Here is a 56,504-nt window from a genome sequence, read left to right on the forward strand (position 1 = left end):
CACGGATCAAATATTTGAGCTTTGCGCTGCCCCGGGCATCTGAACTTGGCTTTGACAATGATGTGGAGACTCAATATTAATCTAAAACGTTATGATTAAGAGAACATATTTTTTGTTCTCGCCAGCAGGAATGCTGTAACTGAGGTGGCGTCAGTGATTTTGCCGTCACGTATTAATTGAGCAAAGGCACTAATTTTAATTTTTTTCACCGTCAGGCCGTATTCTTCCTCCTCCAGTTGCTGGCCGGTAAATGTCAGCTCCGTGGCAAGGTAAATATGATAACCCTGGGCTGAATAACCCTGTGCGAGCTTTTGATAACCGACGTACTCCATTTTCCCGGCGCTTAACCCGGTTTCTTCTTTAAGCTCGCCTCTGGCAACGTCTTCAGGTGCAGCGTCGCGAGAACATTCCCAACTTCCCTGAGGGAGTTCTGTGGTTCTCTGGCCCAGAGGGTATCGGTATTGTTCAACCAGATAGATTTCATCATTCTCAACCGGAATGATGACCACGAAATCATCTTTTTCAATGACGGAATAAAGCCCCTCGCTCCCATCGGCTCTCAGAATCCGGTCTTCCTTTAGCGACATCCAGCGGTTACGATAAATCTGTCTCGATTCCAGTGTTTTTATCTCTTTCTTCACGGTAAGCCCCTGATTTCTTTACTTGTAGCTCTCTAACAGTAACGTTAACGCCTTCACCGTGCAATACATCAACGCTCATAACTGTCGTTACGGTCTTGCGTGTTCTCTACGGCAGTCACCTGCACATCCTTAAAGCGCAACCCATCCACACCGGAAATTTTCCCGAACTCTGACGCGTCAATCAAAATTCCCTCCAGCGTTAACCCGGTCACAGGACGCTCCGGATACCCCTCAATGAAAAATGCACGCGAGAAATATTTGTTGTCTGAGCGATGCGCCGACATATTTTTAATCGTCAGTCCGCTGACCGCAGTAAGACCGGCTTCGCCCTCAACACCTTCAGCCAGCTTGCGCCAGTGTTCTGGTTTATCAGATAAATTTCCCCGGTCGCCATAGCTGTACTGCGGAAACCAGTTCAGCTGGATCAGCACCGGGAAACGTACGTCCGTAAGATGTAAATTTTGGACGGTGATATCACGGATAAATCCGCCCCGGTTGCAGGCCGACTTAATGCGAAACCCGACGCCCGTACCGTTAAACGCGTTATCTTCTATCAGGACGCGTTCAATGCCGCCTGAGGTTTCGCTCCCCAGCGTGATCCCGGACCCCTTATTCAGCGTACAACCGCGAATCACTATATCCCGTGCTGTACGTGCTTTTTGCGCCGCTTCGCGTCCTCGTCCTGATTTTATGCAGATATTGTCGTCATTACAGGAAACAATGCAGCGTTCAACCCGCACCTGTTCACAGGAATCGATATCAATCCCGTCGGTGCTCGGCCCCGCAGAATTGCTGATTTTCACGCCCTCAACCGTGATATGGCGCGAATAACAAAGGTGCACGTTCCAGAATCCGGACTCCCGACTGGTAAAATCACGCAGCAGAATGCTCTGGCTTTCAAAGACCAGAATATTGCGCGGGCGCTGACAGTCGTAATCAACCACCCAGCGCAATCCTCTGGCGCTGTAATCGCCGACCATGCCGCTGCGCTCGTCATCGCCCCAGAAGCGTCGCCACCAGATAACACCCTGCCCGTCTATCGTACCTGTACCGGTAATACTGACGTTTTCACAATCGATGATATTAATAATGCCTGCCGGCCAGCGCATATCAATGCCGGCCACCCGGGTGTTTATCAATGGATAATCAGCCAGATCCTGGCTTCCAACGAGCTGTGCGCCAGCGTCCAGGCAAAGCGAAACACCGCTTTTCAGAAACAGTGCTCCGGTCAGAAAACGGCCTTGCGGAATAACAATGACATCGTTCTGTTGAGCGCTATTTATGGCCAGCTGAATGGCAGACGTTGACAGGCGTTGCGCGGTTGGGTCCGCGCCGCACGTCAGAATGGAGACCGCTTTCATGGCTTGTCCTTAAACAGATGAAAGCCTTAGTCTAGAAATCCGCGTGAAGGATAACCTTTGTCTGTTTGACAGCCACGCGGTCAGGCTGGCAAAAAAGCAGATATTTACTGGCTTGCGATCACCGCAACGCCCTTTTCTTTCAGAGCGCTCACCCAGCGTTCATCCGTTGTGTTTTCAACAACCAGCGTATTCACCAGCGACAGGTCGCCAATCACAAACGCCGAGGCCGTGTTGATCTTTTCCGGTGAGGCCAGTACCACCGTTTCCGCTGCTCTGCCGGAAAATGCACGTTTGATGCACGCTTCTTCGTAATCTCCGGTGGTCAGCCCGGCCTCAGGATGGACGCCGGTGACCCCCATGAAGAACAGATCCGCATGAATATTATTGATGCCTTCAATAGCGGCCGCGCCGACCGTGACGATGGAGTGTTTATACAAACGACCACCAATCAGGATCACCTCTATGCATGGATGGTCGACCAGCCCCAAAGCGATACCCGGGCTGTGCGTCACCACGGTTATCCGTAAATCGGGTGGTAAGAACGTAATAAGTTCGGAGGTGGTCGTCCCGCCATCAATGATCACCACCTGCCCCGGTAAAATGAGCTGCGCGCCTCGCCGTGCCACGCGTTTTTTTGCATCCATTTTAACGGACTGACGCTCGGCAAAAGGCGCAATCGCTGACGATGCTGGCAGTGCACCGCCGTGAACACGCTGCAAACGCCCTTCTGCCGCCAGTTCACGTAAATCCCGGCGGATAGTGTCCTCAGACACCGAGAAAAAGAGGCTGAGCGCAGTAGACTGGACCTGACCTTCCGCCTCCAGTTTTTCCAGAATCAACTGTTTACGCTGGCTTGTGAGCATGAATTATTCCTGTTGTTGCACGATATGCCTTGTATTTGCACGATAGTGCTGTTTATGATGCTTACTCTACGAGAGGAGAGCCAAACGTGCAATCAAAACGTGCAGATATACGCATTATCAACAGCGAAACGTTGTCCGACAACTGGTATAACCTGAAAAAATACACTTTTGACCTCCAGCGCAGCGATGGCGACTGGCAGCGACAAGAGCGTGAAGTGTATGACCGGGGGAATGGCGCGACGATCCTGCTCTATAATCGCGACAGCAAAACCGTCATTCTGACGCGTCAGTTCCGTTTCCCGGTGTTTATAAATGGTCACGAAGAGGATCTCATTGAGGCGGCCGCCGGGTTGCTCGATAACCTTGACCCGGAAAGCCGGATTAAGGCCGAAGCGGAAGAAGAAACCGGGTATAAGGTGACGCGCGTAGAGAAAATTTTTGAGGCCTATATGAGCCCGGGCTCGGTTACCGAGAAACTCTACTTCTATCTGGCGGAATATCATCCGCAGGATCGGACCAGCGCGGGCGGCGGCGTTAAAGCAGAGGGAGAAGATATCGACGTACTGGAAATGACGCTGGACGACGCGCTTCGGGGCATTGAAAATGGGCAGATTGTCGACGGAAAAACCATCATGCTGCTCTATCACCTGGCCCTCAAAGGCATTTTATAATCTCACCATTAGCCAGATACCTGCCCCGGCGCAGGTATTTGCCTGTGCTATTCTTGCTGAACACCTCAACATGGAGATGCGAAAATGGCCGACTGGGATCCCTCTCTTTATCTACAGTACAGCGCAGAACGAACACGTCCCGCCGCTGAGTTACTCGCCCGGGTGCCGCTTGCTGACATAACCTCTGGCGTGGATTTGGGCTGCGGGCCAGGCAACAGCACCGCGCTGCTGAAACAGCGCTGGCCTTCTGCGCAGATCGCCGGCGTGGATAACTCTCCGGCCATGCTGGAGGAAGCCCGACAGGCCCTGCCAGACTGCCACTTTGTTGAGGCGGATATCCGGCACTACAAACCTGACCAGCCGCTCAGCCTGATCTACGCCAACGCCTCACTGCAATGGATCCCGGACCATTACCACCTTCTGCCACACCTGGTTTCACTGCTCCAGTTAAACGGCGTGCTGGCGGTGCAAATGCCTGACAACTGGCTTGAGCCGACGCACGCCCTGATGCGTGAAGTTGCCTGGGAACAGGGCTACCCCGATCGTGGCCGCGAGCCATTGCCGGGTATCCATGCCTACTACGATATTCTGACGGAAGCGGGATGCGACGTGGATATCTGGCGCACCACTTACTTCCATCAGATGAGCTCTCATCAGGCGATTATTGACTGGGTCAGCGCTACAGGGTTACGCCCGTGGTTACAGGAACTCAACGAAAGCGAGCAGAAAAACTATCTGAAACGCTACCTTGAGCTGCTGGAAGAGCAGTATCCGCTCCAGGAGAACGGGCAGATACTGCTGGCTTTTCCGCGCCTGTTTTTGGTGGCTCAGCGGGTTCCGTAAGCCGGATCAGGAACGCGCTTCCTTGAGCAACTGCTGAATCACGGCCTCCTGCTTGTCATAGCTCCCCTCGCCAAACGCGGTGTAACGCAGTTGCCCTTTCGCATCGAAATAGTAATGTGCGGGCCAGTACTGATTTCCGAACGCGCTCCAGATTTTGTAGTTATTATCCGTCACTACGCGGTACGGCAACTGCCATTTGTTGACCGCGTTTTTCACCGATGATAACGGCTTTTCCCAGGGGTATTCCGGGGTGTGGACGCCAATCACCACCAGACCTTCAGACTGATATTTCTTCGCCCAGTCACGCACATGCGGAAGGGTATGCTGGCAGTTGATACAGTCCCAGGTCCAGAAATCGATAAGCACAACTTTCCCACGCAAGGCCTCAGACGTGACAGGGTCACCGTTAACCCAACCCGTACCGCCGCTTAATGACGGTAGCTGGCTGCCCGGCGTCGCGTCAGCGACCGGTTGCAGTTTCACCTGCGTGGAGGTTGGTTGCGCAAGGCTCAACAGGGCGTTTTCCAGCTGGTCGGCAACACCGTTGGCGCCTTTCAGGGCTGAGGTCATTCCGCTGGCGTTGAACGCAACGGCGGCTAACATCATCACTCCCGCTCCCTGACGCAAACGTGCCATCAATGCGGATTTGGCTCTCAGAGGGGTTATCAGCTTACGGCCCCCCGCGACAAGCAGCCCCAGCATCAACGCGCACCCGCTGCCGTAAGCGGCTAACAGCGCTCCGGTTGCGATGGCCGAGTGGCCCGCAATATTAATGCTGAAGATCGCCCCGAGAATCGGTCCGGAACAGGGGGACCACAGCAGCCCAACGGCCAGCCCTGCCAGAAAAGCCGAAACCAGACCGCGTCGCTGCATGCTGTGGGTATTGAGAACGTTTCCCGCGCTGACCGCCGGGCGGGCAATGCGCTGAGCGAACTGCGGGAAGATCAGGGCCAGGGCGGCAATGCTCAGTACCAGCAGCGCAATCCAGCGACCGATAACGGTGGCGTCAGCGATCCACTCGCTGGCAACCGTTACTACCATCGCCACCAACATGAACATCACAATCATTCCCGCCAGAAGCGCCAGAATGTGTTTGCGCTGCCCCTGAAAGCCGGCGAACAGCAGAGGAATGACGGGAAGCGTGCACGGACTGAGCAGACTAATCATGCCGCCTAAAAAAGCGATTATCATAAACATAACGACCTCACGATACGGTTGCTGCGAAGATGCAGTGAGGTCATTTCATCGTACGAATGTGTTCAGGCCGTGTTTGAAAAGCTGGATTTTGTCTGCCTGCGTATCGGCGCGGGGTGCAGATACACAGGCGTACAATTAACCGCGCGGAAGGATCACGCTTACGGCCAGCCCTCCCTCTGCCCGGTTTGCAAGATGCAATTTCCCGTCAAGCTGGGCGGTGAGCTGCGCGGCAATGGCGAGGCCTAAGCCGGTGCCGCCCGTTTCCCGGTTGCGCGACGTTTCAACCCGGTAGAACGGCTGTAACACCGCCTCCAGTTCTGCCTCCGGGATGCCAGGGCCGTTATCCATAATGCGGATCGCTACCTGCCTTTCATTTTCATCAATCTCCATTACCGCGCTCTCGCCAAACTTCAGCGCATTATCGAGCAGATTGGTCATTACCCTGCGCAATGCCTGGGGACGAGTGACGATCGGCAGACGCGCATTGCGTGCATGAAACTGCACGTTTTTACCAATGTCCTGATAATCACTGGCGATGCTGTTAACCCACGCATTCAGCTCCAGCTTCAGCGTGGTCTCTTCCAGAGATTCTGATGACCGGGCATAGGCAATCCCCTCCCGTACCAGGCGCGACATATTATCCAGGTCGCTCAGCAGCTTATCGCGGAGTTCGGGCTGATCCGCCATTTCGATCCGCAGCTTCATGCGCGTGATGGGCGTCTGGAGATCGTGAGAAATGGACGCCAGAATCTGCGCGCGTTCACGCAGATAGGTCTGTATCCGCGACTGCATCTCATTAAAAGCGTGCGCTGCCTGGCGCACCTCAACCGGACCTTTTTCAGTCATCGGAGAATGGGCCGCAGGATCGAGGGAATCAACCGCGCGCGTGAATTGCAGGAAGGGCCGGACAACCTGGCGCACGGCAACCCAGGAGCAGAGCGCGACAAGTAACAGCTGAAGAACCAGCACCACGGGCAACCAGCTGGCGACAGGCGGCATGCGCGGGATCAGATCGATGGTGAGCGGTGCGCCGTCGCGGAGCGTCAGATGGGCCTGAATATGGGAAATCGGCCCTGGCACCGCCGTAAACTGAAGCGGATATTGGGCTGAAAGCGTCTCTTCTGCGGGCAACGTTGAGATTCAGCCAGGCGGCCTCACGATGTGCCGTCACACCGTTAATTCTCAGGCTGAGGATCCCGTTGAGTGTTTCAAGAAAATGCCCGGACTCCTTGGCACCTGCATCCCAGGCATCTTCTGCCGACTGTCGAAGGGACGGATACCACAGTGCCCTCAACACACCATAGAAAATGGCTGCAAGTACGGCGATCAATGTCATTTCAGGACTGTACAGCAGCATCATGCAAAGCGCAGTCACCACGAGCAACACATCCAGAATACCTTCCAGCACTTGCGTAGTCAGCGCCTGCTGGATGGTATCTACCGCCTCAAAACGAGCATTAATACTCCCCTTACTGCGTGCATCAAACCAGGCCAGAGGAAGATGGACCAGATGATGGAAAACCCGTGCTGTCCACTGCATGTTAAAATTGACGGACAGTGTAATACTCGCCCACTGGCGGGCCAGTGACAGCAGCATCTGGGTCAGTGACATCAGCAGAAGCGCAATAATAATGACGGTCAACAAACTCTGGTCGGCAGCCACCAGGACTTCATCAATCACCAGCTGGTTGAGAAGCGGGCTTCCCAGTGTCAGGATTTCGAGTGCCACGGCAAAAACGATAATTCGCGACATTGCCGACAACAGACCCGGTGTTTTACCTGTCAGTTGGCGCAGATGGATTTTTTTCCTTTCATCCCGAGCGGTAAAATCACTGGCTGGCATCAGCTCCAGCGCGACGCCGGTGAAATGTTTTCCAGCATCCTGTAGGGAGAGCGTTACTTTTCCCTTTTCCGGATCATGAATAACCAGCCTGCTTCCGCGAACTTTATGTAGCACAACAAAATGATTCATGTTCCAGTGGAGAATACACGGGAGAGAAAGGGATCTTAGGTCCTCAAGCTCCAGCCGAACTGCCCGGCTGGATAATCCGATACCGGCCGCACATTCAGTCAGTCTCTGCAGGGTCATCCCTTGTGAGCTGATACTGAAACGTTCGCGCAGTGTGGGTAAGTCTGTTTGCAGACCATGCCAGCAGGCCATCATGACTAGGCATGCCAGACCACATTCCGCTGACTCTGTCTGTCGGGTGAGAGGAAGCTGTTTTCTCCCGGTCCATTTGAGTGTATCCATCACAGCTTTCCTTTCAGGCTCCAGAGCGGCTCAGTCAGCCACTCCCACAAATTGCGGGTATCCAGGCTGACATCCCCCTCAAGAACCATGCCGGGGCGCAGGGCTTCCTGTTTCCCATAAGCCAGAATAAAAGTATTTTCAGGTTCAACGATGACGCGGTAATGACCTTCATTCTCCTTCCAGGTCACAGGAGATACGGAGAGTAAATCAGAAGATGTCAGCGTTGTATGGCTTATTTCACGGATAGTCCCGTACTGCACACCAAACTTCTGATAGGGGAAGGCAGAGAACCGCAGGGCAACACGCTGCCCCGCCTGAATAAAGCCAGCATTCTGACTGGTAGCATAGAGTTCTATCTGCAAACGGGCATTGTCGGGAATGAGGGTCATGACAGGTTCAGATGCCCTGACAGACTGTCCCTGTCTGACCAGCACAGCAGCAACGGTTCCGGATACCGGTGAAGTCAGCGTGAAATTTTCCTTACCTGCCAGTTCGTCCTGCTGTTGCCTGATCACCTGCAACTGCCTGTCCATTTCAGCCTTCCGGCTTTCACCCTGAACGATGAGATGGTCAAGGTCGTCTTTAGCAGCCTCCATCGCGGTGTGCAGTTGCAGAAGCCCCTGACGCTGATCCTCAACGTTTTGCTGTGACGTTGAAACGTCAATCTGCTTCTGCTGGTATTCGATATCTGATACGTAATGCGTATCAGCAAGTTTCTTATAGCGCTCCATAACAGACACGGCCAGCGCAGCCTGATGCACGGCAAGTGACAGACGCTTTTCTGCACTTTTAACCTGAGGTTTCAGGGAAACTATTCGCTGTTGTATGGCATGCTGCTGCTGACTGTTGTCACGCAATTCCAGGGTCTGTTGAGAAGTCAGCATTGTAAACTGAGTTTGTAGGGAAAGTCTTATAGCAGCGAGTGTACCTGCCCCCTGTTCGTTGAAATGTTCACCGCTGATATGATAAAGAGTCTCACCGGCAATAATGTGTTGACCTTCTGAGGCGGTCAATTTGGTTACGTAGCCAGCATATTGAGGAGTGATTTTTACCAGCCCGGATGAGGGCATAACGATTCCGGAAAGGTGAGCCTTACGTGTATAGCTACCATAAAGAATAAAGAGTATCAGGCACAGAAATATGAATAACGTTGTGAGTGCGCTTACTGATAAACCGAATGACGCAGGTAAGACAATCTCACCATAATCAGAATCTGTTTGATGATTTAAAGCCTCTTCCCTGAAGATATTCATATCCCAAATACCCTTCAAAAATTTAACGACAAAACAAAAGCATTCATGCACGAATGAATTATAATAGGATAAAAAAGCCCTCTGCTTCTTATTCTAACTATTAATAGCAATATTGACACCAAAAAAAGAATGGATTGATCTAAAATGTTATAATACTGTCCATGCATCAGACAAAAAGACAATGAAGTCAATATACATGGGATAATATACTTTTTATTAAAAATTGAGTGGAAAACACCGAAGATACAGCCCCTGTATATAATCTCCTCATAATATGGGACTACGAAGGTGGCTATTATAAATGCTATAAAACTAATATGGGAAGGTCCATAATGATATAAATTATCCCTGTAAAGATAAACATTATACTGAACCAGCAAAATGACAAACAACACAACAATAGAAAATTTTATTGAAGTTAAATCTCTACTTGGGCGTAATTTAAAACCATCCAACTTCCTTAAGTAAAAAATATACTAGAAAAATGCAATTGAAAATTCCGCAATAAACAATAAGAAAAATGACACATCGAGAGTAAGATAGCGGAGGGTTATGGATGGCGATAACGTAATTATTATTGAGATAACAGACGCAATAAAAAGAACAATTACGTTTTTCTTACTATAAATGAATGGATAGACATGCCTAAAGATTATCATGTTCAACCTATTATTAATTCATATTTTATATAAGAATCAACAAATATGGCTATGATATCGTAATCATTTTTTGATATCATGCACTTTAACTTCAGTGAACATTTGTAATGATTCCATTCTGCAACACAACAATTTTTATCGGAGTGTACTTTATTTACTTTTAAACCTATTCATCAAGTTAACGCCCCATCGAGTTACTGCTATTAATACAATCAACGCAATAAGAAACCTTGATATAATCCCTGGCCGTGATACTTCGTCAAACTCAAGAACTTCAGCGTATTTCAAAAGGGTAAATGCGATAATGAAAAAAAATAAGTAAATTAGGAAATTTAAAAATTGTTTCATGCTTAACCCGATACTTGTGATTACATTAACTTTATCAAAAATAATAACTCATCATGACTACTTCGAATAATCATTAAATATCGAAACACCTAGAATAACATTCAGTTATAATGAGCTTTTAAATTATTATCACACACAACTCAAATTACTTACCAACGGCATTGTCCGGGGCCGTTGTAATTATTACTTTTATCTTTACTACCACGATCTGAAAAACTATCTTTTGTGCACTGACCAGCTATAGCTCCACCAATTACCCCAGCGGTCATACCCACTGGCCCCCCAGGAGAGCCGGCGATTAGACCACCGATGATTCCTGCGCCGCATGAGTCAACGCCCTTGTAAATAGAGCCATTGTTTCCTTTTGAATTACCAGATTTAGAGCTGGTGTTACGACTACCGGCACCTTCATAATTACCGCTTCCATTGCCGCCACTTACTAATGCTATCTCATTAAGGCTTAATGCTCTTATATTCGACATAAATCATCTCCATTTAATTTAGTTTTGCATTTTGTGCTAAAAAAATATCTTACATTACTTAATGTAAAGAAAGTGTATTTATGTAAGCAAATGTAAATAAGCTATTGAACTTCGTAAACCGTAGCTCCATTTGGGAGCAGTTCAGCTCCTGCATGGGCAGGCCTATAACACGAAATCGACCTGGAGGTACGGTAATGTTCAGGCATCTTTTCTGACGTCCAGCGCGCAATCACTTCTGCGTCGTAACAGATTTTACAGCCATGGCGCATCGCTTCGTTACGGACGTGCCAGAGTGTTTCGGCTTCTTCGGGCCTGGCTTTTCTTGGCATTACATACTCCTTTATGGATAAATCTGAATAACAAAAGCACGACCAACTGGAATGTGATATTGATGAAATATCAGAACCCAAACAAATGATAACGCTCAAATATGGAGATCACCGGATGACGATACCCACGCTTACGACAGAACGCTTATTACTTAAACCCCTTGTTGCCGCCGATGCCGTCCAGATCCAGCAACGCTATCCGCGCTGGGAAATTGTCCGCTATATGGTGGCTTCAGTCCCCTGGCCCTACCCGGAAAACGGTGCAGAAAATTATGTTAACAACGTTGCACTACCCGATATGGCCAAAGGGATTGCGTGGTTCTGGACGATTCGCCGTCGCGAAGCGCCTGACGAACTGATGGGGTTGATTTGCCTGTATGACGTGGAGGACAACAACCGGGGCTTCTGGCTCGCACCGGAATTTCAGGACCAGGGATATATGCGGGAAGCGAGCATTGCGGCAACGGATTACTGGTTCAATACGCTCAATAAACCGGTGTTACGTGCGCCGAAAGCGGCGGCCAACAGCCGCTCCCGACGTATTTCAGACAGCAGCGGCATGCGGCTTATCAGGACGGAGAAGAAAGCCTACGTCAGCGGCATGCTGGACTCGGAACTGTGGGAAATCACCCGCGACGAATGGAATGCCCGTCAGGTCAGCTGATAATGCTTATCAGGCATCAGTCTTTCAGGGATGTTCTCTTCATCGTTCATCTGCAACAGATCGCGCTCCATCATGTTGCAGATGGCGTCCAGCGGCAGATCGTTATCTTCCGTCCCAAACGGATCTTCCAGCTCTTCCGCCAGCGTGTCCAGCGAGATAAAGGTGTAGGAAATCAGCGCAGAGACAAAGGGCGTCATGTAATGCAGATCAACTACCAGCGCAAACGGCAGCATGATGCAGAACAGATACACCGTCCGGTGCAGGATCAGCGTATAGGCAAACGGGACTGGCGTGTTGGCGATACGCTCACAGCCAGCCAGCACGATGGACATGTCATTCAGGCGGTTGTTGAGGCTGTGAAACAGGATGTCTGAAAGGTGCCCGCTACGCCGCCGTACGGCCAGCCACTCCCCCATGATCAGCAGGATACGGTTCGCCGGCGAGTTGGCGCCCATCACGTTGCGTAAATCGTCTGGAGCCAGATAGCGGGACAGCTGATCGGCATTGGTTTCTCTGCGCAGGGTCATACGCAGACAGTTAGCAAACGCGATTTGCAGGCGGACAAACTCTCCGAGATGTTTATCATCCGGTAAGGTGTTTTTTACCTCGCGAAACAGCGAGCGCGCCGCTATCATCAACTGCCCCCAAAGCAGACGCGCCTCAACGTAGCGCGAATAACAGGCGTTATTACGGAATCCCAGGAAGATGGCGATAGCCACGCCCAGAATGCTGAACGGCGCGACGGTAAACCGAATGCCCAGCGAGGTATACCACGGCAGCATGACAATCACGGCGATGGAAAGCAGGAAGTTAAGCAGCAGTCGGGTATAAATTTTGGGGAGTACCGAACCATGCCAGACAAAAATCAGTTGCAGCCAGTGCTGTTGAGGACGAACAATCATAATCAGCTTCAGAAAAGTAAAGAGCGCGGCTATTAAACGTGATCACCCTCACGGTTGCAAGCATGTTAATAACTCATTGCATTTTCTGACCTGTTAAGCCTGAACCGCACGGTGCTGCATGTGCTTTTTAAAAAAATGACGCATAGTATGTTGTAACTAAAAGTAATCTGTAAAAAACCCGGCCAACGCCGGGCATCATGATTAGCAGAGCGGTTTCACCGCATCGCGCATGCCTTTGCTTAAAATCGCATCCAGATCCTGCGCAACCTGTTCTACCAGTCCGTTCACCTGAGTCAGATCCTGCTCCCAGTGCTCGCTCACGCTTAACACTGACGATACCAGTTCACGGGTAGTGACCTGTTTGTCGTGATGTTGCGTCCACAACTGCTGGTAACGTTCAAGCCAGTGCGCATCGTCCTGCACCGGATAAGGCTCACCGTTGCGTTCGGCGCGGTAGAACGCAATCAGCGCCGCCAGGGCAAAGGTCAGGCGTGCTGGCAGTTTGCCGGTCGCCTTCTGCCCTGCCAGCAGTTGCGGCAGAATGCGGGTGCGGTATTTGGTCATCCCGTTCAGTGCAATCGACAGCAGCTGATGCTTAATGTACGGATTACGGAAACGTCCCGTTACGGCACTGGCGAAGGAGTGCAGCTCGTCGCGCGGCAGATCCAGGACCGGAATAATCTCCTCATAAATAGCCTTCTCTACGAACGCGCAAATTTCCGCGTCGTTCATGGCTTCCCCTACCGTATCCAGGCCGGCCTGAAAAGCGACCGGAACCAGCGCCGTGTGCGCGCCGTTGAGGATCGCCACCTTACGCTCTTTATACGGTTTGATATCGTCAACAATCAGGACGTTGAGTGGGTATTTATCCAGGCGCAGTTCAGCTGCAAGTGATTTCGGCCCCTGAATAACAAACAGATAGAAATGTTCCGCCGTGTCGAGGAAGCTGTCGTGATAGCCCAGCCCGGCTTCCAGCTCTGCCACCTCATCACGCGGATAGCCGGTAACAATGCGGTCAACCAGCGTCGAACAGAAAGTGTTAGCATCATTCAGCCACGCAATGAATGCCGCCGGCAGCGCCCACTCCTGTGCATAGCGCAGCACCAGTTCACGCAGGGCATCGCCGTTGTAGTCGATGAGTTCGCAAGGAATGATAATCCAGCCTTTATCCGCTGCCCCGTTAAAGTGGGTAAAACGCTCGAACAGCAGACGCGTCAGTTTGGCCGGATAGCTGACAGCTGGCGCATCGTCAAACTTATCCCCCGCGTGATAGCTGATCCCCGCCTCCGTGGTATTGGAGAAGACAAACCGCATGTCCGGGTTATGGGCGAGCTTCAGAAATTCATCGTACTGGCTGTAGACGCTGATTTCACGATTCACGGAACGAATAAGACGCGCATCGCTTACCGCTTCCCCCTGCTCATTCAGACCGCGAATAATCGTTGTATACAGACCATCCTGGGTGCTCAGGGACGGCGGAAAATCGCTCTGGATCGGCCGCACAATCACCACACCGGCATTGAGATTGGTATGCTCGTTTAAGAGGTCGATTTGCCAGTCAACGAACGCGCGCAGGAAGTTACCTTCGCCAAACTGGATGATACGTTCAGGATAGCGCGCACCGGGGAAATCACGACGGTTGAGTGTGTTCACAATGGAGGTCCTTTATGATTAGTCATACAGCCTGATAAGATTGGTGTGATAACTTATCAAAACTTCAGGACCATAACCCCTGTCTGGATCAACTCAGGATGCGATGGTGAAAAATAATCACAGAAATTTATAGAACACCGAGGTCGCGGTCATGTCCCCGTTCGGCATCAGGGCGTAGCGTGGGATCTCCCCCGCCTTTTGCCAGCCTGCTCTCTGGTAAAACGTCTCCGCGCCGCTGCCGGTTGAGGTATCAAGCACCAGTACCGTAAGCGCTTTTTCACGTGCAACCGCCTCCAGGGCTTCCATCAGCGCCATTGCCGCCCCTTTACGGCGCGCGTTCTCATGAACCAGCAGTTTCGCGACATCTGCACGGTGCGGCTGGTTTTCAGGCTGATCGGTGATCAGCTGGACCGTGCCAACCAGCCCCTGCTCCGCATCAAAACAGCCCAGGACGGTACGCTCGTCACGCCCGACGCTGTCTGCGACGCCGGCCCAGAAGGTTTGGGCTTTCCCGGCAGAAAAAGGCAGCATAAAGCTGACGGAGGCGCCTCCGTTGACACAGTTGACGAAAATATCGTTCAGGGCATCGATGTGGGTGAGGATGTCCTGCCGGGAGAGAGGTTTAATCAGCATGGGAGAGTTCATTGTGCGTCCTTAGGTTGAATCTCTCCACTTTGCTATTAACATTTTTGTAACGCAATAAGTGATGACATAGGATTTCGTTATGTCATTTCTCGCCGTGGTGTTGCCGCTTCATGGCGTACATTTGCGCATCCGCGTGTTTTAGCCATGCCTGCATATCGTTGCGGTGATGATCGAACTCGCTCAGCCCCCAGGAAAACTGTAACGACCAGGGATGCAGCTGACGCGCGTTATACTTTTCCGTTTGTTCCACGAGATACTGCATGGCGATCCAGGCGCCAGGCTCATCGGTATCCGCAAACAGCACCGCGAACTCATCTCCCCCGAAACGTACCAGCAGATCGGCCTCGCGGAACGAGGAACGCATCAGGGCGGCCATCGCTTTCAGAGCTTTGTCACCCTCCTGATGCCCGAAGCGATCGTTAATGGTTTTGAAATGGTCCAGATCCAGCCAGCCAAGGGTTAAGGGTTCTGCCCGACGCTGCGAAACCGACAGTGCAAACTGCGCAAACTGGTTAAACCCGCGACGGTTAAACAGCCCCGTGAGTTCATCGGTTGTGGCCGCGCTAACGGCTGCAAACTCATCCTCTGCCAGTGCGCTGAGATCGGCCAGTACGGCGGAATCCGCCGCCGAAAACTCACGCGGTGCGTAATCAATGAGACACAACGAGCCTACGCACGCCCCGTCACGTAAACGCAGCGGGTAACCGGCATAAAAGCGCACGCCAGGCTCTCCCGCCACCTGCGGGTTGTCCGCAAAGCGTTCGTCCCGCAGCGTATCCCCCACCACCAGCGGCGCGTCACCCAGGATCGTATGACCACAAAACGAGAGATCGCGAGGCTGGGTGGCAGGTACCTGGCCGTCGGCAGACTTCACGATCGCGGCGTGGTCATCCACCAGCGTAATCATCGCCAGCGGCACCCTGAAAAAGCGTGTTGCCAGCCGCGTAAGACGATCAAACGCGGGGTAATTGTCGATCTCAAGCAGACCGGACTCGCGCAGAGCATTCATACGCTCCGCTTCATTCACGGGAATTTGAGGTGCCTTCATAACGTCTCCTGACGCTGAGCATTAGTAAAAGCGTAGCTTAAACAGAGACATTGTCAGTTCAGGAGGCACGATTTACCTCTATGACCAGCCAATGATGGATTACGTTGACGATATACTGTTGTTGCTGCGCACTCAGCGGCACGCCCTGCGGGATAGCGTGCCACTTAGCCAGACAGCCCCGACAGCAGGTTGCCGTGGCATGCTGGGCGATAAAAACCGGATGGCCGCGCATTGGCGTCTGCTTACCGTCATTCACCGGGTGTGCAGGCGCCAGCCGCGCGGCGACAAAATCGGCGGCATGCTTATCGATAGTCTCCGCGCCCTTATCCCAGCAGTATTGCCGCTCTTTCGTCCCTAAATGAAATCGTGAACGGAACGTGGAGCGAGCCAGGCGCGCGAACAGAGGATCTAACGTGGACATCAGTATACGGACCGTCCAAGGCGTTTGGTCAGCTGTTCCAGCGCCGCCACGCCCGCCAGTGAATTTCCGGTCTCGTCCAGTTCCGGGCTCCAGACGGCAATCGCCATCTCGTGAGGGACAATCGCCACGACCCCACCGCCAACGCCGGATTTAGCCGGCAGCCCCACGCGCCAGGCAAACTCCCCGGCATTCTGATACATCCCGCTGGTTGCCATTAAGGCGTTGATCTGCCGGGCCTGCATCGGGGAGACAACGTCCTCGCCCAGATGCGGGGCATGGCCCTGATGCGCCAGAAACAGAAAAGTCTGCGCCAGTTCGACACAGTTCATCTTCAGTGCGCAGTAATGAAAATAGTTTTGCAGAACCGTGGCGACATCATTATGAAAGTTGCCGAAGGACTTCATCAGCCAGGCGATGGCGGCGTTACGTGCAGAGTGTTCAAACTCAGAGCGCGCTACCACCGGATCGTAGGCGATGTCCTGCACGCCGGAAAGCTGCCGCACAATCTGGAGCATCCGCTGGCGCGGCGCGCTCAGCCGGCTTTGCAGCATATCGCACACCACCAGCGCCCCGGCGTTAATAAACGGGTTACGCGGCTTACCCTGTTCGATTTCCAGCTGGAGAAGGGAGTTGAACGGCTGACCGGACGGATCTTTGCCTACCCGCTGCCAGATCTCCTGCTCGTCATACTGGCGCATGGCGGCAACGAGGCTAAGCACTTTTGAGATCGACTGAATCGAAAAGCGCTCAAGCGCGTCTCCCGCCTGAAAACGCTGACCGTCGACAGTACAAATGGCGATACCGAGCTTATTACCGCTGATCGAAGCCAGCGCGGGAATGTAATCGGCAACCTTACCCTGCCCCAGTAACGGACGAACCTGCGCCAGAATCTCGTCCAGCATCTCATTATGGATGACCGCAGCCACACTTTGCTCCTTGCCCTCAGGCTAAAACGGGCTGCGAGTATAACAGAGGCTGATACGTCACGTCAGGCAGGGAGACGAAAACGCGAGACGGCCTGCAACAAAAGATCGGACTGCTGATGCAGGCGCTCAGAGGCATTTGACGCTTCGCTAACCAGCACATCTGTCCGACGCGATACCTGATTCAGCGCCTGAAGCTGACGGGTCATCTGATGAATGCTGTCCCCCTGATTCAGGGTGGCCAGCGAAATATCATTCAGCAGGCTGCTCAGATTCGCCACCAGCCCGGTAACCTGTTGCAGATTATCTTCCAGACGGTTTACCACCTGAGAACCTTCTTCAATGCCCTGTAGCGAGTGGTTAATTAGCGCCTGGATGGTTTGCGTAGAGTGACTGCTTTTTCTGGCCAACAGCCCCACTTCCCGGGCAACCACAGCAAATCCGCGCCCCTGCTCTCCTGCATGGGCGGCTTCAATGGCAGCATTGAGGGCGAGAATGTTGGTCTGAAACGCCACGCTGTCGATCATCGCGACGATCCCGCGCATCTCTGAGGATCGGTCGACGATCGTCTGCATCGAGCCATTCACCGCTGACATCATTTGCTCCCCACCAGCGGCAGCCTGTCGGGCTTCATCCGCGCGCGAGCGGGCGAGTTTTGCATAACCCGTGTTCCCCTCAACGTGGGTTTCGAGATCGGCGATGTGTGCGGTCACCTCCTCCAGCTCTTTGGCCTGTCGCGTAGACTGCTGATAAAGCTTCTGATTCCCCTGCGCAAGCGATCCGATATTTTCAACCATGGAGGTAGTGGCCTCGCTGACCTGGGTCACCAGTTGCTGGAGCCCGCGCTGCATGGCGGTAATACTGCCGCTGAGCTGGCTGATTTCACGGTTAAAGCGCACAACGTCAGGCGGCGTGCCTGACAAATCCCCTGCCGCAAGCTGGTTAATATGGATAATCAGACGGCGTAGCGGGGATATCACCCACTTCGCCATTCCGAACCAGACGGCTATGGCAATGGCCAGTAGCGCCAGCGGCGCAAACAGGAACAGCCGTTGCAGACCTGAGAGTTGTTCCATGAGCGACTGACGCCCCTGTATCGTCTGCTTCTCACTCCGTTGCTGATAGCGTGCGAAATTGTCATTAAAATCGGTCTGAAACGCCTGGGCGGGTACGGCGAAAAAGAGGTCGATGCTGTTGGTTTTCACCAGCCCCTCCGCCTGCTCTCGGATGGCATCGAAAAACAGCTGATAGCTATTAACCAGCCCGTCGTCTTTCGGCGGATTAAGCGCGAGCCAGGCCTGCCATGCCTGCTGTGACGCCGCCAGGGATTTTTGCGCCTCGTCCATCAGGCTATGCCAGCTCCCTTCCGAGCCGGTCTCCTTGTCCTGCATAAAGTACACGCCGGAGCGGTTGAGCAGATCGCTGGCCGCCAGCAGAGAAATACGGGCCTGATCCAGCCTGCTCTGCTGCTGCCAGGCCAGCTGATTGCGCTGTTCGTTACGCTGGGCTTCATTCAGGGAGGCGGTCAGCAGGAAAGAGGAAGAGAGTTGCAGGGCGGAGAAAAGGCCAATAATACAAAAGATGCCGGTCAGCATGCCAAACTGACGAGGGATAAAGCGCGGCGCAAGACGACTAAAAATTTGCGTTAGGTTCATAATTTTCTTCTGTAACAATACGTTAGACGCGAGCGAGTCTACGAAACGAAAATGACAGAACCATTACGCAAAAATGACAGGAAACGTGAATTGCCGGGTAGCGGCCTGGCCTTACCCGGCAACAAGACTAGACGCGATCCTTCCACACCGTCTGCACATTACAGAACTCATGCAGGCCGAAATGAGAAAGCTCTCGCCCGAAGCCGCTCTTCTTCACCCCGCCAAACGCGACGCGCGCATCGCTGGCGCTGTAGCCGTTGATAAAGATCCCGCCGCACTCCAGCTCGCGCGCAAAGGTTTCAGCCAGCGCATCGTTCTCGGTAAAGACCGTCGCCGATAAGCCAAAATCGCTGTCGTTAGCCAGCTGCAATGCGTGCGCCGCATCGTTCGCGATGGTAATTGCCGCCACCGGACCAAACAGCTCCTGACGAAAGGCCGTCATCTGTGGGGTGACGCCGCCGAGTACGGTTGGGGCATAATAGTTACCGGTCCCGGACATCTTCTCTCCGCCCAGCAGCAGGGTCGCCCCTTCCGCCAGCGTAGCCTGCACCTGCTGATGCAGTTCATCGCGAAGATCAAATCGCGCCATCGGGCCAATATAGTTATCTTCCTCATCCGGTGCGCCCATCTTCAGCGCCTTGACCGCGTCAACAAAGCGTTGGGTAAAGGCGTCCGCCACGCCCGCTTCCACAATAAAGCGTTTTGCCGCCGCACAAACCTGCCCGGTATTCTGATAACGTCCGGCCACCGCCGCGTTGACGGCCAGATCCAGATCGGCATCGTTCAGAACGATAAACGGATCGGAGCCGCCCAGCTCCAGCACACATTTCTTCAACGCCGCGCCCGCCTGCGCGCCAATTGCCGCACCAGCCCGAACGCTGCCGGTTACGGTCACCGCCGCGATACGACGATCGTTAATCGCCTGGCTGACGCCGTCATTCGTCGCGTTCACCCAGCCAAAGACCCCCTCCGGGAAACCGGCATCCGCGAATACCTTCCCGATCAGCTCCGCCGAGCCGAGCACATTAGGCGCATGTTTAAGCAGATAGCTGTTCCCTGCCAGCAGGATCGGCACCGCACCGCGCAGCACCTGCCAGAGCGGGAAGTTCCACGGCATCACCGCCAGAACGGGCCCAAGCGGACGGTACTCAATCACCGCATTTTCGACCTGGGTAGATTCCGGGTGCAGCATCGCCGGGCCGTGTTCAGCGTACCAGTCGCAAAGGCTGGCAGACTTAGCCACCTCCGCACGCGCCTGCATAATGGGCTTGCCCATCTCCCGGGAGATAGTCTGCGCCATCTCTTCCGCACGACTACGCAGCGCCGCACCCAGATCGCGAAGTTTTTGCGCCCGGTGCGCCACGCTTTCGCGTCGCCACTGACGAAAACCGGTATCCGCCTGCGCAATGGCACGCTCAACGTCATGGGACGTTGCCCACGGGTAAGCAGCCAGCGTTTCGCCGGTAGCCGGGTTGACAGAGTGGGCATGGGTAGCAGATGAATAGGTCATGATGTTCTCCACATAATAACAGTTGATTGATTGTGGCCTACTCTGCTATTTCTTAAAAATGAATAATACTCACCACCTTATTCACAATACGAGAACGGTATGGACTTAACTCAGCTTGAGATGTTTAACGCCGTCGCACTGACCGGCAGCATTACCCAGGCGGCGCAGAAGGTACACCGGGTGCCGTCAAACCTCACCACCCGCATCCGACAGTTAGAAGCGGATCTCGGCGTGGAACTGTTTATTCGCGAGAATCAGCGCCTGCGGCTTTCCCCCGCCGGGCACAATTTTTTGCGCTACAGCAAGCAGATCCTGGCGCTGGTTGACGAAGCGCGAATGGTCGTCGCCGGGGATGAACCGCAGGGATTATTCTCGCTCGGCGCGCTGGAAAGTACCGCCGCCGTGCGCATTCCGGAAAGTCTGGCGCGGTTTAACCAGCGCTATCCGCGCATTCAGTTTGCGTTGTCCACCGGACCTTCCGGTACGATGGTTGACGGCGTGCTTGAGGGGACGCTCAGCGCCGCCTTTGTCGACGGGCCGCTCTCGCACCCGGAACTGGAAGGGATGCCGGTTTACCGGGAAGAAATGATGCTGGTCACCCCTGCGGGTCACGCAGAAGTATCAAAAGCCACGCAGGTGAGCGGCAGCGACGTGTATGCCTTTCGCGCCAACTGTTCTTACCGGCGTCATCTGGAGAGCTGGTTCCATGCCGACCGCGTCACGCCGGGAAGGATCCATGAGATGGAGTCCTATCACGGGATGCTCGCCTGCGTGATTGCCGGGGCAGGCATTGCGCTGATGCCCCGCTCCATGCTGGAGAGCATGCCGGGCCATCATCAGGTGGCGGCGTGGCCGCTGGCGGAAAACTGGCGCTGGCTCACCACCTGGCTGGTGTGGCGACGCGGGGCGATGACCCGCCAGCTTGAGGCGTTTATCGCGCTGCTGAACGAGCGTCAGCCACCAGCGCCCAGTTGTTAATGATGAACGTAGTCCTGGAGTCGAAGGAAAATTTTTCCCTTCATATACAGCGTGGCCTGCCCGCCAATCAGCACGCGGTCGCCTTTCAGCTCGCAGCGCAGATCCCCACCGCGCAAGGAGACCTGGCGGGCCGACATCTGCGTTTTACCAAGCTTTTCGCTCCAGTACGGGATCAGCATGCTGTGAGCTGATCCCGTCACCGGATCTTCCGGCACCCCTTCCCCCGGGCAGAAGAAGCGGCTGACGAAATCATACTCATCCCCCGGCGCCGTAACGCAGACCATTTTCCCGAGCGGGAGCATGGCCGCAATATCCGGCGTCAGCGCTTCCACCTGCCGCTGGCTGTCGAGCACCACCATGTAGTCACGCCCCACACGCACCTCGTCTGCTGCGTTAATGCCCAGCGCGCTGAACAGCACTGCGGGTGGAGTATCGACAACCTCGGTTGACCACGCCGGGAAATTAAGCGTCAGCCAGTCGCCGCTGCGTTGTACCGTCAGATCGCCGACAAAGCGCGTGGTGAAGGTGATTTCCGTATGCGGATAATCCAGGTATTCGAAAATAACGTGAGAAGCCGCGAGGGTTGCGTGGCCGCAGAGGTTAATTTCATCCTGCGTGGTAAACCAGCGCAGTTCAAACCCGTTATCCGTTCGGACAAAGAACGCCGTCTCTGACTGATTATGCTGCTTCGCCATCTTCAGCAGCGTCTCATCCGGCAGCCACGCTTCCAGCGGACACACCGCCGCCGCATTGCCGCCGAACGCCCTGTCGCTGAAGGCATCTACCAGATAAAAATCAATTTCCTGCATCGTTGGTTCCTCTTAGATTTGTTCAGCGCAGAAATACTGTGCCCTTCAGATACAGTGCCGCCTGCCCGCCCATCCGCACGCGGTCGCCCTTGAGTTCGCAGCGTACGTCGCCACCACGGGCAGAAACCTGGCGGGCAAACATCTGTGTTTTGCCAAGCCGTTCACTCCAGTACGGGATCAGCATGGTGTGCGCGGAGCCGGTGACAGGATCTTCCGGCACGGCCACGCCTGGCGAGAAGAAACGGCTGACAAAGTCGTATTCCCCCTCGTCCCGGGCAGTGACGGCTACTTTATGCTCGCCCGGCGTCATGGCGGAGAAATCCGGATTAAGGGCTTCAACCTGCTCGCGGCTTTCCAGTACCAGCACCCAGGCGCGGCCTTTTCGCGCCTCGACGTAGTGGCTGATACCGAGTGCGGTGAGCATCTCCGGTGGCGGCGTCTGTGCCTGCGTCGGGCAGGCCGGGAAGTCCAGCGTCATCCAGTCACCTTCACGACTGACGGTCAGGCGACCAGAGGCGGTGTCAAAATGAAGGCGTGAGTCCGGATAATCCAGTTCGTGAAAAAGTACATACGCCGCGGCAAGCGTCGCGTGACCACAGAGATTAACCTCGGTGAGCGTGGTGAACCAGCGCAACTCGATCCCCCCTTTGGTACACACAAAAAACGCGGTTTCTGACTGGTTATGCTGTTGTGCCATTCGCAGTAACGTCTCATCCGGCAGCCATGCGTCGAGCGGGCACACCACCGCCGGGTTGCCGCCAAAGGAGGACGCGCTGAACGCATCTACCAGATAAAAATCAATCTCCTGCATCGTGTTACCGCCTGTTTTTGTTGTGTTGTTCTTTATCTTCGATGAAAACAACCCCGTTCGCTACCGCTGCATGAAGGTAAATTTTGTGATTCACATCACATAACGGTTGAGTTTTCGCCGTTTAAGGCTTTAAGATCGTCTCCTCATCTTTCAGGCAACGAATCCCAGATATCCCTATGACAACACACACGGTTTCCCGCAGAGTCGCGTGGCTACGCGTGGTCACGCTCGCCATCGCCGCGTTTATTTTCAACACCACGGAATTTGTTCCGGTTGGGCTGTTGTCCGACATCGCCGCCAGCTTCCATATGGAAACGGCACAGGTTGGCATTATGCTGACCATCTATGCATGGGTGGTGGCGCTGATGTCGCTGCCGTTTATGCTGCTGACCAGCCAGATGGAACGTCGTAAGCTGCTGATTGGGCTGTTTGTGGTGTTCATTGCCAGCCATGTGCTGTCATTTATGGCATGGAACTTTACCGTGCTGGTCATCAGCCGCGTCGGCATCGCGTTTGCCCATGCCGTTTTCTGGTCGATCACCGCGTCCCTCGCCATTCGTCTGGCTCCGGCGGGAAAACGCGCCCAGGCGCTGAGCCTGATTGCCACCGGAACGGCGCTGGCGATGGTGTTAGGCCTGCCGATCGGGCGCATTGTGGGACAATACTTCGGCTGGCGCACCACCTTCTTTGCCATCGGCATGGGGGCGCTGATCACCCTGGTGTGTCTGATCAAACTGCTGCCAAAACTGCCCAGCGAACACTCCGGCTCGCTGAAAAGTCTGCCGCTGCTGATGCGTCGACCGGCGCTGATGAGCATCTATCTGCTGACCGTGATTGTGGTGACCGCCCATTACACGGCCTACAGCTATATTGAGCCGTTTGTTCAGGTTGTGGCGGGCTTTAGCGCTAACTTTGCCACCGTTCTGCTGCTGATCCTGGGCGGCGCGGGGATTATCGGCAGCATCCTGTTCGGGAAGCTGGGCAATAAGCACGCGTCTGCGCTGGTAAGCAGTGCGATTGGTCTGCTGCTGGCATGCCTGCTGTTACTGATGCCTGCGGCAGGCAGCGAGAGTCATCTGGCGATCCTCAGTCTGTTCTGGGGCGTGGCAATCATGATTATTGGTCTGGGAATGCAGGTCAAAGTGCTGGCCCTGGCCCCGGACGCCACGGACGTAGCGATGTCGCTCTTCTCCGGGATTTTTAATCTGGGGATTGGCGCCGGTGCGCTGGTGGGAAATCAGATCAGCCTGCATGTATCGATGTCGGCCATTGGTTATCTCGGGGCGATTCCGGCGCTGATCGCGCTGATCTGGTCGGTGCTTATCTTCCGTAAATGGCCGGTCGCGATGGAAGAACAGTCCAGCCACGGTTGACGTTTGTTATGCCGGGTGGCGGCTTCGCCTTACCCGGCCTACGAAGCATTAATATCCGTGTTCATCATCACCGCCAAGATAACGGAATCTTTCATCTGTCATTTTGGTCTGACAATCATAGATACCGATTCTCGTTGCCAGAGGAGTGGTTGCACAAGACGCATCGCTTTATATTCATAAGAATTATATGCATTGCGAGTAGGCCGGGTAAGGCGAAGCCGCCACCCGGCAACGTTCTCAATGATACGTCTTAACAATCTCCAGCACGCCGTTAATAATAAACTGCACGCCCATACAGACCAGCAGAAAACCCATCAGTCGGGAGATAGCTTCAATCCCCCCCTTACCCACCCAGCGCATAATCGCCCCGGAGCTGCGCAATGACCCCCAGACGATAATAGCGATAAGCGCAAAAATGATCGGCGGCGCAACGGTGATAACCCAGTGCGGGAATGTCGTCCCATCACGCACCGTTGAGGCGGAACTGATGATCATCGCAATCGTCCCCGGCCCCGCCGTGCTCGGCATGGCTAACGGCACAAACGCGATGTTGGCGCTCGGTTCGCTTTCAAGCTCCTCCGATTTGCTTTTGGCTTCCGGGGATTCGTGCGCTTTGTGCGCCGGGAACAGCATCCGGAAACCAATAAAGGCCACAATCAGCCCGCCAGCAATACGCAGACCGGGAATCGAAATACCAAAGGTATTCATCACCAGTTGCCCGGCGTAATAAGCCACCATCATTATGGCAAAGACATAGACAGAGGCCATCATCGACTGCTGATTGCGCTCTGCGCTGTTCATGTTCCCCGCCAGCCCCAGAAAAAGCGCCACCGTCGTTAACGGGTTCGCCAGCGGCAGCAACACCACCAGTCCAAGCCCCACTGCTTTAATCAAATCCAACATAATGCACCGCAGTCCTTATCCTTATTCAACATCGCAATTATAGGGGCAAATCCTCGTCCGGAGCCATCCGACAGCGTAACCATAATTGTCTCGCGTAATTCATAACCCCAGATTATCTGTATGATTTAAAAGCGTACAGAATAAGTTCCTGAAGCGTTTTAGCATTTCGTGGCATCGGCCGATTCATTCAGTTGACTTATACTTGCCTGAGCAATAATATCTGCCGTGACTAAACTACTTGCCAGGGCAACCATTGTGAAAAGCACCAGTGACCTCTTTAACGACATAATCCCACTGGGTCGTCTTATTCATATGGTTAACCAGAAAAAAGATCGCCTGCTCAATGACTATCTGTCACCGCTGGATATCACCGCAACACAGTTCAAAGTGCTGTGTTCCATTCGCTGCGAAGTGTGTATCACGCCGGTTGAGCTGAAAAAGGTGCTCTCTGTCGATCTGGGTGCGTTAACCCGCATGCTGGATCGTCTCGTCTGTAAAGGATGGATAGAACGAAGCCCTAACCCGAATGACAAACGTGGCGTACTGGTGAAACTGACCAGCGATGGCGCGGCCATGTGTGAGCAATGTCATCAATTAGTAGGACAAACACTGCACCAGGAACTGACAAAAAACTTATCGGCAGATGAAGTGGCAACGCTTGAGCTCTTACTCAAGAAAATCCTGCCGTAAACAGAAAAAGAGGTATGACGATGTCCAGACGCAATACTGACGCTATCACCATTCATAGCATTTTGGACTGGATCGAAGATAACCTGGAATCTCCACTCTCTCTTGAGAAAGTGTCTGAGCGTTCAGGTTACTCAAAATGGCACCTGCAACGGATGTTTAAAAAAGAGACCGGCCATTCATTAGGACAATATATTCGCAGCCGCAAGCTGACGGAGATTGCCCAAAAACTGAAAGAAAGCAATGAGCCGATCCTCTATCTGGCGGAACGCTACGGATTTGAATCGCAACAGACCCTGACGCGTACGTTCAAGAACTACTTTGACGTGCCGCCTCATAAGTACCGTATTACCAGTATGCCGGGTGAATCCCGTTATCTGTATCCGCTAAAACATTGCAGTTAATCATCGCCTGTTAAGACGTAACCGAGGAAATCATGAAATTTATCGCCTCCGCCGCCCTCACCTTGCTGGTGCTGGTTTCCGGCCAGAGCTTCGCGGAGCAAACCCCCAATGCGGGGCAGCAAAATAATCGTGACACCATGATTATGCCGTCCACGCAAAACCAGTCGCCCTGGGACTTCAATCACATGGGCGCTGGCAGCGACAAATCCGACGAATTAGGCGTGCCGTATTACAACCACGACCTGTAAATCGTTTTTGCCCCGCTAATGCGGGGCTTTTTTCTGCCTTAACCCCGCACCCGCGTTGCCCGACTCACCCGCAAGCCAAAGACGTTGATATACAGCCCGGCCATAATCAGCCCTGCGCCACACAGTTGCAGCGCGCTGAGCGTTTCATCCAGCAACAGTGCGGCGCTGGCAAGCCCGACCACCGGTACCAGCAGCGATAACGGCGCCACACGCCAGGTTTCATAGCGTCCGAGCAGCGATCCCCAGATACCATAGCCAATGATTGAGGCGACTAACGCCAGGTAGATCAGCGACAAAATCGTCGTCAGGTCGATCTCCACCAGGCTTTTCAACATCGCCTGCGGACCATCCAGAAAAAACGACGCGGCCATAAACGGCACGATTGGGATCAATGCGCTCCAGACCACCAGCGATAAGACCGGCGGACGCGTCTCGTGCTGCATTATCAGTTTGTTAAAGATATTGCCGCACGCCCAGCTCAGCCCCGCCGCCAGGGTGAGCATAAAGCCTAGCAGCGCGACATGCTGACCGTTGAGGCTGCCTTCAATCAGCACCAGCACGCCAAAGACCGCAAGGCTAATGCCCGCCAGCTGCTTGCCCTGCAAGCGTTCGCCGAAGACAAATGCGCCGAGAATGATGGTAAAGAACGCCTGCACCTGAAGCACCAGCGAAGCCAGGCCCGCAGGCATACCGAATTTGATGGCGCAAAAAAGAAACGCAAACTGACCAAAGCTGATGGTAAGGCCGTAGCCCAGCAGCAGCTTAAGGGGAATTTTCGGGCGGGCAACGAACAGCAGCGCCGGGAAGGCCACCAGCAGGAAGCGCAGCCCCGCCAGCATCAGTGGAGGCATGTTGTGCAACCCCATTTTGATGACCACAAAATTGAGTCCCCACACCACGACAACCAGCAACGCTAACAGCCCGTCTTTCCGCGTCATTTTCCGCCCCTGAATTATTAAAATTTTGTAAACACTTCAAGGTAACAGAAAAAATAGCCCCGCGAGAAGATCATTAATTCTGGTACTGGAGAGAAGCACCTGCGGATAAATTGGGTGCTATACAAGCTGCCGATCCCATGATAATCCTGTAATAACACAACAAAAAAAGCATAAGCATTTGTCGGGCAGGAAAATGAAACCATCAATCAGGCGCTCAACCGCAGCGTTGCTGGCATCGTCATTGTTATTAACAATTGGCCGCGGGGCAACGCTGCCCTTTATGACCATATATCTCACACGCGTGTACGATATGAGCGTGGAGAATATTGGCTATGCCCTTACCGTGGCGTTGACCATTGGCGTGGTGTTTAGCCTTGGGTTTGGCATCCTGGCGGATAAGTTCGACAAAAAACGCTATATGCTGATCGCCATCGTAGCCTTTATCGCCGGGTTTGTGGCGATTCCGCTGGTGAATAACGTGACGCTGGTGGTGCTGTTCTTTGCCCTGATTAACTGCGCCTATTCCGTCTTCTCAACGGTGCTGAAAGCATGGTTTGCCGACGTGCTGACCTCCAGCGAAAAGGCACGCGTTTTCTCACTCAACTACAGCTTCCTGAACATTGGCTGGACGATCGGTCCGCCGATCGGCACCCTGCTGGTGATGTACAGCCTGCAACTGCCGTTCTGGCTGGCCGCCTTCTGCGCCGCACTGCCGCTCGGGTTTATCCATTTCTTTGTGCAGAAAAGCATAGCCTCAGACAGCCCTGAGGAGAAAATGCCGTGGCAGCCCTCGGTGCTGCTGAAAGACCGGGCGCTGTTCTGGTACACGCTCTCCGGCCTGCTGGCGTCGTATGTGGGTGGATCGTTCGCCACCTGTATTTCCCAGTATGTCCTCGCCGCACATGCGGACAGTGATTTCGCAGAAAAGGTGGTGGCCGTTGTGCTGCCCGTCAACGCGGCGGTGGTCGTCACCCTGCAATACGCGCTTGGACGTAAGATCACCGCCAGCAATATCCGTCCGCTAATGACCGCCGCGACGCTTTTTTTCATCCTCGGGCTGGGCGGGTTTATGCTTTCCGGCGAGAACCTGATTTACTGGGGGATCGCGGCGGCGATTTTCACCCTGGGTGAAATTATTTATGCACCGGGTGAATACATGCTGATCGACAATATCGCCCCGCCGGGCATGAAGGCGAGCTATTTCTCCGCCCAGGCGCTAGGCTGGCTCGGCGCGGCGGCGAACCCGATGATCACCGGGCTCATCCTGACCCATCTGCCGCACTGGTCATTATTTATCATTATGATGGCCGCCATCATTGCGGCCTGGCTGATGATATTGCGCGGGATGCGCGTGAAAAGTGAAGATAGCGTGTCGGGTGGCGCTGCGCTTACCCGACCGACAAAACCCTAATCGTAAGCCGGGTAAGGCGAAGCCGTCACCCGGCAAAACCAACACCCTAGTGGTGCAACATCTCCTCCACCACCTGCTCTTTGTACATCTCATTCGGGTAGTAGGTCGGCCAGTTATCCATCTCTTTCAGCAGCGCCTCGTGGGAGGTGTTGCCCATAAAGATATGGAAGTGTGAAGAGGCTTTCGGCCCGATGATATGGTCGCTGAACTGCACAAACTTAGGCGCCTGGCTCGCGTTATCCTTGCATTCAAACAGGTAGCGCACGCCTTTTTTCCCCGACGCATAGGTCAGAATTTTGTAGCCGCTGTAGTCGTAGCGGCAGCTGCTCACCGTTTTGCCTCGGTGGAATTCCATCACGTTGTTTTCAATGCCGATGGCGTCCACGTCCGTCGCGTACCCCTTACGGTAGTAGGCCTTCACCTCGGCAGCGGATTTTTCTCCCTTCTGCGCTTTCTTTTCGAAAACCGGATCCAGCGAACCATCAAGCAGGAACGGATAAACGGACTGCCAGGTCCCGTCCCAGTCAGACAGCTTCCTGTCCCTGACGTCTTTATCCTCAAAGACGCCGTTTGCCGCCTTCTGTTCCGCCTCTGTCATCTGATGACCGTGCGAATGGGCAAAAAGCGAGCCGCTTACCAGCAGCGTTCCCAGAGTCAGCGCAATTTTTGCAAGTTGTGCAGCCACAGCAAAATCCTCATTCCGTTTTATAAGAATGAGGATGTTATATTATAACATTTCAGATCGCAACCAGCCCGCGAACGCCCTCCTGCTCCATGTTCTCCCCGCGCCCCTGCTGGACGATGCTGCCGCGCGACATCACCAGATAGCTGTCGGCCAGCTCTGCCGCAAAATCATAAAACTGCTCCACCAGCAGGATGGCCATATCCCCCCGGTTCGCCAGGCTGCGGATCACCTGCCCAATCTCTTTAATCACCGACGGCTGAATACCTTCCGTGGGTTCATCCAGAATCAGTAACCGTGGACGGCTCGCCAGCGCGCGACCTATCGCCAGCTGCTGCTGCTGACCACCGGAAAGATCGCCTCCGCGTCGGTGCTTCATCTCCTTCAGCACCGGGAAAAGCTGCCAAATCTCCTCCGGTACGCTCCTTGCGTTTCCCGCGGAGAAGCGTGACAGCCCCATCAGCAGGTTTTCTTCTACGGTCAGACGCGGAAAAATCTCCCGCCCCTGCGGAACATAGGCCACGCCGGACTGCACCCGCTGGTGCGGTTTACTGTGAGTGATGCTCTTTCCCTGCCAGACCACCTCCCCGCCTTTCACCGGGATCAGCCCCATCAGGCACCTCAGCAGCGTGGTTTTGCCCACCCCGTTGCGCCCCAGCAGGCAGGTAACTTCCCCGACGACCGCCTCAAAGCTCACCCCGCGCAGAATATGACTTCCGCCGTAGTACTGATTCAGTTCGCTAACCTGTAACATCACCTCTCCTTAACGTCCCAGATAGACGTCAATTACCTGTTCATTGGCCTGTACCTCGCGAAGCGAACCTTCCGCCAGTACCCGCCCCTGATGCAGCACCGTGACGTGGTCGGCGATGGTCTCGACGAAGCCCATATCGTGCTCAACCACCATCAGCGAATGCTTGCCTGCCAGGGTGCGGAACAGCTCGGCAGTGTATTCCGTCTCTGCGTCGGTCATACCGGCGGCGGGTTCGTCCAGCAGTAACAGGTGCGGGTCCTGCACCAGCAGCATGCCGATCTCCAGAAACTGCTTCTGTCCGTGGGAAAGCAGCCCGGCACGGCGATCGCGCTCGCTGCCAAGCCGCAGCAAAACCAGCATCTCATCAATGCGGTCGCGCTGCTCGCCGCTGAGCGTGGCCCGCAGGCTCGCCCAGACGGACCTGTCGGCTTTCATGGCGATTTCGAGGTTTTCCCCTACGGTCAGCGCTTCAAACACGGTCGGCTTCTGGAACTTACGGCCAATGCCCTGACGGGCGATGGCCGCCGGTTCCAGGGCAGTCAGATCGATGGACTGATCGTAAATAGCTTTCCCGCTTTTTGGCCGGGTTTTGCCGGTAATCACGTCCATCAGCGTGGTTTTACCGGCGCCATTAGGGCCAATGATGCAGCGCAATTCTCCGACGCCGATGTTCAGCGAGAGATCGGTCAACGCCTGAAAACCGTCGAAACTGACGTTAATGGCCTCGAGCTGCAACACCGGATCGGTCTGCTCGCGGTAACGGTCGCCCGGTAGCTGGCGGGTAAAGAGTCCTTCAGAGGGCTGCATTAATTCTCTCCCTTACGAAACAGACCGAACACGCCGCGCGGTAAAAACAGCGTCACGGCGATGAAAATCAGCCCCAGAAACAGCTGCCAGTACTCCGGCATCGCCACGGTGAAAAAGCTCTTCGCACCGTTGACCAGCGCCGCGCCAATCACCGGGCCCACCAGAGTGCCGCGTCCACCCAGCGCTACCCAGATGGCCGCTTCAATCGAGTTGGTCGGCGACATTTCACCCGGGTTGATAATGCCCACCTGCGGAACGTACAGCGCTCCCGCCAGGCCACACAGCACGGCGGAAAGAGTCCAGACCAGCAGCTTGAAACCGCGCGGATCGTAGCCGCAGAACGTGAGACGGTTTTCCGCATCGCGCACCGCCGTTAAAATGCGGCCAAATTTACTCTTCGCCAGCGCGTAGCCTGTGCCCAGGGCCAGAAGCAGCAGCACGACCGTTGCGAGAAACAGCGCGATCCGCGTGGTGGTCGCCGTGACGGAAAACCCGAGCAGCGTGGTAAAACCGGTAAAGCCGTTATTGCCGCCAAAGCCGGTTTCGTTGCGAAAGAACAGCAGCATGCCCGCGTAGGTCAGCGCCTGGGTCATGATGGAGAAATAGACCCCTTTGATCTTCGAGCGAAAAGCAAACCAGCCGAAGACCAGCGCCAGCAGGCCGGGGATCGTCACAATTAACACCAGAGCCCATGCAAAATGCTGCGTTCCCCACCAGAACCAGGGCAGCTCGCTCCACGAGAGAAACGACATAAACGCGGGCAGCCCGTCCCCGGCCGCCTGGCGCATCAGGTACATGCCCATCGCATAGCCGCCCAGGGCGAAGAATATGCCGTGCCCCAGTGAGAGCATACCGGCATAGCCCCAGACCAGATCGAGGGCCACGGCGACAACTGCGTAGCAGAGGATCTTGCCGATGAGCGTCAACATCCACGTAGAAACGGCCAGCGGATGCGTTGCGGGCAACAGCGCGAGAAAAGGCAGCACCAGCAGCGCCGCAACCAGCAGACTGCCGAAGATTTGCGTGGAGCGCGGTGCCCTGCGCGCCAGTGTTAAGGCCAATGGCTGGCTCATCAGTCTGTCACCCTCCCTTTAAGTGCGAATAACCCCTGCGGACGTTTCTGAATAAACAGAATGATCGCCACCAGAATCAGGATTTTGCCCAGCACGGCACCCATCTGCGGTTCAAGAATTTTATTGAAGATCCCCAGACCAAAGGCCGCCGCGACGCTACCGGCCAGCTGGCCGACGCCGCCGAGCACCACCACCAGGAACGAATCAATGATGTATCCCTGGCCCAGCTCCGGTCCCACGTTCCCCAGTTGGGACAATGCCACGCCGCCCAGCCCGGCAATGCCGGACCCGAGGCCAAACGCCAGCATATCTACCCGTCCGGTGGGGACGCCGCAGCAGGCCGCCATGCTGCGGTTTTGCGTCACCGCCCGCACGTTCAGCCCCAGACGCGTTTTATTCAGAATGAGCCAGGTGAAGAACAGCACCATCAGCACAAACCCGAGCACCACAATGCGGTTCCACGGTAGCGTCAGGTTGGCGAAAACCTGCACCCCGCCGGACAGCCAGGCCGGGTTTGCGACCTCAAGGTTCTGGGCGCCAAAGGTCATGCGCACCAGCTGGATAAGCATCAGGCTGATCCCCCAGGTGGCGAGCAGGGTTTCCAGCGGGCGGCCATACAGATGGCGGATCACCGTGCGCTCCAGCACCATCCCGATACCTGCCGTCAGGCAAAACGCCACCGGCAGCGCCACCACCGGATAAAGCGCCAGCCACTGAGGCATCCACTGCGCCATAACCTGCTGCACCATCCAGGTGGCATACGCCCCGAGCATCAGCATTTCGCCGTGGGCCATGTTAATCACCCCCAGCAGACCATAGGTGATAGCCAGCCCGAGCGCGGCCAGCAAGAGTACCGATCCCAACGACAGGCCCATGAAGGCCTGCCCCAGCAGTTCGCCCCACATCAGCCGGTGCTGAATACGGTCCAGGCTCTCAGCGGCGGCGGCACGTACCCGTGCGTCCGGCTCGGTTTGCGCCCGGGTGAACGGCGTCAGCGTGGCCTGAACATCCGGATCGTCAGACTGTCCCAACAGTTCAACCGCGTTGAGGCGCGTTTCCGCCTGCGGACTCGCCAGCTGAAGATTTGCCAGCGCCAGCCTCAGCGACTGTCGGGTGACGTCATCCGTTTCGCGGTTAGCCCGCTGTTGCAGAAACCCGAGCATATCCGGCTGGGCGTCACGCTGAAGTTGCCGCGCGGCATGACGCCTTTCGGTGACACTGTCACTGACAAGCTGATGCGTCGCCAGCGCCGTGACGGTTAACACGCGCAGCCGGTTGGTCAGCCGCACGGCTTTGGTCGTTCCTTCGGCGCTCTTTGCCGCGCCCAGGGCAACCATTTCGCCGTCGATGCGGGTAAAAGCCTTCTTCTGGCTGTCGGTGTAGAGGTTCTCCTGTTGCAGCGCTTTAAGCAGCGGCAAACGTGCAGGTTCCGGCGTGGCTGCCCAGCGGGTCAGCATAGCGGTCTGCTGGCTGCGGCTAGCGGCAACGAAATCATCGGCATCCGATGCCTGCACCATCCCTGGCAGCAGTCCGGTAAGCCACACAATCGCAATAATTATGCGCATGGCGTTCATGACGTCTCTCCCTGGTGGTGGCTTAGTTGCTGGCGGTTTTCATCGGCTGGTCAGGTTTTTTGTCATTCCCGGCGATAAACGGGCTCCACGGCTGAGCGCGTACCGGCTGTTCGGTTTGCCAGACGACATTGAACTGGCCGTTGCCTTCGATTTCACCAATCATGACGGGCTTATGCAGGTGGTGGTTGGTGGCATCCATGGTCAGCGTAAAGCCGGACGGCGCGTTGAACGACTGGCTCGCCATTGCCGCGCGCACTTTGTCCACGTCGGTTGTCCCCGCTTTTTCAACCGCCTGCGCCCACATATGCAGGCCGACATAGGTCGCTTCCATCGGATCGTTGGTGACGACGGTATCGGCATTCGGCAGCTTATGGGCTTTCGCGTAGGCTTTGTAGGCCGCGACAAAGGTCTGGTTGGTCGGGTTATCGACGGATTCAAAGTAGTTCCACGCCGCCAGGTTACCCACCAGCGGTTTGGTATCAATGCCGCGCAGTTCTTCCTCGCCCACCGAGAACGCCACCACCGGCACGTCCGTGGCTTTCAGCCCCTGGTTCGCCAGCTCTTTATAGAAAGGCACGTTGGAATCACCGTTGATGGTGGAGACCACTGCCGTTTTACCACCCGCGGAGAATTTCTTGATACTGGCGACGATGGTCTGGTAATCGCTATGACCAAACGGGGTGTAGACCTCTTCAATATCTTTATCTTCCACGCCTTTCGAGTGCAGGAAGGCGCGCAGGATCTTGTTCGTGGTGCGCGGGTAAACGTAGTCCGTTCCCAGCAGGAAGAAGCGTTTCGCGCTGCCGCCGTCCTCGCTCATCAGGTACTCCACCGCCGGGATCGCCTGCTGGTTAGGCGCCGCGCCGGTATAGAAGACGTTAGGTGACATCTCTTCACCTTCATACTGCACCGGATAGAACAGCAAACCGTTCAGCTCCTCAAAAACCGGCAGAACTGATTTACGCGATACGGAGGTCCAGCAGCCAAACACCACGGCGACCTTATCCTGGCTCAGAAGCTGGCGGGCCTTTTCGGCAAACAGCGGCCAGTTGGATGCCGGGTCAACCACCACCGGCTCCAGCTTTTTCCCGAGCACGCCGCCTTTGGCGTTGATTTCGTCGATGGTCATCAGGGCGACATCTTTCAGGGGCGTTTCTGAAATGGCCATCGTGCCGGAGAGTGAGTGCATGATCCCGACTTTAATGGTCTCTGCGGCCTGGACGCCAAAACTGACCCCCATGGCGACCACGGAGGCGGACAAGGCGAACGCTTTTATAAAGGTACGACGGTGCATATTTTCACTCCTGAAAAAGAAAGCTGTGCGAAGACGTCCGTTACCGCCCGGACGCAGAAAAAGTAACGTCAGTTTCAGGAGAGCAAAAAGGGTGCCAGGTTGCAGAGGCAGGATTTAAACGGGTTCGAAGAGAGGATCTACGGGAAACGACTCAGAATGGTACAGCGCTGCACTGTAATAATGCAGCGCTGTGAACGATGTTACCAGACGTCGCTGGCGATTTGCGTCACCAGGCGAACTTTATCCCACTGCTGGGCTTCGCTCAGGCTGTTACCCTCTTCCGTGGAGGCAAATCCGCACTGTGGGCTGAGGCAAATCTGCTCTTTCGCCACGTAGCGCGCGGCCTCTTCCAGACGCGCTTTCACCCCTTCCGGGTTCTCTAGTTCACCGTGCTTGGTGGTGATTAGCCCCAGAACCACCTGCTGTTTACCCGGGCGCACAAAACGCAGTGGCGCAAAGTCGCCGCTACGGTCGTTGTCGTACTCCAGGAAGAACGCGTCGACGTTCACCGTACCGAACAGCACCTCCGCCACCGGCTCATAGCCGCCTTCGGAAATCCAGGTTGAGCGGAAGTTGCCGCGGCAGACGTGTAGCCCGATGGTCAGATCGTCCGGTTTGCCCTCCAGCGCCTTATTCAGCACCCGGGCATAGGTTCGGGCAAGTTCGTCTGCATCATCACCGCGCTCGCGGATCTGCCGGCGCTGGTCTTCTGAACAAAGGTAGGCCCAGACGGTGTCATCCAGTTGCAGATAGCGGCAGCCTGCATCGTAAAAGGCCCGAATGGCATCGCGCCAGGTGGTCGCCAGATCGTCAAAGTAATCTTTCAGATCCGGGTATACCGTGGCATCAATATCCTTGCGGCCACCGCGGAAGTGCAGCACGCTCGGGCTCGGAATGGTCATCTTCGGCTGTGCGTTACCGCTGATGCTTTTGAGGTAGCGGAAATCTTCCAGCATAGGATGATCGCCGAAGCCCAGTTTGCCCGTTACGCGCACGCCATGGGCTTTGGTCTGCACCCCGTTGAACTGAATGCCCTGCTGCGAATCATAACGCTCTACGCCCTGTAGCCCGTCAAAGAAGTCAAAGTGCCACCAGGCGCGGCGGAATTCACCGTCCGTTACCACATGCAGACCGCAGGCGCACTGCTGCTCGACAACATGGCGAATGGCCTCGTCCTCAACCGCGCGAAGCTGACCGGCATCGATCTCACCGCTGGCAAATTGCAGACGGGCCTGTTTAACAAAATCCGGGCGTAAAAAACTGCCGACTACATCGGCGCGGTACGGGGCGTGGTGTCGCTGCATGGAAATCTCCTCTGTCTGTCGGCGTTAATTGCCCACAGTGATAATTCATCTCTTGAATCTTTAGACTTCTGGATGTCTAAACGTCCTGCAAAGATGTCATACCGGCTCGCCGCCGACAAACGAGAAAATTTCATCTGTGTTGAAATAAATTCATGTTCACAGGGCGGGTGATGAAGATCCTGCAAACGCGAACCGCTCATCTTTCCAGCCGGCGATGCCCCCGAGCATAATCTTGACCGGCAGACCCAGACGCGCCAGCTTCAGCGCCGCCCTGTCCGACCCGTTGCAGTGCGGGCCTGCACAATAGACGACAAACAGCGTGCCCTCTGGCCACGCTTTCATCCGCTCGGCGGTGATCTGGCTCCAGGGTAAATGCAGCGCGCCGGGCAGATGCCGCCGGGCAAAATGTTCAGGTTTTCCGACAACGTGCAGCAGAACAAAGTCCTGCTCACCGCTGGATACCGCGTGATGGACATCGGCGCAGTCCGTCTCGACGCTCAGACGACGCAGGAAATTCCCCACGGCTTCCTGCGGCTCAGCAGCCGGAAATTCAGTAACATAGCTCATGAATCTTCCTCATTTGTGGTGTTTGTGTTAACACTACTTTATCCCTTAATTCAGCCCATGAATGCGTCCGCCTATGCCAGAAAACAGCAAAAAGATGACAAACTTAAGACATCCCTCGCCGCGCGCGGTCGTGCTGGCATATGACGGTTTATGTACCTTTGAGTTTGGCGTGGCGGTAGAGATCTTTGGCTTGCCGCGCCCGGAGATGGGCGAGGACTGGTATCAGTTCGCCGTGGCGAGCGTGGATGAGGGTGAGCTCCGGGCAACGGGCGGGATCCGTATTCTGGCCGATGGCGATCTGCGTCTGCTGGAGACGGCGGATCTGGTTGTCGTACCCGGCTGGCGAGGGCTGGACGAACCCGTACCCGACGCGCTCTGCCAGGCGCTCCGTGCGGCGCATGCCCGCGGCTGCCAGCTACTCTCAATCTGTTCTGGCGTTTTCGTTCTGGCAGCCTCAGGCCTGCTTGACGGGCGGAAGGCAACCACCCACTGGCGCTACACGCAAGCTCTGAAAGCACACTATCCCGCTATCACCGTGGTTGAGGATGTGCTGTACCAGGACGAAGGCGATATTCTCACTTCCGCAGGCAGCGCCGCGGGGATTGATCTGTGTCTGCATGTGGTGCGCCGGAATTACGGTATTGAAGCGGCAAACCGCGTGGCGCGTCGGCTGGTGATCCCGCCTCATCGGGACGGCTCGCAAACCCAGCAGCTTAGCCGACCGGTGGCTCAGTTGCGGGAGAGCCAGCGCCTGGGCCAGCTGTTTGATTATCTTCACCAGCATCTGGCCGTTTCCCATACCGTCGAATCGCTGGCCCTGCGGGTGGGTATGAGTCAGCGCACCTTTCTGCGCCGTTTCCAGGACGCGACCGGAACAACGCCCGCGCGCTGGTTATTAACTGCACGATTGCAGCGGGCAAAAGATTACCTCGAAAACAGTCGGCTCAGCATCGACAATATCGCGGAACAAACCGGTTTTGGACAAAGCGGCACGCTGCGCCACCATTTCCGGCAGCAATTTGCGCTTTCGCCCGCGCAATATCGCAAACAATTTTCACAGCCGGTACGATAAACGGGCAAAAAAAACCGCCATAATCTGGCGGTAAATGCTTGCATGGATAGATTTGTATTTTGGTATCTACGCTCCGGTATTCCATACCGGGATGTGGATCATCTGCAATCTACCACTGTGAGCCTCAACGAAGCATAAACGAATCGATTAACCCGCTTTGGTATTAATTTGCAGATAACGCATCAGCCCCTGCTCTGCACTCTGGCGGGCATCATCATTAATCGCTTCGAGATAAAACGCACGAGAGACCCCATACGGCGCCTGCTCGGATGGGTAAACGGCGAACTGGAAGGTTTTGCCCCTCGCCTTATTGGTACAGCCCAGCTCCCAGCGATCTTCACTTACCTGGGTGCTATTACATTCGACACGTCCGTAATCGCTGGTTAAATACGATCCGACACGGCTTTTTGCTGACTGAATATATTCTGGTTCTTCATTTGAATAGATGCTGGCCGCAGCACCCACCGCAACCACTACGCCCAGAAGTGATAGCACGATTATTTTTTTCATTTATTCGATCCAATCCTTAGCCAGAAAAATCTTATTGTAAATGATTTCCCAATAAATCTAGCTTCTCTTTGCATACCAGAAATGGGAGTTTACAACGGCGATATTGCTTTTAAGAATAGTCTTAAGTGAGTTTTATTGCGACCACAATTTTTGACAGTCTATTTTCTCAAATTTAAACAGTCGAATAATTACTCTATGAAATTATCCCTACGATGACCGTAGCGTATTTTCAGGGGATAAAGGATGTTCAGAAAAGAATTTTCGCTACTACTGGTGATTAGCGCCCTGTTCTCAGGGCAGATTATGGCGGAGCACAAAGGGCATGAATTTGTGTATGTGAAAAACGCCGACCATCAGCTTCGTCATGAAGCTGACAGCGACGAGTTACGCAGCGCGGCTGAGGAGTCTGCGGAGGGGTTGCGCGAGCACCATGCCTGGCAGAAATCGCGCAAACCGGATACCCACTCTGCGGGTTAGCTGCCTTTACGCTTCGGCAGGGTCTTCATCAAATCGTCAGGGCTGACGGAGGCCACAATGCTTCCCGGCGGCGGCATTTTGAAGATGTGATTCTTCATCTTGCCGATAACGTGCATTTCACACGGACGGCAGTCAAACTTCAGCGTCAGCACTTCATCGCCATTCACCAGCTGCATCGGCGTCGCTTTCCAGCTTTTAATATTGCCTTTCGCCTGTTTCGGACAAAGGTTAAAGGCAAACCGCAGGCAGTGTTTGGTGATCATCACCGGCACATCGCCCTTCTCTTCATGCGCTTCATACGCGGCGTCAATCAGCTGCACGCCGTGACGATGGTAAAACGCACGCGCTTTGTGGTTGTAAACGTTCGCGAGGAACGAGAGATGCGTGTCCGGGTAGACCGGCGCAGGCACCGTTTCGGCCTTACGGCTGCCGCGCGGATAGTTTGCCAGCCGTGCTTCATCCAGCATCTCTGCCGTTTCACGGCGGAACTGGTTCAGCAGGCTGTTCGGCACGAACAGCGCGTCCGGCAGATTCACCTCAATATTGCGCGCGTAATAAATGGTCTGCCCCAGCTTCGCCACGCCATCCTTGAGGTTGCCAAGCGCTTTCTCCGCATTGTTCGCCACCTCGAACACGCCGTCGAGCGTATGCGTCACGCTGATACCGTCTTCGCAGGTCATGGTCAGGATCAGCTGCTCTTCCCAGCCCCCCAGCGCGATATCCACCGCAATGCGGCGCTCGCTGGAGGTCTTGAGCAGGGCCTGCTGCCAGTTGTGATCCAGGTTACGGTTAAGCGCTGCATTAGGACGGGCTTTGTAGAGATCGGCAGGCATTTCGTTCGGCCAGACGCGATAGCGATTTTCGCCGGTTTTCTCCACCGTATTGGCGCGGAAACCCACTACTTCACGTTTGATCATCACGTTGAGACCATCGCCGTTCGCCAGCGGCTCTGTAACCTGAACGTCAAGATGATCTTTCGCCACTTTCAGCACTTCACCCACCGGTAAACCGATAAACTTCGGTGAATCGAACGCGCCAATATCCCCTTTACGGGCATTCACGAAATAGTCCGTGCTGCCGCGGTGGAAGGTCTTGTCCGTCGACGGAATAAAGAAATGCTCTGTACGACCGGCGGACGCGCGCGCCAGGTCACCGCGATCGTCGATGATGGCATCCAGCATCTGACGATAATGGGCGGTGATATTTTTCACGTAGCTCATGTCCTTGTAGCGCCCTTCAATTTTGAAGGAGCGTACACCGGCATCGATCAGCGCGCCGAGGTTGGCCGTCTGATCGTTATCTTTCATCGACAGCAGGTGTTTTTCGAATGCCACCACGCGGCCCTGATCGTCTTTCAGGGTATAAGGCAGACGGCAGGCCTGAGAGCAGTCGCCCCGGTTAGCGCTGCGCCCCGTCTGGGCGTGAGAGATATTACACTGCCCGGAATACGCCACACACAGCGCACCGTGGATAAAGAATTCAATGGTCGCGTCGGTCGCCTGGTGGATATCGCGGATTTGGTTCAGGTTCAGCTCGCGCGCCAGAACAATCTGCGTAAACCCGACGTCCGAAAGAAACTTCGCCCTCTCAACGGTGCGGATATCGCACTGGGTGCTGGCGTGCAGCTCAATCGGCGGGATATCCAGTTCCAGAACGCCCATATCCTGAACGATCAGGGCGTCAACGCCGGTCTGGTAGAGATCGGTAATAAGACGCTGCGCGGGCTCAAGCTCATCATCATGAAGAATGGTGTTCAGGGTCACGAACACCTTCGCCCCGAAACGGTGGGCGAACGGGACCAGCTCGGCAATGTCGCGCAGGCTGTTGCTGGCGTTATGACGGGCACCGAAGCCAGGGCCGCCAATGTAGACGGCATCTGCTCCGTGAAGAATTGCTTCACGGGCAATGGCGGCGTCGCGGGCCGGGCTTAGCAGTTCAAGATGATGGGAGTGCAGGCGCATACTTCGTCGTTATCCGTTATGGTCAAAATGGCGGCTATTGTAGTCAGAAGTCTGTGCCAGTGAAACCGTTTTGCGACGCTTTAGCGGGGATAATGGATCAGAGAGTGAAAATGCACCGTCCGGGCGCTGCTGTTGCGGTACGCGTGCGGTTTATCGCCGGCAAAACGCACGCCGGAATCAGCGTATAGCGTGCGCCAGACACCGTCAATCTGCATGTCCAGCTCACCGCTTATCACCACCACGTGCTCGATCACCCCGGCTTCGTGCGGCGTGGACTCACTCAGCGCGCCGGGCGACAGGGTGATGGAGAAATGGTCGAACTTAAGCTGTTCATCCCAGGGGAAAAGCGGTTTCACCACCATCGCCTGCTGCTGCGGATCGAACACCGCCTGCGGTTCGCTTTCTGGAGTGATAAACGCCGAAAAAGGTACGTTCAGCCCGGTGGCGATTTTCCACAAAGTAGAGACCGTCGGGCTGGACTCATTGCGTTCGATTTGCCCAAGCATCGCTTTCGACACGCCCGTCTCTTCCGCCAGTTTCGACAGGCTCCAGCCCCGTGCCTGACGCAGCGCTTTCAGTGTGGTTGCCAGGTGTTGAGTGATATCCATAGTTCCTCCCGTTGCGGCAAAGCATACCACTTGTACGCTATAGCGCACAGTGATACCTTATCCCGGACGTTATAACGCACAACGGAGTATCCATGCGATCGACTGCCTCTCTCTTTCCTGCCGTGCTGGCCGGTTTTGTTGCCGTTCTGGTGGGCTATGCCAGCTCTGCCGCCATTATCTGGCAGGCGGCTGCGGCGGCTGGCGCCAGTACACAGCAAATTGCCGGATGGATGACCGCGCTGGGGCTCGGGATGGGGATCAGCACGCTGGCATTGTCGTGGTGGTATAAAGCCCCCGTGCTGACCGCCTGGTCGACTCCCGGCGCGGCGCTGCTCGCCACCAGCCTGCAAGGCGTGACGCTGGCGGAAACCATCGGGGTATTTATATTCGCGAATGCGCTGATTCTGCTGTGCGGCGTCACCGGCCTGTTTGCCCGGTTGATGAAACTAATCCCGCACTCGCTTGCCGCCGCTATGCTGGCGGGCGTGCTGTTACAGTTTGGCCTGAAGGCATTCAGCAATCTTGAGGGACACATTTTTCTTTGCGGCAGTATGCTGGCCGCCTGGCTGATGACCAAAGCCGTAGCGCCCCGGTACGCCATTGTCGCCACGCTGCTGGTGGGCGTGTTCGTGGCATGGGCCGGAGGTGACGTTGTCACGAACAGGATGACGTTATCAGTCATCATGCCGGAATTCATTGCCCCTGCGTTCACCTTCACCAGCCTGCTCAGCATCGGCTTACCCTTCTTCCTGGTGACCATGGCGTCGCAGAATGCGCCCGGCTTCGCCACCATGCAGGCATCGGGCTATCCGCTGGCGGTCTCACCGCTGATCGTTGCCACCGGCGGGCTGGCACTGCTGTTGTCCCCCTTCGGCGTTTATTCTATATGCATCGCCGCCATCACTGCCGCCATCTGCCAGAGCCCGGACGCCCATCCGGATGCCAGTAAACGCTGGCTGGCCGCGGCGGCGGCAGGCGGGTTTTATCTGCTGGCGGGGGTGTTCGGCGGGTCGATTTCCGGCCTGATGGCCGCCCTGCCGCTGAGCGGCATCCAGACGCTGGCCGGGCTGGCCCTGCTCGGCACTATCAGCGGGAGTTTGTATCAGGCACTGAACCATGAAGCAGAACGCGACGCGGCGATCGTTACCTTCCTGATGACCGCCAGCGGCGTCACGCTCCTGGGAATTGGCTCCGCCTTCTGGGGGCTGGTGCTGGGAGGGATCTGTTACACCGTCTTCTCACGCCTTCGCCGCGCGTAGCTGTGACGGCGTGATGCCGGTCATGCTGCGAAAACGGTTACTGAAATGGCTGGCGGAGTTAAATCCACAGGCCAGCGCGATGTCGGTGAGCGGCGTGGTCGTGTGCTGCACCAGCGCTTTGGCCTTCTCCATGCGGCGCTGCATAACGTACTGATGCGGCGCCAGCCCCATCGACTGGCGGAACATCCGCGCAAAGTGATACTCGCTGAGTGCGGCCTGGCCCGCCAGTTCCGCCAGGGTTAAGGGTTGCGCCAGGTTTTCCTCGATAAAGGCCAGCACGTTGCGCAGCACAAACGGTGATAACCCGCCGGTCACTACCGGCAGCTTCCACTGTACGCTGGAGTAGTGCTGGACCAAATGCGTCAGCAATAAGGTCGACGCGGTGCTCAGGGTGAGCTGATTGGCGTTTTGCTGCCAGTCGCAGCCGAGCAAAAACTGGCGATAAAGGGCGGTGATTTTCGGATCGCTGCCGAAGATTTTTTCCTCCAGCGTCAGCGATAGCGGTCGTTTATCCCAGATTTTCTCCCCCACGTCCCGCAGGTGTTCATCGGTGCAGTAGAGGTGCACAAACGACAGGTCGTCACGAATATCCCACGTGGATTCGCTCTCTTCCGGCATCAGACAAAAACGGTCCGGCCCGCCGCCATTTTTCCAGCCACACGGCGTTTTTTGATAGCTTTCATAGCCATCCGCCACGTACAGGCTAAGGGTGTGATGGTTGCTTTTCACCGTGATCGTGTCGTGCTTGTTGTACCACGCCGCCAGTTGAATGCCAGTATTGAGCGCGACGGTTTCCCGCAGCACTGCATTTTGTTGGCGTAACGTTTCAAAGGTGTCGTAAACGAGAGACATGGCCGTAAACAGGTGATTAATCAGACTGTCAGTCTAAGAAGTGTTGCAGCCTGTTACCAGCCATTGTGCGAGAAAAAAGCGCAAGAATTTGCAAGTCCGGCGCAAGACGATGAAAGCCGGCCCCCCCCTTCTTTCGCCACAATGTCGTTTTTCGCGGTATGAGAAGAGAGACACCATGAACGCATTACTCTATGGGCTGGTCGTTGTGATCTGGGGCACGACCTGGATCGCCATTTTTTTACAACAGGGGCCGGTTGCAGCGCCGGTCTCCATTTTCTGGCGCTTCGCCGTGGCCAGCGCCACGATGATGATCGTCCTGGTCGCCCTTCGCCGCCTGCGCAGGCTGGCGCTGCGGGATCATCTCTACTGCATGCTTCAGGGCTGCTGCGTTTTCTGTTTCAACTTCTGGTGCTTTTACACCGCCGCCGCCCATATCAATACCGGCCTTGAGTCGGTGATTTTCTCGATGGCCGTACTGTATAACGCCATCAACAGCTTTATCTTCTTCGGCCAGCGCCCACCCGCACGCTTCTGGACGGCGGCAGCGCTGGGGCTTATCGGGATCATTACCCTTTTCTGGAACGATCTGCTCGCCAGCGGCTGGAGCGCGTCGTTGCTTACGGGCATCGGGCTTTCCGCCCTCGGCACCTACGGCTTCTCGCTGGGGAATATGATCAGCATGCGTCATCAGCGAAACGGGCTGGAAACTATGACCACCAACGCCTGGGCGATGCTGTACGGCACCGTCGTGATGGGCCTTATCGCGCTCTTCAGGGGCGATAGCTTTATGCCGGAATGGACGGTGAGCTATATGGGGGCGCTGCTCTATCTTGCGCTGTTTGGCTCGGTGATTGCCTTCGGCGCCTACTTTACGCTGGTAGGCCGCATTGGTCCCGGTAAAGCCGCGTACAGCACGCTGCTGTTCCCGCTGGTGGCGCTGTCGATTTCAACGGTGTACGAGGGTTATGTATGGCATCTCAACGGGATCGTCGGCCTGCTGTTGATACTGGGCGGGAATATGGTGATGTTTACGAAGCCGGAAACCTGGTTCCGCCGCCTGCGGACGGCATAAAAAACGGCCTGCGAAAATGCAGGCCATTTTTTATTAATTTGCTGTCTGATAAACATCAAACATGGTGGCATCCGTCGCCATGTCATCCACAACCTGCTTCAGGGTGCCGAAGCCCATTGGCGTATTCTCGTTCGCCAGCTCTTTCCCTTCACCCTTACGAACAACCTTAATCACTGGTTTGTTCGTGGCCGCATCGATTAACTCACCTTCGAAGAACAGATGCGTATCCATGGTACGATGGCCCGTTGCCATCTGCGTACCCGCAACCAGCAGCGCCACAGGCACCACTTCATAGAACTGCAAACCTTCTTTGTCTGAGCTCACACCCGTGATGGCGCCGCGGAAGATCAGGCTATGTTTGCCCGGCGTCGTCACAATCGGCTTACGCTGGCCAATCGCGGTTTTCAGTTTGGTATTGGTATAATTCAACAGCTCATCAAGCGTTTTTTGCCCAAGCTGAGTGGTCGGTTTTGGCGTCGGATAATAGGTTATCGGCGTCCAGATAATGCTGTCGTAATTCGCCTCATTATAGGACGGGTCAACCCAACGCAGGGTTGGCTTCCCGGTTGCAGATTTCATCTCCTGCAAGCCGGAGTAATCTTTTAAAAAGCCTGAATATTGATCGGGGGCTGCGACTTTTGACGCACAGCCGGAAAGGGCCAACAGACCAGAAAGCACTGCAACTTTAAAAAAAGTGTGAGTACGCATGATGGTATTCCATGTTATCTGCAAGTATGCACTTGAAGTTATAACAAAAAACCGGGCGATGTGTTGTGGCAAAAAATGACGAAGACAGCACAAATAGCGAAAAAACTGCCCGACCGAAACCGGGCAGTGAAAAATTACTCCTTAAGGTCCACTTGCCAGAACAGGTGCTTGCCGAAGGGATCGATTTCATAGCCCGTGACCTCTTTACGGACTGGCTCAAAAATCGTCGAGTGGGCAATCATTACCGCCGGCATTTGATCGTGCATCATCTGCTGCGCCTGCTTGTACAGCGCCACGCGTTTTTCGCGATCGGTTATCGATTTAGCTTCGGCAATCAGGTTATCAAACGGCTTATAGCACCATTTGGCCGAGTTCGACCCGCCGTTGGCGGACGTACAGGTAAACAGCGGGCCGAAGAAGTTATCCGGATCGCCCGTCGCCGTTGTCCAGCCCATCAGTGCGGCCTGATGCTCCCCGCCCTTCACGCGCTTCAGGTATTCGCCCCATTCGTAGGTCACGATTTTGGTCTGCACGCCCACTTTCGCCCAGTCCGCCTGGATCATCTCCGCCATACGCTTCGCGTTCGGGTTATACGGCCGCTGCACGGGCATGGCCCACAGATCGATGCTTACGCCGTTGGCAAATCCCGCCTCCTTTAGCAGCGCTTTCGCTTTTTCTGGATCGTAATCATAGTCTTTCAGCTCGCTGTCGGCACTCCAGACGCCAGGCGGCAGCAGGTTTTTCGCCGCCGTGCCGGTGCCGTGGAACACCGCCTCAATGATGGCCGGTTTGTTAATCGCCATCGCCAGCGCCTGGCGCACTTTTACGTTATCCAGCGGCGGCTTTTGCGTGTTAAACGCCAGGAAACCGGTATTCAGACCGGCCTTGCTCATCAGGTTGATGTCTTTGTTAGCCTTCATACGCGGCAGGTCCGCCGGATTCGGGAACGGCATCACCTGGCACTCATTCTTCTCGACTTTGGCAAAACGCACCGAGGCGTCCGGCGTGATGGTGAACACCAGACGATCCAGCTTCGATTTTCCCTGCCAGTAGTCAGGGAAAGCGGTGAAGAGGATGCGGGAATCCTTCTGATATTGCGCCAGCTTAAACGGCCCGGTGCCAATCGGCTGCATATCGACCTTTTCTGGCGTGCCCGCTTTCAGCATGGCATCGGCATACTCCGCCGACAGAATGGAGGCAAAGTACCACGCCAGATCAGCGACAAACGGCGCTTCCGGATGCGCCAGGGTGAAGCGCACGGTGCGATCGTCAACTTTATCAATGGCGGTAATCAGACTGCCTAACTCCAGACTTTCGAAGTTGGAATAACTGCCGTTGGAGACGTTATGGTAGGGATGATTCACATCCTTCTGGCGCATAAACGAGAAAATCACGTCGTCCGCGTTGAAGTCGCGCGTCGGCGTGAACAGCTTATTACTGTGGAATTTCACCCCCTTGCGCAGGTGGAAGGTATAGATCTTGCCATCGTCGCTTACCTCCCAGCTTTCCGCCAGGCTCGGCACCAGTTCGGTAGTGCCCGGTTTGAAATCGACCAGACGGTTATAAACCGGTACGGCGCTGGCGTCCACGCTGGTCCCCGACGTATAGAGCTGAGGATTGAAATTTTCCGGCGATCCTTCGGAGCAATACACCAGCGTTTTTGCCGCGACGGTGGAACTGACCGTCAGCGCAGCAAGCGCCAGCGTTATCATTGTGAATGTGCTTTTCATCATTTATTCCTGTCTTTTTAATTCGACGGCTAATTACTTCTTTTGCCATTTCATAAATAACATTAAAGTGATGGCGCAAACACATGAAAAATAAATACAGAAGGAAACACTATGGGCTCAGAACTCTCCAGACAATTAACCCAACGCTTTTTCCGCTATCTCGCCATCACCAGCCAGAGCGACCCGAAAGTCAAAACCCTGCCCTCCACCCCGGGCCAGCACGACATGGCGCGGGAGCTGGCGAAGGAGCTGGAAACGCTGGGGTTAGACGATATTGTGATAGATGAGTTCGCCACCGTTACCGCCGTGAAAAAAGGCAATGTTCCCGGCGCGCCGCGGATTGGTTTTATTACCCATATCGACACCGTCGACGTCGGTTTATCCCCGGATATTCATCCACAAATATTAACGTTTACGGGGGATGATCTCTGCCTGAATAAAGAGAAAGATATTTGGCTGCGCGTAAATGAGCACCCGGAAATTCTGGCTTATCCTGATGAGGAGATTATTTTCAGCGACGGAACCAGCGTATTAGGCGCAGATAATAAAGCGGCCGTCACCGTGGTCATGACGGTGCTGGAAAACCTCACCGCTGAACATAAGCATGGCGATATTGTGGTGGCGTTTGTGCCCGATGAAGAGATTGGCCTGTGTGGCGCGAAAGCGCTGGATTTGAAGCGCTTCGACGTCGATTTTGCCTGGACCATCGACTGCTGCGAGCTGGGGGAGATTGTTTACGAGAACTTTAACGCGGCGGCGGCTGAAATTCGCTTTACCGGCGTCACGGCTCACCCGATGTCCGCCAAAGGGGTGCTGGTCAATCCGCTGCTGATGGCAACGGATTTCATCAGCCATTTCGATCGCCGGCAAACCCCGGAATGCACCGAGGGGCGCGAAGGTTATATCTGGTTTAATGGCATCCAGGCCGGGCAGAACGAAGCGATACTGAAAGCCAATATTCGTGATTTTGACAAAGATGGTTTCGCCGCCCGCAAGCAGCACATTGCCGATGTGGCGGCGCAAATAGCCGCGCAGCATCCCACGGCAAACGTGGAATACCGCATTGAGGATACCTACAGCAATATCAGCAATGCGATTGGCGAAGACCGCCGCGCGATCGACCTGATGTTCGAGGCGATGGAGTCGCTCGGCATCACCCCAAAACCGATCCCCATGCGCGGTGGCACGGATGGAGCGGCCCTGTCAGCCAAAGGCCTGCTCACCCCGAACTTCTTCACCGGCGCCCATAACTTCCACTCGAAGTTTGAGTTTTTACCGCTGTCGTCGTTCGAGGCCTCCTGTCGCACTGCCCTGCAACTCTGTCTGCTGGCGGCGCGTTAAGCGGGCTTGCGTGCGAGCATGGTAGCGAAGCGCAGCTTGATACGGTTCCCGTTGGCATCGGTACGGTGGAGTTCCCCTACCTCTTCGTTGTACTTGATCAGCTCCCAGCCTTCGTAGTAGTTGCTCAGTTCACCGGTTTTGAAGGCAAACGGGAAGCCGACTGTGCACGGATAATCCTCCGTATCCATGGCAGCAACGATCAGGTTATAGCCGCCTGGTCTGGTGCAACGCTGCATATTGGCGATAAGACCAGGGATGGTATTCGCTTCGAGGAACATCAACACGACGGTGGAAAGAATAAAGTCGTATTCGCCGTCAAAGGTCAGGTTGTTCAGATCCTTAATCGCCGTTTCCAGATTCGCGATCCCTTCCGCCGCCTTAATGCGCTCGATGTTATCGATGCTCATCGGGTTTTTATCCCACGCCGTCACGTCATAGCCGTTAGCCGCGAGGTAGAGGCTGTTGCGGCCATTTCCGCAACCCAGATCGAGCGTTTTACCGGGCTTAACAATGTCCGCGCTGAGCAGCACCTCTGAGTGCGTGCGGGTCAGCCCATATTTCTCAGTAAAGTAGTTTTCATCGACAGTCATTATTTTTCCTCAGATTGCATAAGCAGTGCCTTATCAGCGCGCACCAGAAGTTTGCCCTGCATCAGCAAGATAAAAGTACGGACCAGCAGCATCGCGATGATGACGTTGGTGAAAATAAACAGGGGAACCGCGAGGGCATGAAAGAACCCTGACGGACTGCTCTGCCCCAGATGTAAACCGGTGGTCGCCAGCGCCGACACCCCGAACGAGAAGCTCCAGAACGACGCGTTAAACGGCTGCGACAGATACCACGGCATCAGACGCAGCATAAACAGGAGTTGCAACAGGCCATAGCCGAAAAGCATTTTGGCGAAGGTGTCCGCTTCGCCGCCGTTGACGCTAAACCAGGCGCTACAGGCCACCAGGGCAGGCGCAAGCTGGATCCCGAGCGAGGTACGAAGGGCAGCGGGCAGTTCGCCCGCGCTGCGCAGGCGTTGCAAAATGACCGGCTCCAGGCTCAGCCAGGAAAAGACCCCGGCACCAAGGAACACCAGCCCCGCGTCGTGGAAGCCTAGCGCACCGCAGGCCATCGCGCTGATAAAATTGTTCGCTACCGTCGGCAGATACAGTCCCGGCGTCGTGGCCTCTTCCGGATGCTTGCCGCGCCACAGCCCGGCGCTTTGCCAGGCGGCATACGCAAGCTGGATCACCACGCCCACGCTAAACAACCCCAGCGCCAGCGGGCGATACCACGGCACAAAGCCGATGGCCACCAGCAGCGTTGTGGCAGGAAACAGGCTGACAAAACTGCTCATTACCGGATGCCGCATCTCGGCCAGCACGCTATGTGGAAACCGTACCGCACGGGTAAGAAACGCCACGCCTAGAAGGAACCAGATCGCCACCGCCAGCGCCACCAGGATCTCGCCCGGCCAGCGCGTCACCGGCCAGATGGTGCCGGCGTAACGCCAGGCGAACCCCATGCCTATGGTCCCGAGGACCATACCGAAATACCCGGCGGGCAAGTTAAGAACGCGTTGGTTTTGGTTATGCATTTTTTTTAAAGTTTAAAATGTATTTTAAATGCCATTTTAAGGGGTTTCCTGAGCGGACGCCAGCACTTCGAAAAACCAAAACTTTGCTACGTTTATTGAAAGGCTTTTCAGGGATAACACGATGACAAAATATCGGCTTAGCAATGAAACGCGTCTCTGGCGCTGGCAGGACGGATCAACGCCGTGCACAACGCCTCTCAGACAAATTATTGCCGTGAAGGATTTTAACGATGTGACCAGCGGGACTAAAGGCGGTTGGGTTGAGGATGAACACGCGCTCGCCCAGGACGGGGATTGCTGGGTTTACGATGAAAACAGCGTGGTATTTGCCGGGGCCAGAATATCCGGTAACGCCCGCCTCACCCAACCCTGCATCGTAAGCCACCGCGCACACGTTGGCGGCAACGGCTGGCTTGACGCGGCAGAGGTGAGTCATGGGGCGGCAATAAGTGACAACGTCACCATTCAGCACTCCACCGTACGCGGGGAATGCCGTATCGCGGGTGACGCGCGGGTGCTGCATAACAGCCTGGTGATTGCAGCCAAAGGGCTGACACCCGACCGTGAGCAGATCCTGCAAATCTATGACAGAGCCACGGTCAGCCAGTCGCGTATTGTGCATCAGGCGCAAATCTACGGCGATGCCATGGTGACCTGGGCCTTTGTTGAGCACCGCGCCGAGGTGTTCGATCGCGCCATTATTGAGGGCAACGCGCTGAATAACGTCTGGGTGTGCGACTGCGCCAAAGTGTACGGCAACGCCCGTCTGCTGGCCGGTCTGGAGGATGATGCCATCCCGACCGTGCGGTACAGTTCACAGGTCGCGGAAAACGCCCTCGTCGAAGGCAACTGCGTCATTAAACACCACGTATTAATAGGCGGCGAGGCGTGGTTACGCGGCGGGCCGATCCTGATTGATGACAAAGTGGTCATTCAGGGGCGGGCGCGTATCAGCGGCGATGTCCTGATTGAGCATCAGGTGGAAATAACGGACGATGCGGTTATCGAGGCGCTGGAGGGTGAAAGCATTCACGTCCGGGGAGCCAAAGTGATCAACGGCGACACGCGGATCACCCGGACGCCGCTGCTGGGGGCGCTATAGCGGGAAGATTCTGGCGTACAGGTTCACGTCATCGTAGCGACCGTTGAGCATTTCCGCTTCCCGCAAACAACCTTCCAGCGTGAAACCGTTGCGCTGCGCCACCCGGTTACTGCTCTGGTTATCCACGCGACACTTGATCACAAAACGGCGGATCTCGCCGCGCTCAACGTAATAGCGCATAAACGCCTGGAGCGCCTGAGAAAGAATACCCTGCCCCTGATGCGCCTCGTCAAGCCAGTAGCCGATATACCCGGCCTTATTCGCAGGCTCGATCGCGTTGAAGGAGAGCACGCCCACCAATTCGTCATTCATAAAAATCAGGAACATTTTGGCGTAACCGCGCTGGTGCAACATCTGGTTGCTCTGCACGTTGCGGCGCGTGTCCTCTTCGCTGCCGACATGCTGCGCCCAGTCAAAGGCGGTTTGCAGCCAGGTTTTGTTTTTGATTACGAGGTTATGCAGATCGGTGGTATAGCGCTCTTCGACGGCGCGAAGCTCGATTTCCTGGTTAACGGGGATGATTTCTGAAGACATGGTGCCTCTTAATTGCCGGGTGGCGCTAACGCTTACCCGGCCTACAAATGCGTCAAGAGCAGGCCGGGTCGCCACCCGGCACAGACCCATAAGGACTAGCGCATGATCCGGTCGTCAACGTAGTTACGTTTGTCCGGCGCGGGCGGGAAGTACTGATACAGCCAGGTCTCGCTGATGGCATCGCCCTGACAGCGCAGGAACAGGCGCATATCCACCGGCTCGGTGGAGTCAGAGGTTGGATACCAGTCAAACAGAATGCGATACCCGTCGAACGGTTCGACATAGAGTATCTCCACCTGCTTCGCTTCACCGCTGGACAGGGTGATCACCGGCTCAATGCCCTTCGGTGCGGCGGCCTTCAGATCGCCCCCGACGAAATCAATGGCAAAGCGACGGGCCCACACTTTCGGGTAATTTTCACCCGGCGCCCAGCCCTCCGGGAAGCCTCCCATACCGGTACGGGTGGCGTAGACGTTTGCCAGCGGGGAACGCACCGGCGGCTGCGCGCTCCAGTAGAGACGGTATTTGAAGTCCAGCTCATCACCCGCCTGCACCGGTTTCTCTGGCTGCCAGAAGCAGACCACGTTATCGAGCGTCTCGCCGGTTGTCGGGATCTCCATCAGGGCAATGGAACCTTTCCCCCAGTTGTTGCGCGGCTCGACCCACAGGCTTGGTCGCTTGTTATACCAGCCCATGACGTCCTGGTAATGAGAGAAGTCACGGTCAAGCTGCAACAAACCAAAACCCTTCGGGTTTTTATCCAGGTAGGCGTTAAATTGCAGCTTTTGCGGGTTGTTCAGCGGCCGGCAGATCCACTCCCCGTTACCGCGCCACATCGCCAGGCGGTCTGAATCGTGGATCTGCGGATGAATGGTGTCGCACATGCGGCGTTCGTTGTTGCCGCAGCTAAACATGCTGGTCATTGGCGAGATGCCGAGCTGCTTGATGTCTTTGCGCGCATAGAGATGGTTTTCGACGTCCATGATCACCTGGCTCTTCTCACAGTGGATCACAAACTTATAGGCACCGGTAATGCTCGGGCTGTCCAGCAGCGCATAGACGGTAAAGGTGGTATCACCCGGCTTCACGGTTTCAAACCAGAAGGAGGTGAAATCCGGGAACTCTTCCGGGGTGTCGGTAAAGGTATCCACCGCCAGACCACGCGCAGAGAGGCCGTACTGGTAGGTATCATCCACCGCGCGGAAGTAGCTCGCGCCCAGGAACGAAACGATATCGCGTCGCGCCAGCTCCGGCGCTTTAAAGACGCGGAATCCGGCGAAGCCGAGGTCGCTCTGCCCTTCAAGCTGGCGGGTATCCACGCCCGTATCGCCGTAGCTGAACAGCTCAGGCCGGAAGTGGATCTCACGCGCCTGAGAGGTGGTTTGATCCAGCGAGAACATGCGCACGCGGCGGCGGAACCCCATCCCCATATGGAAGAACTGGGCGTCCAGCTGACGGCCTTCAATGTTATTCCACAACGACTGCTTCTCATCGTAACGGATGGCGTTGTACGCCTGCGGCGTCATGGTGGCCAGCGTTTCCGGCAGCGGACGCGGCGCACCGCCCCACGCGGTTTTCGCCAGATCGTGCGCCATGGATTGCAGAACAGAGAAGTCAAAGCGACGGCTCTGACCGTCGGCAATGTCGGAGTCAGCAGCATACGCCGCCTGGGAAAACAGAGAAGCAAGGCCAGAAGTGCCGCTCAGGGCAGCCATTGCCAGGGAACCTTTGAGAAAACGTCTGCGATTCATGCCTGAGAAAACGTCCTTATGGTCGTGTGAATGAGTTTCGCGCGCAGCGAAATGACGGCAAGAAAGAACGCACAGCCTAAACAAAAACGGTTAAGAATCCAATTGTTGGCGGGTGATTATCTGAACAAACCGAGAAATATTTTCTGTCGACCAGAACGGCCTGAAAAAGGGGTAAAGTTATGTATAAAAGAGTCCCGGCTGGACATCAACAGCCGGGACCAACGAGGCGGTTATTTTACGCTGACATCGATACCCGGGAAGTACTTATCAGCCAGTTTAGCGATCGTGCCATCGGCACGTACTTTATCAATTGCGGCATCAAGCTGCTTTTTGGTGGCCTCATCCCCCTTACGCAGCCCAAAGCCGATCCCACTGCCGAGGATGGTGTCGTCCGACACCGGTTTGCCGATAAAGCCAAACCCTTTACCCTGCGGCTTACTGAGGAAACCTGCCTGCCCGGCCGCTGACATGACCAGCGAGGCATCGATGCGGCCATTCAGCAGATCTCCCCAGGCCATATTCTGATCTTTATAAGACACCACGGTGACACCGTGCTTTTCCCAGTGCTCTTTGGCGTAAGTTTCCTGAATTGAACCCTGAAGAACGCCGATGGTTTTGCCCTTCAGCCCTTCGGGGGTAGCCTCTACCGCAGAACCGGCTTTGCCCACCAGCTGGGAGGGAATGCGATAGATGGGCTGGGTGAAATCAATGCTTTTGCGACGCTGTTCGGTGATGTTCATCGCCGAGTTTATGGCGTCGAACTTTTTCGCCACCAGACCGGGGATCAACGCATCAAACGAGGTTTCAACCCAGCTGCACTTCAGCGCGGCGGCTTTACAGATGGCATTTCCCAGCTCTACGTCAAACCCTTCCAGCTCCCCTGACGCATTGCGGCTTTCAAACGGCGGATATTCCGCTTCCAGCCCGTATCGCAACTCGGTAGCGGCAAACGACGAGAATGAACACAACAGTCCCATGCCGACAACTAACGCGCGTAATTTCATTTCAAATTCCTTAACGTGGTGTAACCCGACAAAGGGCCTGGGCACCTGCCCGTAACGTCGCCTCATCTTTCGCAAAAGAGAGACGGATTAACTTATTGTCCGTGCCATCGGCATAAAACGCCGACAGCGGAATGGTGGCAACCCCGTACTCGACAATCAGCCTTTTCACCATCTCGCTGTCGCGCTCGTCGCTAAAGCCGCTGTAATCCGCCAGCAGGAAGAACGAACCGGCACTTGGTAGCAGCCTGAACGGTGAGTCGGCGAGCAAACTTTGCAGCAGATCGCGCTTGCGCTGATAAAACGCCGCCAGCGACAGCCAGGTTTGCGGATCGGTCATGTGTTCGGCAAACGCGTACTGCATCGGCGTATCGGCCGAGAACATTAAAAATTGATGGACTTTACATATCTCATCCATCAGCTCCGCGGGCGCCACACAATAACCCACGCGCCAGCCGGTGACGTGAAAGGTTTTTCCGAAAGAAGAAATAATCACGCTGCGCTCCGCCAGCTGCGGGTGCGTCGCCATTCCGTGGTGCGGTTCGCCATCAAAAACGACGTGCTCGTACACTTCGTCAGACAAAATGATGATGTCGGTGTGGCGCGTCAGCGCTGCCAGCTGGTGCAGATCGGCGGCTGAAAACACCTGCCCGCTCGGGTTGTGCGGCGTATTGACGATGATCATCCGCGTGCGCGGGGTAATAGCCGCCCGTACTTCATCCCAGTTCACGGCAAAATCCGGTACCGTCAGCTTAATGGCGATCGGCGTCGCCCCTTGCAGACGCACAATCGGCGCATAGCTGTCAAAGGAGGGCTCGAAATAGATCACCTCATCCCCAGGATGAACCAGCCCGCTGATGGCTGAGTAAAGCCCTTCGCTGGCGCTGGCGGTCACCAGCACCTCACTCGCCGGGTCATAGCGTGTGCCATAGAGCGAGGCAATTTTGTCCGCAATGCGCTCCCTGAGCGGTTGCAGCCCGGTCATGGAGGCGTACTGGTTATGCCCTGCCTCCATGGCGCGGGTCACGCCGGTGATAAGTTTTGGGTCGCAGGAAAAATTCGGCGCACCCTGAGAAAGGTTGATGGCGTTATGCCGGGCTGAAAGCTGGCCGATAACGGTAAAAATGGTGGTTCCCACATCGGGCAATTTGGATCGTGTCTGCACCGGCGTTTTCAAAGTCATCCTCTGTCCCTTCTCGTGGTGAATGCATAACTATTCAAACAACAACTTCATTGCCGGGACAATCGAATTGTTGTCATAATAGCCATGACAAAAACGCATAGCTAAGGTGAGATATGTCGCGTCGATCATTTCCGCTCAATGCCGTAGAGACATTTATCGTGACCGCGCGTCACCTGAATCTAACCCATGCCGCCAGGGAGCTTTGTCTGACGCAGGGGGCGGTAAGCCGCAAAATCGCTTCGCTGGAAAGCTGGTTCGGCTTCCCGCTGTTCGAGCGCCATGCGCGCGGCCTGCGTCTCTCCTCTCAGGGAAGCGCCCTGCTGCCGGAGCTGCAATCTGCGTTTGAGCACCTGCTGAACGTTGCTGAACAGGCACGAACGCACCAGACCGTTATTCGTCTGAAAGCGCCTACCTGCGCGATGCGCTGGCTGGTGCCGCGGCTGCTACAGGTGGAGCGCGAACAGCCGGAACTCCAGATTGCGCTGACCACCACCACCGATCATAACGTCAATTTCAAAACCGAATCCTGTGACGCGGCGATTGTGTTTGGGACACACATGAGCGCCGGCGATCTGCTGTTCGAAGAGGCCTTAACCCCGGTGATGAGCCCGGTACGGGCCGGTTCTGCGCTGGAAACTCTCACCTTCCTTCACCCCACGCGGGACAAAACGGACTGGACGCTGTGGCTGGCGAAACAGCCGGGTCCGCCGCCAGCTATGCTCAAAAATCAACACTTCGAAACCATGGATCTGGCCATTACCGCCGCCATTCAGGGGCTGGGCATCGCCATCGCGGATGAAACGCTGGTGGAGGAGGACGTGC

The 56,504-nt window shown here is 55.4% G+C and carries 55 protein-coding genes and 2 pseudogenes (1 of these 57 running past the window's edge); 16 read left to right on the top strand and 41 right to left on the bottom strand.

All coding sequences use genetic code 11. The features are described 5' to 3' along the window. Positions 1-95 precede the first annotated feature (95 nt). The 3 genes from H2Z33_RS19720 to H2Z33_RS19730 form a co-directional block, all read right to left on the bottom strand. Positions 96-641 (bottom strand): NUDIX domain-containing protein, encoded by a 546-nt coding sequence (locus H2Z33_RS19720; protein ID WP_032671141.1) that lies wholly within the window; start codon positions 639-641, stop codon positions 96-98. A 68-nt stretch (positions 642-709) separates the two neighbouring features. Continuing rightward, entirely contained in the window at positions 710-2,002 is a 1,293-nt protein-coding gene (locus H2Z33_RS19725; protein WP_063135163.1) for a glycoside hydrolase family 28 protein, read from the bottom strand. 104 nt (positions 2,003-2,106) lie between these two features. After that, a complete protein-coding gene (locus tag H2Z33_RS19730) occupies positions 2,107-2,865 on the bottom strand; it encodes a DeoR/GlpR family DNA-binding transcription regulator (protein ID WP_045341969.1) in 759 nt (252 codons plus the stop codon). Positions 2,866-2,951: 86 nt separating this feature from the next. Here H2Z33_RS19730 and H2Z33_RS19735 point away from each other — a divergent pair, with 86 nt between their 5' ends. Both H2Z33_RS19735 and tam read left to right on the top strand, forming a co-directional pair. After that, complete coding sequence (locus H2Z33_RS19735; RefSeq protein WP_017382349.1) at positions 2,952-3,536, top strand: NUDIX domain-containing protein; 585 nt, start codon at positions 2,952-2,954, stop codon at positions 3,534-3,536. Positions 3,537-3,620: 84 nt separating this feature from the next. After that, the gene (tam, locus tag H2Z33_RS19740; protein WP_032669878.1) at positions 3,621-4,379 is read left to right on the top strand and encodes a trans-aconitate 2-methyltransferase; all 759 of its coding nucleotides are present in this window, start codon (positions 3,621-3,623) and stop codon (positions 4,377-4,379) included. Between the two features lie 6 nt (positions 4,380-4,385). Here tam and H2Z33_RS19745 read toward each other — a convergent pair whose 3' ends face one another. From H2Z33_RS19745 to H2Z33_RS19770, 6 genes and pseudogenes are all read right to left on the bottom strand, one after another. Next, the gene (locus H2Z33_RS19745) at positions 4,386-5,576 is read right to left on the bottom strand and encodes a cytochrome c biogenesis protein/redoxin (RefSeq protein ID WP_063135162.1); all 1,191 of its coding nucleotides are present in this window, start codon (positions 5,574-5,576) and stop codon (positions 4,386-4,388) included. 135 nt (positions 5,577-5,711) lie between these two features. Continuing rightward, positions 5,712-6,698: pseudogene (locus H2Z33_RS19750) on the bottom strand (ATP-binding protein); the annotation flags it as partial. Then, positions 6,697-7,827 (bottom strand): annotated as a pseudogene (locus H2Z33_RS19755) (cysteine peptidase family C39 domain-containing protein); the annotation flags it as partial. The pseudogenes H2Z33_RS19750 and H2Z33_RS19755, both read right to left, overlap by 2 nt. Then, complete coding sequence (locus H2Z33_RS19760; RefSeq protein WP_032624257.1) at positions 7,827-9,080, bottom strand: HlyD family secretion protein; 1,254 nt, start codon at positions 9,078-9,080, stop codon at positions 7,827-7,829. The gene H2Z33_RS19760 and the pseudogene H2Z33_RS19755, both read right to left, overlap by 1 nt. Positions 9,081-9,094: 14 nt before the next feature. After that, entirely contained in the window at positions 9,095-9,475 is a 381-nt protein-coding gene (locus tag H2Z33_RS23620; RefSeq protein ID WP_176486262.1) for a CPBP family intramembrane glutamic endopeptidase, read from the bottom strand. Positions 9,476-10,236: 761 nt separating this feature from the next. Continuing rightward, positions 10,237-10,569 carry a hypothetical protein gene (locus H2Z33_RS19770; RefSeq protein ID WP_023300105.1) on the bottom strand — a complete coding sequence of 111 codons (333 nt, stop codon included), beginning with the start codon at positions 10,567-10,569 and terminating at the stop codon, positions 10,237-10,239. Between the two features lie 444 nt (positions 10,570-11,013). Between H2Z33_RS19770 and H2Z33_RS19775 the strand changes: the two genes are divergently transcribed. Beyond that, positions 11,014-11,562 (top strand): GNAT family N-acetyltransferase, encoded by a 549-nt coding sequence (locus H2Z33_RS19775; protein ID WP_058689382.1) that lies wholly within the window; start codon positions 11,014-11,016, stop codon positions 11,560-11,562. On the opposite strand, the gene H2Z33_RS19780 is transcribed toward H2Z33_RS19775, so the two are convergent. From H2Z33_RS19780 to sad, 8 genes are all read right to left on the bottom strand, one after another. Beyond that, on the bottom strand, positions 11,550-12,464 hold the full coding sequence (locus H2Z33_RS19780; protein ID WP_063135161.1) for a bestrophin family protein: 915 nt from the start codon (positions 12,462-12,464) through the stop codon (positions 11,550-11,552). The genes H2Z33_RS19775 and H2Z33_RS19780 overlap by 13 nt on opposite strands. A 201-nt stretch (positions 12,465-12,665) precedes the next feature. Then, positions 12,666-14,117: a tagaturonate reductase gene (locus H2Z33_RS19785; RefSeq protein ID WP_047741284.1), complete on the bottom strand. Its 1,452-nt coding sequence runs from the start codon at positions 14,115-14,117 to the stop codon at positions 12,666-12,668. A gap of 117 nt (positions 14,118-14,234) precedes the next feature. After that, complete coding sequence (locus tag H2Z33_RS19790; RefSeq protein WP_063135160.1) at positions 14,235-14,762, bottom strand: GNAT family N-acetyltransferase; 528 nt, start codon at positions 14,760-14,762, stop codon at positions 14,235-14,237. An 82-nt stretch (positions 14,763-14,844) separates the two neighbouring features. After that, complete coding sequence (locus tag H2Z33_RS19795) at positions 14,845-15,810, bottom strand: sensor domain-containing diguanylate cyclase (RefSeq protein ID WP_063135159.1); 966 nt, start codon at positions 15,808-15,810, stop codon at positions 14,845-14,847. A 58-nt stretch (positions 15,811-15,868) separates the two neighbouring features. Beyond that, complete coding sequence (locus tag H2Z33_RS19800) at positions 15,869-16,231, bottom strand: DUF4186 domain-containing protein (protein WP_003857163.1); 363 nt, start codon at positions 16,229-16,231, stop codon at positions 15,869-15,871. Then, a complete protein-coding gene (gene glsB / locus H2Z33_RS19805; RefSeq protein ID WP_003857165.1) occupies positions 16,231-17,157 on the bottom strand; it encodes a glutaminase B in 927 nt (308 codons plus the stop codon). Before glsB ends, H2Z33_RS19800 begins: the two co-directional genes overlap by 1 nt. Before the next feature lie 62 nt (positions 17,158-17,219). After that, the gene (locus H2Z33_RS19810; protein ID WP_063135158.1) at positions 17,220-18,809 is read right to left on the bottom strand and encodes a methyl-accepting chemotaxis protein; all 1,590 of its coding nucleotides are present in this window, start codon (positions 18,807-18,809) and stop codon (positions 17,220-17,222) included. Positions 18,810-18,936: 127 nt separating this feature from the next. Beyond that, a complete protein-coding gene (gene sad / locus H2Z33_RS19815) occupies positions 18,937-20,319 on the bottom strand; it encodes a succinate-semialdehyde dehydrogenase (RefSeq protein WP_032669892.1) in 1,383 nt (460 codons plus the stop codon). A gap of 99 nt (positions 20,320-20,418) precedes the next feature. Here sad and ptrR point away from each other — a divergent pair, with 99 nt between their 5' ends. Then, on the top strand, positions 20,419-21,297 hold the full coding sequence (ptrR, locus tag H2Z33_RS19820; RefSeq protein WP_063135157.1) for a putrescine utilization regulator PtrR: 879 nt from the start codon (positions 20,419-20,421) through the stop codon (positions 21,295-21,297). Here ptrR and H2Z33_RS19825 read toward each other — a convergent pair. Both H2Z33_RS19825 and H2Z33_RS19830 read right to left on the bottom strand, forming a co-directional pair. Next, entirely contained in the window at positions 21,294-22,106 is an 813-nt protein-coding gene (locus H2Z33_RS19825; protein ID WP_032619672.1) for a PhzF family phenazine biosynthesis protein, read from the bottom strand. The genes ptrR and H2Z33_RS19825 overlap by 4 nt on opposite strands. Positions 22,107-22,128: 22 nt before the next feature. Then, positions 22,129-22,917: a PhzF family phenazine biosynthesis protein gene (locus H2Z33_RS19830; RefSeq protein ID WP_017693433.1), complete on the bottom strand. Its 789-nt coding sequence runs from the start codon at positions 22,915-22,917 to the stop codon at positions 22,129-22,131. A 176-nt stretch (positions 22,918-23,093) separates the two neighbouring features. On the opposite strand from H2Z33_RS19830, the gene H2Z33_RS19835 reads away from it, so the two are divergent. Then, complete coding sequence (locus tag H2Z33_RS19835) at positions 23,094-24,290, top strand: sugar transporter (RefSeq protein ID WP_023296611.1); 1,197 nt, start codon at positions 23,094-23,096, stop codon at positions 24,288-24,290. A 237-nt stretch (positions 24,291-24,527) separates the two neighbouring features. Here the strand turns inward: H2Z33_RS19835 and H2Z33_RS19840 are convergent, their stop codons facing one another. Further along, positions 24,528-25,193, bottom strand: coding sequence for a MarC family NAAT transporter (locus H2Z33_RS19840; protein WP_017693435.1), 666 nt, complete (start codon positions 25,191-25,193; stop codon positions 24,528-24,530). A 255-nt stretch (positions 25,194-25,448) separates the two neighbouring features. Here H2Z33_RS19840 and marR point away from each other — a divergent pair, with 255 nt between their 5' ends. From marR to marB, 3 genes are read left to right on the top strand one after another with little or no spacing between them, the layout of a single operon-like run. Then, complete coding sequence (gene marR / locus H2Z33_RS19845) at positions 25,449-25,883, top strand: multiple antibiotic resistance transcriptional regulator MarR (protein WP_017383983.1); 435 nt, start codon at positions 25,449-25,451, stop codon at positions 25,881-25,883. Between the two features lie 20 nt (positions 25,884-25,903). After that, positions 25,904-26,284: an MDR efflux pump AcrAB transcriptional activator MarA gene (gene marA, locus H2Z33_RS19850; protein ID WP_001303241.1), complete on the top strand. Its 381-nt coding sequence runs from the start codon at positions 25,904-25,906 to the stop codon at positions 26,282-26,284. Between the two features lie 32 nt (positions 26,285-26,316). Further along, positions 26,317-26,532 carry a multiple antibiotic resistance protein MarB gene (gene marB, locus H2Z33_RS19855; RefSeq protein WP_015570538.1) on the top strand — a complete coding sequence of 72 codons (216 nt, stop codon included), beginning with the start codon at positions 26,317-26,319 and terminating at the stop codon, positions 26,530-26,532. Between the two features lie 38 nt (positions 26,533-26,570). Here marB and eamA read toward each other — a convergent pair whose 3' ends face one another. Beyond that, a complete protein-coding gene (eamA, locus tag H2Z33_RS19860; protein WP_063135156.1) occupies positions 26,571-27,470 on the bottom strand; it encodes an O-acetylserine/cysteine exporter in 900 nt (299 codons plus the stop codon). A gap of 193 nt (positions 27,471-27,663) precedes the next feature. Here eamA and ydeE point away from each other — a divergent pair, with 193 nt between their 5' ends. Beyond that, the gene (ydeE, locus tag H2Z33_RS19865) at positions 27,664-28,881 is read left to right on the top strand and encodes an efflux MFS transporter YdeE (protein WP_017383985.1); all 1,218 of its coding nucleotides are present in this window, start codon (positions 27,664-27,666) and stop codon (positions 28,879-28,881) included. Positions 28,882-28,927: 46 nt separating this feature from the next. Here ydeE and zinT read toward each other — a convergent pair whose 3' ends face one another. The 8 genes from zinT to H2Z33_RS19905 all read right to left on the bottom strand — a co-directional run bounded on the left by zinT (position 28,928) and on the right by H2Z33_RS19905 (position 36,936). Then, positions 28,928-29,566 (bottom strand): metal-binding protein ZinT, encoded by a 639-nt coding sequence (zinT, locus tag H2Z33_RS19870; protein WP_017693437.1) that lies wholly within the window; start codon positions 29,564-29,566, stop codon positions 28,928-28,930. 52 nt (positions 29,567-29,618) lie between these two features. Then, positions 29,619-30,317, bottom strand: coding sequence for an urea ABC transporter ATP-binding subunit UrtE (gene urtE, locus H2Z33_RS19875; RefSeq protein ID WP_032103021.1), 699 nt, complete (start codon positions 30,315-30,317; stop codon positions 29,619-29,621). Positions 30,318-30,326: 9 nt separating this feature from the next. Continuing rightward, positions 30,327-31,124, bottom strand: coding sequence for an urea ABC transporter ATP-binding protein UrtD (urtD, locus tag H2Z33_RS19880; protein ID WP_015570541.1), 798 nt, complete (start codon positions 31,122-31,124; stop codon positions 30,327-30,329). Beyond that, entirely contained in the window at positions 31,124-32,197 is a 1,074-nt protein-coding gene (gene urtC, locus H2Z33_RS19885) for an urea ABC transporter permease subunit UrtC (RefSeq protein ID WP_032671136.1), read from the bottom strand. Before urtC ends, urtD begins: the two co-directional genes overlap by 1 nt. Further along, entirely contained in the window at positions 32,197-33,771 is a 1,575-nt protein-coding gene (urtB, locus tag H2Z33_RS19890) for an urea ABC transporter permease subunit UrtB (RefSeq protein ID WP_015570543.1), read from the bottom strand. The genes urtC and urtB overlap by 1 nt, the downstream gene beginning before the upstream one ends. Positions 33,772-33,793: 22 nt before the next feature. Next, positions 33,794-35,065, bottom strand: coding sequence for an urea ABC transporter substrate-binding protein (urtA, locus tag H2Z33_RS19895; RefSeq protein WP_045141514.1), 1,272 nt, complete (start codon positions 35,063-35,065; stop codon positions 33,794-33,796). 200 nt (positions 35,066-35,265) lie between these two features. Next, positions 35,266-36,369 carry a cobalamin-independent methionine synthase II family protein gene (locus H2Z33_RS19900; RefSeq protein ID WP_063135155.1) on the bottom strand — a complete coding sequence of 368 codons (1,104 nt, stop codon included), beginning with the start codon at positions 36,367-36,369 and terminating at the stop codon, positions 35,266-35,268. A gap of 156 nt (positions 36,370-36,525) precedes the next feature. Then, positions 36,526-36,936: a rhodanese-like domain-containing protein gene (locus tag H2Z33_RS19905; RefSeq protein WP_063135154.1), complete on the bottom strand. Its 411-nt coding sequence runs from the start codon at positions 36,934-36,936 to the stop codon at positions 36,526-36,528. A 73-nt stretch (positions 36,937-37,009) separates the two neighbouring features. Between H2Z33_RS19905 and ftrA the strand changes: the two genes are divergently transcribed. Continuing rightward, the gene (ftrA, locus tag H2Z33_RS19910) at positions 37,010-38,008 is read left to right on the top strand and encodes a transcriptional regulator FtrA (protein WP_063135153.1); all 999 of its coding nucleotides are present in this window, start codon (positions 37,010-37,012) and stop codon (positions 38,006-38,008) included. 147 nt (positions 38,009-38,155) lie between these two features. Here the strand turns inward: ftrA and H2Z33_RS19915 are convergent, their stop codons facing one another. Beyond that, entirely contained in the window at positions 38,156-38,518 is a 363-nt protein-coding gene (locus tag H2Z33_RS19915; RefSeq protein ID WP_015570547.1) for a hypothetical protein, read from the bottom strand. A 243-nt stretch (positions 38,519-38,761) separates the two neighbouring features. Here H2Z33_RS19915 and H2Z33_RS19920 point away from each other — a divergent pair, with 243 nt between their 5' ends. Continuing rightward, positions 38,762-38,995 carry a DUF2554 family protein gene (locus H2Z33_RS19920; RefSeq protein ID WP_015570548.1) on the top strand — a complete coding sequence of 78 codons (234 nt, stop codon included), beginning with the start codon at positions 38,762-38,764 and terminating at the stop codon, positions 38,993-38,995. On the opposite strand, the gene H2Z33_RS19925 is transcribed toward H2Z33_RS19920, so the two are convergent. Beyond that, positions 38,992-40,956: a peptidase U32 family protein gene (locus tag H2Z33_RS19925; RefSeq protein ID WP_063135152.1), complete on the bottom strand. Its 1,965-nt coding sequence runs from the start codon at positions 40,954-40,956 to the stop codon at positions 38,992-38,994. The two genes, H2Z33_RS19920 and H2Z33_RS19925, sit on opposite strands and share 4 nt — an antisense overlap. Positions 40,957-41,036: 80 nt before the next feature. Next, a complete protein-coding gene (locus tag H2Z33_RS19930; RefSeq protein ID WP_015570550.1) occupies positions 41,037-41,564 on the bottom strand; it encodes a helix-turn-helix domain-containing protein in 528 nt (175 codons plus the stop codon). A 92-nt stretch (positions 41,565-41,656) separates the two neighbouring features. Between H2Z33_RS19930 and H2Z33_RS19935 the strand changes: the two genes are divergently transcribed. Beyond that, positions 41,657-42,823, top strand: coding sequence for a benzoate/H(+) symporter BenE family transporter (locus H2Z33_RS19935; RefSeq protein WP_063135151.1), 1,167 nt, complete (start codon positions 41,657-41,659; stop codon positions 42,821-42,823). Here H2Z33_RS19935 and H2Z33_RS19940 read toward each other — a convergent pair. After that, positions 42,803-43,675, bottom strand: coding sequence for a helix-turn-helix domain-containing protein (locus tag H2Z33_RS19940; RefSeq protein ID WP_032648282.1), 873 nt, complete (start codon positions 43,673-43,675; stop codon positions 42,803-42,805). The two genes, H2Z33_RS19935 and H2Z33_RS19940, sit on opposite strands and share 21 nt — an antisense overlap. A gap of 175 nt (positions 43,676-43,850) precedes the next feature. On the opposite strand from H2Z33_RS19940, the gene H2Z33_RS19945 reads away from it, so the two are divergent. After that, positions 43,851-44,747 carry a DMT family transporter gene (locus tag H2Z33_RS19945; RefSeq protein WP_023303719.1) on the top strand — a complete coding sequence of 299 codons (897 nt, stop codon included), beginning with the start codon at positions 43,851-43,853 and terminating at the stop codon, positions 44,745-44,747. Positions 44,748-44,780: 33 nt separating this feature from the next. Here the strand turns inward: H2Z33_RS19945 and H2Z33_RS19950 are convergent, their stop codons facing one another. Together H2Z33_RS19950 and H2Z33_RS19955 are read right to left on the bottom strand one after the other, a co-directional pair. Then, complete coding sequence (locus tag H2Z33_RS19950; RefSeq protein WP_063135150.1) at positions 44,781-45,455, bottom strand: DUF3313 domain-containing protein; 675 nt, start codon at positions 45,453-45,455, stop codon at positions 44,781-44,783. Positions 45,456-45,589: 134 nt separating this feature from the next. Then, on the bottom strand, positions 45,590-47,185 hold the full coding sequence (locus H2Z33_RS19955; RefSeq protein WP_063135149.1) for an ABC transporter substrate-binding protein: 1,596 nt from the start codon (positions 47,183-47,185) through the stop codon (positions 45,590-45,592). Positions 47,186-47,296: 111 nt separating this feature from the next. Between H2Z33_RS19955 and pepT the strand changes: the two genes are divergently transcribed. Then, positions 47,297-48,526, top strand: a complete 1,230-nt coding sequence (gene pepT, locus H2Z33_RS19960) for a peptidase T (RefSeq protein WP_015570554.1) — start codon at positions 47,297-47,299, stop codon at positions 48,524-48,526. On the opposite strand, the gene tehB is transcribed toward pepT, so the two are convergent. Beyond that, positions 48,523-49,116, bottom strand: a complete 594-nt coding sequence (tehB, locus tag H2Z33_RS19965) for a tellurite resistance methyltransferase TehB (protein WP_015570555.1) — start codon at positions 49,114-49,116, stop codon at positions 48,523-48,525. The genes pepT and tehB overlap by 4 nt on opposite strands. Further along, complete coding sequence (tehA, locus tag H2Z33_RS19970; protein ID WP_033487936.1) at positions 49,116-50,111, bottom strand: dicarboxylate transporter/tellurite-resistance protein TehA; 996 nt, start codon at positions 50,109-50,111, stop codon at positions 49,116-49,118. Before tehA ends, tehB begins: the two co-directional genes overlap by 1 nt. A 121-nt stretch (positions 50,112-50,232) precedes the next feature. On the opposite strand from tehA, the gene ydcK reads away from it, so the two are divergent. After that, positions 50,233-51,213 carry a YdcK family protein gene (gene ydcK / locus H2Z33_RS19975; protein WP_015570557.1) on the top strand — a complete coding sequence of 327 codons (981 nt, stop codon included), beginning with the start codon at positions 50,233-50,235 and terminating at the stop codon, positions 51,211-51,213. On the opposite strand, the gene rimL is transcribed toward ydcK, so the two are convergent. The 4 genes from rimL to H2Z33_RS19995 all read right to left on the bottom strand — a co-directional run bounded on the left by rimL (position 51,208) and on the right by H2Z33_RS19995 (position 55,682). Beyond that, entirely contained in the window at positions 51,208-51,747 is a 540-nt protein-coding gene (gene rimL / locus H2Z33_RS19980) for a 50S ribosomal protein L7/L12-serine acetyltransferase (protein ID WP_032653529.1), read from the bottom strand. The two genes, ydcK and rimL, sit on opposite strands and share 6 nt — an antisense overlap. Positions 51,748-51,842: 95 nt before the next feature. Beyond that, complete coding sequence (locus H2Z33_RS19985) at positions 51,843-53,498, bottom strand: glucan biosynthesis protein D (protein ID WP_017384001.1); 1,656 nt, start codon at positions 53,496-53,498, stop codon at positions 51,843-51,845. A gap of 230 nt (positions 53,499-53,728) precedes the next feature. Then, positions 53,729-54,502, bottom strand: coding sequence for an ABC transporter substrate-binding protein (locus tag H2Z33_RS19990; protein ID WP_003857237.1), 774 nt, complete (start codon positions 54,500-54,502; stop codon positions 53,729-53,731). 10 nt (positions 54,503-54,512) lie between these two features. Continuing rightward, the gene (locus tag H2Z33_RS19995) at positions 54,513-55,682 is read right to left on the bottom strand and encodes a pyridoxal phosphate-dependent aminotransferase (RefSeq protein ID WP_063135148.1); all 1,170 of its coding nucleotides are present in this window, start codon (positions 55,680-55,682) and stop codon (positions 54,513-54,515) included. Between the two features lie 113 nt (positions 55,683-55,795). Here H2Z33_RS19995 and H2Z33_RS20000 point away from each other — a divergent pair, with 113 nt between their 5' ends. Then, positions 55,796-56,504 carry the 5' portion of a LysR family transcriptional regulator gene (locus H2Z33_RS20000; protein ID WP_015570561.1) on the top strand. It continues 134 nt past the right edge of the window, so the window shows 709 of its 843 coding nt (coding positions 1-709); it begins with the start codon at positions 55,796-55,798; the stop codon falls past the right edge of the window.

The sequence above is a fragment of the Enterobacter sp. YSU genome (assembly GCF_016082135.1).
GTDB classification, from domain to species: domain Bacteria; phylum Pseudomonadota; class Gammaproteobacteria; order Enterobacterales; family Enterobacteriaceae; genus Enterobacter; species Enterobacter hormaechei_C.

What these genes read in the sequence shown, in the direction of transcription:
- H2Z33_RS19775 (WP_058689382.1), top strand. Translation starts at nt 11,014, where the DNA reads ATGACGATACCCACGCTTACGACAGAACGCTTATTACTTAAACCCCTT.
- urtD (WP_015570541.1), bottom strand. Translation starts at nt 31,124, where the DNA reads ATGCAGCCCTCTGAAGGACTCTTTACCCGCCAGCTACCGGGCGACCGT.
- sad (WP_032669892.1), bottom strand. Translation starts at nt 20,319, where the DNA reads ATGACCTATTCATCTGCTACCCATGCCCACTCTGTCAACCCGGCTACC.
- H2Z33_RS19725 (WP_063135163.1), bottom strand. Translation starts at nt 2,002, where the DNA reads ATGAAAGCGGTCTCCATTCTGACGTGCGGCGCGGACCCAACCGCGCAA.
- tehA (WP_033487936.1), bottom strand. Translation starts at nt 50,111, where the DNA reads ATGCATAACCAAAACCAACGCGTTCTTAACTTGCCCGCCGGGTATTTC.
- H2Z33_RS19825 (WP_032619672.1), bottom strand. Translation starts at nt 22,106, where the DNA reads ATGCAGGAAATTGATTTTTATCTGGTAGATGCCTTCAGCGACAGGGCG.
- pepT (WP_015570554.1), top strand. Translation starts at nt 47,297, where the DNA reads ATGGGCTCAGAACTCTCCAGACAATTAACCCAACGCTTTTTCCGCTAT.
- urtB (WP_015570543.1), bottom strand. Translation starts at nt 33,771, where the DNA reads ATGAACGCCATGCGCATAATTATTGCGATTGTGTGGCTTACCGGACTG.
- urtC (WP_032671136.1), bottom strand. Translation starts at nt 32,197, where the DNA reads ATGAGCCAGCCATTGGCCTTAACACTGGCGCGCAGGGCACCGCGCTCC.
- H2Z33_RS19900 (WP_063135155.1), bottom strand. Translation starts at nt 36,369, where the DNA reads ATGCAGCGACACCACGCCCCGTACCGCGCCGATGTAGTCGGCAGTTTT.
- H2Z33_RS19925 (WP_063135152.1), bottom strand. Translation starts at nt 40,956, where the DNA reads ATGCGCCTGCACTCCCATCATCTTGAACTGCTAAGCCCGGCCCGCGAC.
- H2Z33_RS19995 (WP_063135148.1), bottom strand. Translation starts at nt 55,682, where the DNA reads ATGACTTTGAAAACGCCGGTGCAGACACGATCCAAATTGCCCGATGTG.
- H2Z33_RS19745 (WP_063135162.1), bottom strand. Translation starts at nt 5,576, where the DNA reads ATGTTTATGATAATCGCTTTTTTAGGCGGCATGATTAGTCTGCTCAGT.
- H2Z33_RS19920 (WP_015570548.1), top strand. Translation starts at nt 38,762, where the DNA reads ATGTTCAGAAAAGAATTTTCGCTACTACTGGTGATTAGCGCCCTGTTC.
- ptrR (WP_063135157.1), top strand. Translation starts at nt 20,419, where the DNA reads ATGGACTTAACTCAGCTTGAGATGTTTAACGCCGTCGCACTGACCGGC.
- H2Z33_RS19935 (WP_063135151.1), top strand. Translation starts at nt 41,657, where the DNA reads ATGCGATCGACTGCCTCTCTCTTTCCTGCCGTGCTGGCCGGTTTTGTT.
- rimL (WP_032653529.1), bottom strand. Translation starts at nt 51,747, where the DNA reads ATGTCTTCAGAAATCATCCCCGTTAACCAGGAAATCGAGCTTCGCGCC.
- H2Z33_RS19955 (WP_063135149.1), bottom strand. Translation starts at nt 47,185, where the DNA reads ATGAAAAGCACATTCACAATGATAACGCTGGCGCTTGCTGCGCTGACG.
- H2Z33_RS19760 (WP_032624257.1), bottom strand. Translation starts at nt 9,080, where the DNA reads ATGAATATCTTCAGGGAAGAGGCTTTAAATCATCAAACAGATTCTGAT.
- H2Z33_RS19810 (WP_063135158.1), bottom strand. Translation starts at nt 18,809, where the DNA reads ATGAACCTAACGCAAATTTTTAGTCGTCTTGCGCCGCGCTTTATCCCT.
- H2Z33_RS19835 (WP_023296611.1), top strand. Translation starts at nt 23,094, where the DNA reads ATGACAACACACACGGTTTCCCGCAGAGTCGCGTGGCTACGCGTGGTC.
- H2Z33_RS19770 (WP_023300105.1), bottom strand. Translation starts at nt 10,569, where the DNA reads ATGTCGAATATAAGAGCATTAAGCCTTAATGAGATAGCATTAGTAAGT.
- ydcK (WP_015570557.1), top strand. Translation starts at nt 50,233, where the DNA reads ATGACAAAATATCGGCTTAGCAATGAAACGCGTCTCTGGCGCTGGCAG.
- H2Z33_RS19800 (WP_003857163.1), bottom strand. Translation starts at nt 16,231, where the DNA reads ATGTCCACGTTAGATCCTCTGTTCGCGCGCCTGGCTCGCTCCACGTTC.
- H2Z33_RS19940 (WP_032648282.1), bottom strand. Translation starts at nt 43,675, where the DNA reads ATGTCTCTCGTTTACGACACCTTTGAAACGTTACGCCAACAAAATGCA.
- H2Z33_RS19790 (WP_063135160.1), bottom strand. Translation starts at nt 14,762, where the DNA reads ATGAACTCTCCCATGCTGATTAAACCTCTCTCCCGGCAGGACATCCTC.
- H2Z33_RS19730 (WP_045341969.1), bottom strand. Translation starts at nt 2,865, where the DNA reads ATGCTCACAAGCCAGCGTAAACAGTTGATTCTGGAAAAACTGGAGGCG.
- eamA (WP_063135156.1), bottom strand. Translation starts at nt 27,470, where the DNA reads ATGACGCGGAAAGACGGGCTGTTAGCGTTGCTGGTTGTCGTGGTGTGG.
- H2Z33_RS19905 (WP_063135154.1), bottom strand. Translation starts at nt 36,936, where the DNA reads ATGAGCTATGTTACTGAATTTCCGGCTGCTGAGCCGCAGGAAGCCGTG.
- H2Z33_RS19990 (WP_003857237.1), bottom strand. Translation starts at nt 54,502, where the DNA reads ATGAAATTACGCGCGTTAGTTGTCGGCATGGGACTGTTGTGTTCATTC.
- H2Z33_RS19945 (WP_023303719.1), top strand. Translation starts at nt 43,851, where the DNA reads ATGAACGCATTACTCTATGGGCTGGTCGTTGTGATCTGGGGCACGACC.
- H2Z33_RS19930 (WP_015570550.1), bottom strand. Translation starts at nt 41,564, where the DNA reads ATGGATATCACTCAACACCTGGCAACCACACTGAAAGCGCTGCGTCAG.
- H2Z33_RS19780 (WP_063135161.1), bottom strand. Translation starts at nt 12,464, where the DNA reads ATGATTGTTCGTCCTCAACAGCACTGGCTGCAACTGATTTTTGTCTGG.
- H2Z33_RS19985 (WP_017384001.1), bottom strand. Translation starts at nt 53,498, where the DNA reads ATGAATCGCAGACGTTTTCTCAAAGGTTCCCTGGCAATGGCTGCCCTG.
- urtA (WP_045141514.1), bottom strand. Translation starts at nt 35,065, where the DNA reads ATGCACCGTCGTACCTTTATAAAAGCGTTCGCCTTGTCCGCCTCCGTG.
- H2Z33_RS19840 (WP_017693435.1), bottom strand. Translation starts at nt 25,193, where the DNA reads ATGTTGGATTTGATTAAAGCAGTGGGGCTTGGACTGGTGGTGTTGCTG.
- tehB (WP_015570555.1), bottom strand. Translation starts at nt 49,116, where the DNA reads ATGACTGTCGATGAAAACTACTTTACTGAGAAATATGGGCTGACCCGC.
- marA (WP_001303241.1), top strand. Translation starts at nt 25,904, where the DNA reads ATGTCCAGACGCAATACTGACGCTATCACCATTCATAGCATTTTGGAC.
- H2Z33_RS19795 (WP_063135159.1), bottom strand. Translation starts at nt 15,810, where the DNA reads ATGAAGGCACCTCAAATTCCCGTGAATGAAGCGGAGCGTATGAATGCT.
- tam (WP_032669878.1), top strand. Translation starts at nt 3,621, where the DNA reads ATGGCCGACTGGGATCCCTCTCTTTATCTACAGTACAGCGCAGAACGA.
- H2Z33_RS19830 (WP_017693433.1), bottom strand. Translation starts at nt 22,917, where the DNA reads ATGCAGGAGATTGATTTTTATCTGGTAGATGCGTTCAGCGCGTCCTCC.
- ftrA (WP_063135153.1), top strand. Translation starts at nt 37,010, where the DNA reads ATGCCAGAAAACAGCAAAAAGATGACAAACTTAAGACATCCCTCGCCG.
- H2Z33_RS19950 (WP_063135150.1), bottom strand. Translation starts at nt 45,455, where the DNA reads ATGCGTACTCACACTTTTTTTAAAGTTGCAGTGCTTTCTGGTCTGTTG.
- H2Z33_RS19915 (WP_015570547.1), bottom strand. Translation starts at nt 38,518, where the DNA reads ATGAAAAAAATAATCGTGCTATCACTTCTGGGCGTAGTGGTTGCGGTG.
- marB (WP_015570538.1), top strand. Translation starts at nt 26,317, where the DNA reads ATGAAATTTATCGCCTCCGCCGCCCTCACCTTGCTGGTGCTGGTTTCC.
- ydeE (WP_017383985.1), top strand. Translation starts at nt 27,664, where the DNA reads ATGAAACCATCAATCAGGCGCTCAACCGCAGCGTTGCTGGCATCGTCA.
- urtE (WP_032103021.1), bottom strand. Translation starts at nt 30,317, where the DNA reads ATGTTACAGGTTAGCGAACTGAATCAGTACTACGGCGGAAGTCATATT.